Origin of the sequence: Arthrobacter sp. NPDC058130, assembly GCF_042884475.1 — a bacterium.
In the GTDB taxonomy this organism is placed as follows: Bacteria; Actinomycetota; Actinomycetes; order Actinomycetales; family Micrococcaceae; genus Arthrobacter.
Map to the genome: position 1 here is coordinate 1 of NZ_JBHVTV010000015.1, position 57,267 is coordinate 57,267.

Below are 57,267 nucleotides of genomic sequence, written 5' to 3' on the forward strand. Positions count from 1 at the left end.
ACTTCTGTTTTTTTTTTTTGTTGGTGTGTTTTTTTTTTTTATAACCCCTTTCCTTCTTCTGTGTTTTGGTTGGGCGGGGGGGGGGGGCCACAAACCCCCCCCCCCCCCCCCCCGCCACTGTTTAACCTTCGGCCTGCCTCCCGCAATAACTATCAGACCCGGGGCTACAAACGCTCTTTATTGCGGTTTATCAACGCCACAATGTCGGCCGCCGGTGCCGGCCGGCCGAAGTAGTAGCCCTGGCCGCTGCCGCAGCCCATCTCACGGAGCACCTGGGCCTGCTCCGGAGTCTCAATGCCCTCGGCCAGCGCCTTGAGGCCGCAAGCGTGGATAAGGTGCAGCACCGCGGCCACGAAGTCCCGCTGTTGCTCGTCGGAGCCAAGGCCGCTGATGAGGCTCCGGTCGATCTTGACCACGTTCACGGGCAGCTTGCGCAGGTAACTGATGGAGGAATAGCCGGTCCCGAAGTCATCGATCTCCAGCTGCACGCCCAGACGCCGCAGGCCGTTGAGCGAATACTGGTCGACGTCCCCTCCGTTGACTGCCATGGACTCCGTCAACTCCACGATCAGGTTTGAGGCATCCACGCCGGTTTCCCGGAGGATGTCGCGCACGTGTTCGATCAACTCAAGATTTTGCAGCTCGGTGGTGGAAATGTTGACCCGGACGTTGAACGTGCTGTCCACCTGCATGTCCTGCTGCCATGTCCGCAACTGACGCACGGAATTGCGCAGCACCCAGTGGCCCAGGTCGACAATCATGCCGGTTTCCTCGGCGAGGGGAATGAACTGGTCCGGCATGAGGAGGCCGCGCTCGGGGTGGTTCCACCGGACCAGCGCCTCAACGCCCTCGATCCGGCCCGAGGTGAGGTCCACCACCGGCTGGTAATGCAGGGTCAGCTGGTCCTGCCGGATGGCTTCGCGCATTTCCGTAATCATGACGCTCTGCAGCCGGCGCGCGTACAGCAGGGCCGGCTCGAAGACCTTGATGCTGCTGTGCGGCTGCGCCTTCGCGGCGTACATGGCCGTATCGGCCTCCATGACCAGGTCATCAACACTCTGGCCGGGTTCAGCGATCCGCAGGCCGATGCTCGTGCCGCATGTGATTTTCAGGTCCCCGACGTCGAGGCTCTCGCTGAGCGCGGCGAGGATCCGGTTGGCCACCCTGCGCGCCCGGACCAGATTGGACTTCGGCAGCATGACGGCGAATTCGTCACCGCCAAGACGGGCCACGGTATCTGTCTCGCGGACGGCGTCCTGGAGCCGGCGCGCGATGACCCGCAGGACGTCGTCGCCGGCGCTGTGTCCCAGGGTGTCGTTAATGCCCTTGAAGGAATCGAGGTCGAGAATCAGGAGCGCCGGCGGCATCTCACCACGAGAGGACTCCGCCAGGGCATGGCTCAGAACAGAATTCAGGGCCGTGCGGTTGGCGAGTTGGGTCAGGGGGTCGGTCAAGGCCATGCGCTCGAGTTCCACCTGCGCCTCGCGCAGCATGGCCGTGCGGCTTTCGACCCGTTCCTCCAGCTCCTGGTAGATCGTCTGCAGGTCATCGGCCATCAGGTTGATGCCCGCAATGACGGCGGCGACGTCGTCGCGGGCCCCGGAATGGGGAATCCTGGTGCTCAGATCGCCGCCGGCGATCCGCACGATGCCCTCCACGAGGGCGTGCAGCCTGGGGTCCGGCGCGTCATTCTTCACGGGCATACTGCCTTAGCCAGTCGACGGCGGCGGATTCGGAGGTGAAGAACTGCGCCGGGATCGTCTCGCTCCTGGAACGCAGGAGGTAGTGGGCAATGACCCTATCCACCGGGCTCTCGCCCACCAGGGCGAACGCCGTCGCCGCGATGGAACCGCTGTAGACCTGCCGCGCCTCAATGCTGACACCGACGACGCCGGTAATCACCAGGAGCACCGGCATCCGCCGTCCCGCGGCGAGTGAACGGACGGCCTCACCGGCGACGCGGGCCTCCGGCCCCTCGATCTCCTCGTTCGGAGGAAGCAGGACCTCGATGATCCCACCATCGATCATCCGCACGCCGATGGCACGGGCGGCAATGCCGTTCGTGAAGGCCGCGTCGACCACCGGAACCGCGGCCTCAGCCGCCGCTTCCACGACTGCGCGGGCCGCCTTGCCCGGCAACGGGCTGCCCGGCAACCGGCCCGCCGGCAACCGACCCGCCGGCAACCGGTCCGCCGGCAGCCGCTCCTCCGCCCCGGCCAGGGCCTCAAGCGTCATCGGACGGCAATTCGACGGCGGCGGTCCGTGGAACCTCGGAGGTCACGGTTCAGCCGGCGGTCGCCGTGATAGAGAATTGTTTCCCAGTCGATTTCCTCAGCTGTCTTGGCAATCACGGGGCTCTCCTTCGCTGTCTTGGGCCGGGGACTGACATACAGCCAGTTAACCACCCCGAGGAATATGTCCACCGCGGAGTTGAAGACTCCGATGTAGGCGTGGATCGCGAAGGCGGCAAGGACGGCGTTGAGGGAGGCGAAGGCCACGTTGCCCCAGTTGCCCACCTGGGCGTCCCGCCACACGGTCAGCAGGGAGAAGGCGACGATCGCGTACGGCGTGAGCACGTAGATGGCCGGGGCTGCGGTGCGGTCCTTGACCTTGGGGGTGCGGGCGAAGGGAATCTTGTCGCCCGTAACGGCCTGCTGCAGGGATTTCAGTACCCCCGCCAGGTTGACCGGGAGCAGCACGAGGTTGAAGCCGTAGATCCGGAAGATGTCAGTGAAGCGGTGCCCGCAGTCGCGCAGGTCGCTGCCCATGGCCAGGAAATACGGCAGGGCCGCGAGGAACACGATCGGACTCAGCAGCCGGCTGTCATACGGGTACGCCAGGAGGAAGACGAGTCCAAAACTGGCCCAGGCGATGGACGCCATGTAGTTCACGCGCAGCAGCACCTCCCTGAACAGGATCGCCCGGCGCTCGGAGCGGTGCTGGCGGAGCTGGACCCACAGCTTCGGCAGGATCAGCAATCCGCCGTTCGCCCAGCGCCGGCGCTGGACCACGAGGGAGCCGAAATCCGGGGGCGTGGCGCTGTAGCTGAGCCGCTCCGGATAGTTCACCAGGGTCCAGCCGTGCTGGCCGAGGTCGATGCTCGACTCGGTGTCTTCGATGACGGTTCGGTCCTGGATGTAGGTCCGGATCTCGAAGCCGCCGCTGGTTTCCACCTCGACGATGTCCTCCAGGGCGCGCTTGCGGATGACGGCGTTGGCGCCCACCCAGAACGTCGCGCCGTAGTAGGTCATGCCCTGGTGCAGGATGTGCTGGAGGTCAGTGGTGGCCCCGGCGACCCTTTCGATGCGGGTGGGGGCCCCGCGGAAGGACGAGTACGGCGTCTGGGTGACCGCGACCCGCTCGTTGCCGGCCGATTCCAGGAAGTAGACCAGCCGGAGGCAGTAATCGCGCAGAAGCAGCGAGTCGGCGTCGAGCGTCAACAGGTAGGTCGTATCGCGGACGTCCATAATGTCGCCGTCGGGGTCCGGGACGACGCCGGCCGGCGCCTTGCGCAGGACCACGCCGTCGGCGGTGGTCTCCTTGTGCCAGGTGTGCCCCATCAGCGAAATGTAGGCGTTGAGGTTCATGGCCTTGTTCGCCTCATGGGAAAGGCTCGAGAACTTCTTCCGTTCAAACGTCTCGGTGGAGACGTTGAAGATCCAGGTCAGCCGAAGGTACAGCTCGTCGATCCGCGACCGTGGCGGCGAGGCCTGCTGCACGAGGGCCGCGTTCAGGCCCACGAGCACCAGCCGCAATTCACGGGCCAAGCCCATGAGGACGAGGTCGACGAAGAACTCGTCAACGTGATCCTCCACTGTTTCGGCGGCTGCCATCGATTCCAGCCATTCGGCGGCTGCCTCATATTCGGAAATCAGCATGGCCAGCTCGGCCGCCTGGCCGCGCCCGCCTGCCTTTTCCCGGCGCCGGTAGTCGGCGAGCGCGGTGTTGAACCGCGCCGCCGGGACGCTCAGCTCGGTGGAAATCTCCGCGGTTAGCGTGCGGGTCTTGTCCAGCCGGGCACGATCGCCCGGGTCCGAGGGATGCGGGGGGTCATCGAGCAGCAGCACCACCTTGAGGTCCGGAAATTCCTGCAGCGCGGCGGACCACAGCGTGGCACGAACCACCTGGGGTTCTTCGGCGTAGGAGGGGACCAGGACCGTGATCCCCTCGGAGTACTCGGCGAAGTGGCGGTCCAGCTCGCCGCGAGGAACCCGCGAGTGGTCGCGGAAGCGATAAAGGGCCCCTTGCCGGGCCAAGAGATACATAAGCGCGGAAAACGTCAGGAATGTTACGACAACAAGATAGGAAACCGTCTCAAACTGAAACCTAAAACCCGCGTTCGGGTTGTCAGCGAGCTCTTTCAGGATGGTGGAAATGACGTAGGCAACCCATGCCGCCAGCGTCGTGAGAATTCCCAGGCGACCAAGGATTATTTTGCGCCGGGACGGCCTCGGGTGAACTATTGACAGCGGCTCCGAACGACGCTCAGACCCCCATTGACGGCGCCGGACTGCACCCTTTTGTTCGGTTGTCACACTTTCGGAATCCAAGCGCGGCAAGACAAGCTGATCTGGCATTAGTCCCCATAAGACTGCAAAGTCGGCATATTGGCGCGCGCCCACGGCAAAACCCGCACGCCGCACCGGAATGTTCCGGTGAGTGCCCTTATGATAATGCAAGGTCAGACGCTTGCCGGACATCAGACACCCCGGAATTACACGAGCTGATACCGGCTGCCGGCGCGTGCCGGGCTGCTCAACAAAAAACGCACAAGGGGGCCCTGTGTCCGAACGATTCCCAGGCCGCAAACTATCCGTGGTCCGGCTGGGTGTGCTGATCACTGCCGTGGCGGCTGCCGCAGCCAGCGGCGTGGTCGCATGGGGCAACTTCCAGGACGTCCGGGCGGCCGAGGCCATTCCGTCCGTTTTCTCGGGCTATGTCGACGTCACGGCGACGCCCCGGTACGCCTTTGAGGCCCCGGCGTCGAAGGAAGCCGAAAAAGTCGTGCTGTCCTTCGTCGTCGCTGATCCCAAGGATGCGTGCACGCCTTCTTGGGGCGCCGCCTACTCCCTCGCCGACGCCGCGTCTTCCCTGGACCTGGACCGGCGGGTGGCCCGGCTCCAGCAACTCGGCGGCACCGTGGCGGTGTCCTTCGGCGGGCGGGCCAACCAGGAGCTTGCAGTCACGTGCACAGATCCCGCCAAGCTGAAAGCCGCCTACCGGACCGTCGTGGCCCGCTATGACGTCAGCAGCATCGATCTGGACGTCGAAGGCGAGGCCCTTTCGGACCCGGCGGCCGTCAAACGGCGTTCTGCGGCGATCGCCGCGCTCCAGCAGGACCGCCAGCGCGACGGGAAGTCGCTGAGCGTCTGGCTGACGCTGCCGGCGGATCCGAACGGCCTCACGACGGCGGGCAGCGACGCCGTGACCGGGATGATCACCGCCGGGGTGGACCTCGCCGGCGTGAACGCCATGACCATGGACTACGGCGGAAGCCGGCTGCCGGGCCGGTCGATGTACGAGAACGCGGTGTCCGCCGCGGAGGCAACCCACACGCAGCTGACCGGCCTGTACCGGGCCGCCGGCACCGAGCTCGGCAGCGAGACAGTGTGGCGGAAAGTCGGGCTGACGCCGATGATCGGCCAGAACGACGTCGCCGGCGAAATTTTCACCCTCAAGGACGCGCAGGAACTTAGCGCCTTCGCCAGTGCCCGCGGCATCGGCCGTCTCTCCATGTGGTCCCTGAACCGTGACCGCACCTGCAGCCAGAACTTCCCGGACGTCACCAAGGTGTCCGATGGCTGCAGTGGCGTGGACCAGGGAAGCTCGTCCTTCGCCGCGATCCTCGGAGCGGGCGTCCTGGCCACCTCGTCGGCCGCACCCGCCGCACCGGCTGCATCGACGCCGGCCCCGGCCGTCAGTGACAACCCCTCCACCAGCCCCTATCCGGTGTGGTCCGAGACAACCGCCTACGCTGCGGGTGAGCGCGTTGTGTGGCACTCCAACGTGTACGAGGCCAAATGGTGGACCCGCGCCGACACTCCGGATGACCCCGTCCTGCAGGGCACCGCGACCCCGTGGCGCATCATCGGCCCGGTGCTGGCCGCAGACCGGCCGACGCCGCAGCTGACGGCACCGGCCGGCACGGCCCCGGCGTGGCAGCCGGCCACGGTCTACCGCAAGGGCGACCGAGTGCTCTTCGAGGGCCGGGTCTTCGAAGCAAAATGGTGGACGCAGACCGACAGCCCCGAGGCTGCGCTGCAGGGATCGCCGGAGTCGCCGTGGTCCAAGCTGCGCGACGAGGAACTGCTGAAAATCCTGGGCAAAGCGACGCCGACGGCGGCCCCCAGCGCGAAGGCGACGGCGACCGCGCCCTAGCGCGCCCGCCTCAGCGCCTCTGCCTCGGCGCGCCTGCCCTAGCCCGCCCGCCCTGGCCTGCCTGCCTCAGCGCGTCTTCTTCAGCCTGTCTGGGCCCGGGCCTGCTTGCGCAGTGCGCGTTCATGCTGGACCCGCTGGGCGACGACAAGGCCGGCCGCGGCGACGCCAGCCGTAATGGGGTAGCCCATGAGCCGCTCCAGGGTGCCCGGTTCCGGCACGTGCATCCCTGTCAGGCCGGCCGCAATGAGTGCCGCCGAGGACACGACGCCGCAGGCCAGGATCACCCATCCGAGCGGCGTCTGCCTCAGCCACAGCCAGCCGAGGACCAGCAGCGCCAGGGCCCCGGTCGCGAAGTACATCAGGGCGCCGGCGACATGCCAGCCCGATCCCGTGTCTTCAGGCACCAGCCCCACGAGGATCGTGCCCGCCCCGGCGGCGCCGGTCAGCAGCCGGGCGGTGCCCGCGGCCGCCACGCCCGCGCCCCAGCGGCCACGGCCCGGCATCCTGCCCTGCCTGACGGGCACGCCGGCCCGCGCGGCGCAGCACATGAGCGCCGAGCCGAGCAGGAGCGCCCCGACGATCATGCCAAAGCCCTGGATCACGAAGGAGGCGTTCATCAGCAGGTGCGCCGGCGAGCAGACGTCCCGGCCGTCGAATTCCCCGCAGGACACGGCACCGAGATCGCTGATGTACCCCGTGCGGCGGCTGTACGGCTCCGCGCCGGCCCAGGCGCCGATCACGGCCGACTCGGCCACGAAATACTGCAGCACGCTCAGCTTCGCCAGCGCCCCGACGTAAAACCGGGTCGCGGCCACATCGGGGTAGTAGAGGGCGCCGGCGGAAAGTTCGGTGGTTCCTGCGGTCATGCCAAGAGCGTAGTACGCGCGCTCACCTTGTATGCTTATATCCGTGTCCGACCGGACCGGCCCTGGCCGAGCCCCGGATGCCCGCCCTCGTAGCTCAGTGGATAGAGCACGGCTCTCCTAAAGCCGGTGTCGTTGGTTCGATTCCAATCGAGGGCACTTGAACATTCCTGCCCCGGACGAAATCCCGGACACGGCTCCGGACTTTGACCTCCGCGCCTACCTGCGCGGCTCCTGGTCCGTCGACCGCACACTGCTGGACCGCAGCACCGGGACCAGCGGGACCTTCACCGGCGTCGTACGCTTCACGGACCTCGACGACGGCGGCCTGATGTGGCGTGAAGAGGGCACCGTGCGCTGGACCTCCTTCAGCGGTGCGCCGTTCACCGGGCCAGCCAGCCGCGAATACCTGCTGCGGACCGCGGACACTCCCGATACCCTGGACGTGTATTTCCCCGACGGGCGCCCCTTCCACCGCATGGGCTTCGCCGGGCAAGCCAACCGCGACGTGCACTGGTGTGACCCCGACACCTACCGCGTGAGGTACCAGGTCCTCGGGCCGGACGAATGCGGCTACCGCTGGGACGTAACCGGGCCCGCCAAGGACCAGCTGCTTGAGTCCGTCCTGCATCGGCTGAAAGCAGGACCAGAAGCAGGACCAGACGCGGCGCCGGATGGCGCATCGGACGCTGCGCAACATGCGGTGCCGGACGTCAGGGGTGCCGAGTGAACCCCCGCATTGTCGTCTCCGCCGTCTGCGTCTTCGATCACGCCGGACGCCTCCTGACGGTTCGCAAACGGGGCACGGACAAGTTCATGCATCCCGGCGGCAAGCCGGAGGCCGGCGAAACGGCCGCCCAGGCGGCCGCACGCGAGCTTCGGGAGGAAGTGGGAATTGTGTTGGCCCCGGACCGGCTGGACCTGCTGGGCTGCTGGCTGGCGGATGCCGCCAACGAGGCGGCCACGCAGATCGAGGCCACCGTCTTCACGGCTCCGGGGGTGTGGAGCGCCCGGCCGTCGGCCGAAATAGCCGAGATCCGCTGGCTGGACCTGGCCGCCGAGCTGCCCGGCGACCTCGCCCCGCTGCTGACGGACCACGTGCTGCCGGCGCTGTCCGCCAAACCGTCAGCGGACTAGCAAGTACCGCGGCTCAGTACCCGGGCACGGCTTCCTGGGCGACCGCGGTGGCCTCGGAGAACTGCGTCCGGTACAGCTCCGCGTAGCGGCCCTCGGCGGCGAGGAGCTCCTTGTGCGTACCGCGTTCTACGATCGAGCCGTCCTCCACCACCAGGATCGCGTCGGCTGCGCGGACCGTGGAAAGCCGGTGGGCGATCACGACGGCCGTGCGGCCTTCCAGCGCGGCGCCAAGGGCCTCCTGGACGGCGGCCTCGTTGGTGGAGTCCAGCGCGGCGGTGGCCTCGTCGAGGATGACCACCCGGGGCTGCGCGATGAGCAGCCGGGCGATCGTCAGGCGCTGCCGCTCGCCGCCGGAGAGCCGGTAGCCGCGCTCCCCCACCACGGTGTCCAGCCCATCGGGCAGGGACCGGATCATGTCTTCGAGCCGGGCACGCCGCAGCGCATCCCACATCTGCTCTTCGGTGGCCTCCGGGCGGGCCAGACGCAGGTTCGAGGCAATGCTCTCGTGGAACAGGTGGCCGTCCTGCGTCACCATGCCGAGGGTCCCGCGCATGGACGCGAACGTGAGGTCGCGGACGTCCACGCCCGTTCCGGGCGTGGTGCCGCCGATGCGGATGGCGCCGGAGTCGACGTCGTACAGGCGCGACAGCAGCTGGGCGATGGTGGACTTGCCCGCTCCGGAAGAGCCGACCAGGGCCACCGTCTGTCCGGGCTCCACCCGGAAGCTGATGCCGTGCAGTACTTCCTCGCCGCCGCGGGTGTCCAGGGTGCGCACGTCCTCGAGGGAGGCCAGCGAGACCTTGTCCGCCGAGGGGTAGGCGAAGCGGACGTCGTCGAACTCCACCGAGAGCGGACCGGGCGGGGAGGCCACGGCGTCCGGCTTCTCCTGGATGAGCGGTTTGAGGTCCAGGATTTCGAAAACACGCTCGAAGCTGACCAGGGCGCTCATGATCTCCACCCGGGCGTTCGAGAGCGCCGTGAGCGGCGCGTAGAGGCGGGTGAGCAGCAGCGCCAGCACGACGACGTCGCCCGCGTTCAGCTGACCGGCGAGCGCGAGCCAGCCGCCCAGGCCGTAGACCAGTGCGAGGGCCAGGGCAGAGACCAGCGTCAGCGCCGTGACAAAGGTGAACTGCAGCATGGCTGTACGGACGCCGATGTCCCGGACCCGGCCGGCCCGCAGGGCGAACTCGCGGGACTCCTCGTCGGGGCGGCCGAAAAGCTTGACCAGCGTGGCGCCGGGCGCAGAGAAGCGCTCGGTCATCTGGGTTCCCATGGTGGCGTTGTGTTCGGCGGCTTCGCGCCGCAGATCGGCCAGCTTGGAGCCCATCCGGCGGGCCGGGATCAGGAAGATCGGCAGCAGGATCATGGCGAGCACCGTCACGAGCCAGGACTTGTTGAGCATCACCGCGAGGGTCAGCGCGAGGGCCACGACGTTGCTGACCACGCCCGAGAGCGTGCCGGCGAAGGCCGACTGCGCGCCGATGACGTCATTGTTCAGGCGGCTGACCAAGGCACCGGTGCGGGTCCTGGTGAAAAAGGCAATCGGCATCTTCTGGACGTGGTCGAAGACCTTGGTGCGCAGGTCCACGATCACGCCTTCACCGATAGTGGAGGACAGCCAGCGGGTCACGAGGCCCAGCCCGGCCTCGGCGACCGCCACGATGGCGATCAGGACGGCAAGCCAGATCACCGTTGCGGCATCCGCGTGGGCGATGATCGCGTCGACCACCTGGCCGGCGAGGACCGGGGTGGCGACCGCCAGGAAGGCCATCACGATGGAGAGCAGCACGAACGCGATCAGCCGGCTGCGGTGCGGGCGCGCAAAGCTGAAGACACGCTTCAGCGTCGCCTTGGAGAACGGCTTGGACCCGCTGGAGGCGCGGGTGATGTTGTAGAGGGAGCTCCAGGCGACCCGGTCCATGCTCATGTTGTGCTGCCTTTCGTGGCATCGGCGTGCAACTCGGTGACGACGCCGCTCTCGACGTTCCAGCGCGCGTCCAGGCGGACGTTTTCGAGCAGCCGGCGGTCATGGGTGACCAGCAGCAGCGCGCCGTCGTAGCTGTCGAGGGCTTCTTCAAGCTGTTCAATGGCGGGCAGGTCGAGGTGGTTGGTGGGTTCGTCCAGCACCAGCAGGTTCACGCCGCGGGCCTGCAGCAGCGCCAGGGCGGCCCGGGTCCGTTCCCCCGGGGAGAGGGAGTCGACGGGCCTGTTCGTGTGGTCGGCCTTGAGGCCGAACTTCGCCAGCAGGGTGCGCACTTCCGCCGGGGTCTGCTCCGTCAGCACGGCCTCGACCGCGTCACCCAGCAACAGATCGCCGGCCAGCAGGCCGCGCGCCTGGTCAATCTCCCCGACGGCCACGGACGCACCCATGGAGGCATCGCCCGAGTCGGGCTGCTGCACGCCGAGCAGGAGCCGGAGCAGCGTGGATTTGCCGGCGCCGTTGGGGCCAGTGATCCCGATCCGCTCCCCCGCGTTCAGCTGAAGGTTCACCGGGCCCAGGGTGAACCCGCCCTGCCGCGCGACGGCGTCGCGCAGGGTGGCCACCACGGAGCTGGAGCGGGGAGCCGCCCCGATGCTGAACTGCAGCTGCCATTCCTTGCGCGGCTCCTCGACTTCTTCGAGCCGGGCGATGCGGGACTCCATCTGCCGGACCTTCTGGCCCTGCTTTTCGGAGGACTCCGTGCTCGCCGCCCGCCGGATCTTGTCGTTGTCCGGGTTCTTCTTCATGGCGTTCCGGACACCCTGGGAGCTCCACTCGCGCTGGGTCCGGGCCCGCGACACGAGGTCAGCCTTGGTGTTGGCATATTCCTCGTAGCGTTCGCGGGCGTGCCGGCGGGCGACGGCGCGTTCCTCCAGATAGGCCTCGTAGCCGCCGTCGTACACAGCTACCGAGTTCTGCGCCAGGTCCAGCTCCACGATCGTGGTGACGCAGCGGGAGAGGAACTCCCGGTCGTGGGAGACCAGGACGACGCCGCCGCGCAGTCCCTGCACGAAGGCCTCGAGCTTGGCCAGGCCGTTGAGGTCCAGGTCGTTGGTGGGTTCGTCCAGGAGTACGACGTCGAAGCGGCTCAGCAGCAGCGCGGCGAGCGCCACGCGGGCCGCCTGGCCGCCGGACAGGCCGGTCATTCCGGCGTCCGGCCCCACGTCGAGGCCAAGGTCCGCCAGGACGGGCGGGATGCGGTCCTCCAGGTCGGCTGCGCCGGAGGCCATCCAGCGGTCGAACGCCAGCGAGTAGGCGTCGTCGGAGCCGGGAGCGCCGGAGCCCAGCGCCTCTGCGGTGGACTCCATCTCCAGGGTTGCCTGCGCGCAGCCCGTGCGCCGGGCGATGTAGCCGGCGACCGTTTCGCCGGCAATCCGCTCGTGTTCCTGCGGCAGCCAGCCGACAAAGGCATCGGCCGGGGCCAGGCTCACTGTGCCTTCCTGCGGTTCGTCGACGCCCGCCAGCAGGCGCAACAGCGTGGATTTGCCGGCACCGTTGGCGCCGACGACGCCCACGACGTCGCCGGGGGCTACGGTCAGGGACAGCTTTGAGAAGAGTGTGCGGTGATCGTGACCACCGGAAAGGTCCTTGGCAACAAGGGTTGCAGTCATTACTTCATCCTCTCACTGCGGCCCAAACGGACCGCCCCGACGGGCAGAACCCGCCCGTCCCGACGGGCCGAGACCGCACCGGGCATAGAAGAACCCGCCGGTCCGGACTTGGGGGGTGTACGGACCAGCGGGTTCGACCATTTAGCATAGTTGAATTAGGACCTCACGTAAAATCCCAGCCCGCTGCGCCACACCGCCGCCATCTCCCGCCTCGACCGCCGCTGCCCCACCGAGTGCCAGTACCCACACTGCCCATCGAATCCGCAGGAAGCCATAGATGCCACTACCCGCAAAGGCGTTCCAACTCTGGCTTCAAAGTGTTGCTCCGACGGCGAGCACGGCCGATATCTGCAGGATTTCCGGCATCAAGCGCACCACCCTTGCGCAGCAACTGGTGCGCGGGAAGGTGGCCGAAACCACTCTGGTCAGCATAAGCCGGGCCCTGGATTTGAGTCCGCTGGCGGAACTGGCGTCCTTCGAGCACTATGCCGAGCTGGCCGCCGCCCCCCAACCGCCCACCTCCGCCGAACTCGTCAGCCAAGTCGCCACCATGGACCTGCTGCGCGCCGTCATTTCCCGCTCCTCCCCCGCCTACGGCGGCTATGGAGACCACGGCAGTTCAATGACCCCCGCGTTGTCCCCCGCCCCGCACGCCACGTCTGTCCGGAACTGGGTGGACGCGATTGACGACGGTGAGTTGCGTCACCGGGTTTCTGCCGCCACCGGCGTGGCACCGCAAAATTACTCGGCCCAGCTCACCGCCAACAGGCTGTCACCCGAACTGGCGGTCGCGACAGCCCGCGCTGCGGGCGTAGGATTCACGGGCGGGTTCGTCGCCACCGGCTTGATAACCGAGGATGAGGCCGGCTGGACGCAGGGGGCAAAGCAGGCCGCGCTGGATGCCCTCTCCGACGGAGAACTCAGCGCCCTGGCCGGGGAACGGCTCCAGGCGCTCGGAAAATCGCTGCGGCGCCAGGAGCAGGAGCAGGCACAAACAGAAAAAATTTGGGAGAACCTCGGATGATCGCGATCCTGCAGTGGACCACGCTGGCGGTGTGCTGCGTGGTCACGCTGGCCCGCTTGCCGTGTGCCCTCCGCGGGGAGAACCGGTCCCTGTTCTCCATCTTCGGGCTCATGACCCTGGCGATCCTGCTCAGCATCGAGGCCCCCTATGTGGCCGTAGACCAAGCTCTCGGCGGCATGAACATCGCCAACCTCGTGCTCCGCTTCGTCATCTTCGCCGCCATCTTTTTCCTTGGATTCCGGGTAGCCCGGGGCTTCAGCGCGGATGACGCCCTGCGGCTGATCACCGGCCCCGTTGGAATTGCGGTCGCCGCAGCGGCGTCGGCCGTGGTGGTGGCGGTTTTCCTCATGATGGACACCGCCGGCTCCTCGGCGGGGTTGTCCGCCGTGTTCGCCAAGGACGACCGCAACGCCGCCTTGGTGGAGTATTACGGGGCCGCCGGGCGCCTCTATCCGGCGTACATCACCCTGGCCCTGCTTCCGGCGATGGTGCGGACCCTGCGCAGCGGCCTTCCAGTCCTGGTGCGGTCCAGCGCGGCGCTGCTGGCGCTCGGTACCGTGGCTATTTCCTTGAGCCTGCTGTCCCCGGTCATTCCCCCGTCCCTTGGATTCATGCGGTTCGTGCTGAACTACTCGGCCGTTCTGTGCCTGGTCCTTGGGCTTTCCTTGATCTGGCTGGCGAAGTCGCTTGCTAAGCGGGCGCCTAAGAAGCAAGCTGGCCTGACCTGACTGTCGTTCGGTTGAGCAGGCAAGCGATGTGGGGGAACCCGGAATGATTGCAACCCTCCAGTGGGGCACGCTGATCATCTGTTCCGTGGTGTTCCTCCTCCGCATCCCGGATGCGATCCACGGGCGGAACAGGACCGTTTTCTGGATCCTGTTCCTCGCGACCCTGTGCAGCCTGCTCTCGGTCCCCGGACCCTATGAAGCAATCGACGGGGCACTGGGCGGATGGAACCTTGCCCACCTCATCCTGCGTTTCCTCGTGTTCGCGGCGGTCCTGCTGGTCGGTCTGCGCGTGGCCACGGGACTGGCCGACCCTCGCGGCTACCGCCTCATTGCGGGCCCGGCCGGAGGCGCTGCCCTGGCCGTCAGCGCTGCCTCCGTGGCGGTGATCTTCTTCCTCATGGACACCCGCGGATCCTCGGTCGGCATGCTGGACATCACGGAAAACGGTGGACACAATGCCGCCCTGGCGCCGTTCTACGCCGCGGCCGGCCGCACCTATCCCGCGTTTGTCTCCCTCGTCCTGCTCCCGGCGCTCCTGGCCACCGCCAGAAGCCCGCTGCCGCGGCTGGTGCGTGCCGCCGCAGTCATGACATGCCTGGGCGCCCTCGCCACGGCCCTGAGCTTCCCCGCCTCCTTCGCCCCGGAGGACTGGACCCTCGCGCAGCAAACGATCAACTATTCGGCCGTCCTGGGCTATGTGCTGGGCCTGGGATTGTTCTGGGCTTCCGGGCTCGCCGCCAAGAAAACTGGTAGCGCTCGCGCAACATTACGCAAGAACAAAGGGTAGGGCATTCACAAAATCATTAGACCGTGAAAGAATCATGAATGTGTGAAAGCGGCAATCGCTTCGTGTACGGAAGTCAGCCGTGCGAAGCAGAGGCAGTCGTCCAAGCGCCATTGGGGGGATGAGTGGTAGCGGTCCGCAAGGACCGCTCCCACTCAGCCTGTTTAACGGCGCTTTTCCCCGTTTCCCGGTCGCGGCCAGGGGCTGCCCCGGAGGAATGGCCCTAACGCACAAACTTCAGCGCTTAAACCTCAGCGTGACCAGCTGGAACGGCCGCAGCGTGAGTTCGGCGGAGTCCGGGCCCGCCGTCACTCCCGGCGCATCCACGGGGCGTTCCAGCAGATCCACGGCGCGTATCCCGCGGACCGGGAAGTTGGCCTTCAGGACGCCGGTGGAGCGTTCCCCCAGCGATTCGTACAGCCGGACAATCACGTCGCCGGAGCCGTCTTCGGCGAGCTTGACCGATTCAATGACCATGGCCTGGTTGAACACGGTGACCAGCGGTTCCACCCCGTGGGCACCTTGCACAACCCGCGGCGCCAGGTTAGTGCGGTAGCCCTCTTCGACGGCGTCCGCGATCGTGGCACCCGGCCGGATCGTGACGTGCAGCTCGTGCCTGCCCTGGTCCGCGCCCGGATCCGGAAACTTCGGTGCCCGCAGGAGCGAGACCCGCACCGTGGTGGTGGTGCCGCCGTCGTCCTCCCGGACATTGCGGGTCACGTCATGGCCGTAGCTGGAAGCGTTGGAGACCGCCACCCCGTAGCCCGGCTCGGCGACGTGGATCCAGCGGTGGGCGCAGATCTCGAATTTCGCGGCCTCCCAGGACGTGTTGACGTGGGTGGGGCGGAACACGTGGCCGAACTGCGTCTCCGCCGCCGAACGGTCCGCCCGGATGTCCAGGGCGAAACCGAGCTTGAGCAGTTTTTCCCTCTCCTGCCAGTCAACCAGGGTTGTGATCGCGAGTGAGTCCGCGCCCGCCGCGAGGGTTATCCGCTGGGTCACGGCCGAGGACCCGGCCATCCGCTCCACCACCACGACGGCGTCCGGGCCTTCGCCCCGGGGGCGCTCGAGCGTGACCGACCGCGCCTCAACCAGTCGGACGACGTTCCTGCGGTAAAAGGCGTCGATGTCCCACGCGTCCCATTCATTCGGCGTGTCCCGGTGCATCTCCAGGAGGTTGCCGGACTCCCCGGGAGCGATCGCCTCACGTCCGGTGGCGTGATCGACCAGCGAGGCCAGCAGTCCGTTGGCATCCACCACGGCCCGGATGATGCCGTTGTCCAGGATGTAGCCGCCGTCCGACCCGGTGGCCGCTACCGGCTGCCCGGGCCGGACCGGCTCGGCAGCGCCCAGCGCAGGCACGCCCTGGCGCTCCTGCGGGGCGGCGTTGAGGAGGAATTCCCGGGTGCCGGGACCGAGGGCCGCGGCCGCGGCGGTCGCAATGATCGCCTCCAGCCCCCGTTCGACGGCGGCGTAGTTCCGTTCGGCGTCCTGGTGGACCCAGGCGATGGAACTGCCCGGCAGGATGTCATGGAACTGCTGGAGAAGGACCAGCCGCCAGAGGCGCTTGAGTTCCGCGGCAGGGTAGCTGTGCCCGGCCCGCACTGCCGCCGTGGCGCTCCAGAGTTCGGCTTCCCGGAGCAGGTGCTCGCTGCGCCTGTTCCCCAGTTTGGTCTTGGCCTGGCTGGTGTAGGTGCCCCGGTGCAGTTCCAGGTACATCTCCCCCACCCAGACCGGCAGGGGCTGGTATTCGGCCTGGGCCTGCTGGAAGAAGCTGGCGGCCGAGCCGATCCGCACCTTCGGAGAGCCTTCCAGGTCCGCCGTGCGCCGGGCCGCGGCCAGCATCTCGCGGGTTGGGCCGCCGCCGCCGTCGCCGTACCCGAAGGGCACCAGCGAAGTGGCTCCGCGGCCGTGGTCCCGGTAGTTCCGTTCGGCGTGCGACAGGTCCCGGGCACTGAGGTCGGAGTTGTAGCTGTCCACCGGCGGGAAATGGGTGAATACCCGGGTGCCGTCGATTCCCTCCCAGTTGAAGGTGTGGTGCGGCATCCTGTTGACCTGGTTCCAGGAGATCTTCTGGGTCAGGAACCAGCGGCTGCCCGCGGCCTTGATGATCTGCGGGAGCGCCGCGGAATACCCGAACGTGTCCGGGAGCCATGCTTCCTGGCATTCGACGCCGAATTCGTCCAGGAAGAAGCTTTTGCCCTCGAGGAACTGCCTTGCCATGGCCTCGCCGCCGGGCATGTTGGAGTCCGATTCGACCCACATCCCGCCAACGGGAACGAACTGGCCCGCGCGGACTTTGTCCCGGATGCGTCCGAACAGCTCCGGGTAGTACTCCTTCATCCAGGCGAGCTGCTGGGCCGAGGAACACGAAAAGATGAATTCGGGATACTCGTCCATCAACGCCACGACGTTGGAGAACGTCCGGGCGCACTTGCGGATGGTTTCCCGGACGGGCCAAAGCCAGGCCGAATCGATGTGGGCGTGACCCGTGGCCACGAGCCGGTGGGCCGAGGAGTAGGCCGGCCGGGACAGGACATCGGCCAGCGCGGCCCGTCCGGCGTCTGCGGTGCCGGCGACGTCGTCGGGGTCCATGATGTCCAGCATGCGTTCGAGCGCCCGCAGGATTTCGTGGCGGCGGGGCAGGTCCATGGGCAGTTCATGCATGAGCCCGCTGAGCGTGAAGATGTCCTGCTGCAGTTCCCAGGCCGCCTGGTTGCGTTCGGCGATGGCGATCCTGCCCAGACGGTATTTGGGTTCGCTGCCTGAGGTGGCCTTGTCGCCGTAAGGCGTGGCGGCGAAGGTCCAGTTCTGGGACAAGTCGGGGTTGGCCGCGGCTTCGACATAGAAGTCGACGGCCATGCCGCTGCCCAGAAGCTTGAGCGGAATGTACTGGTTCCGCGGTGAAATCGCCTTGATGATGGTCCCGTCGGGCCGCCAGGCGATGCCTTCGCACTGGAAGCCCGGGGCGTCGCCGCTGAAACCCAGGTCCACGAGGACTTCCACCGAGGTGCCGGCCGCGGTTCCCCAGCCGTCCGGCACTTCTCCCCGCAGCCGGAGCCACTTGGTGCTCCATGGCCGGCCCCAGGCCGTCCCGTGTTCCTGGGGCGCGAACTCGTGCCGCAGGGCCTCGAGCACGGGCACGGGCTCGTCCGGCGCGTCCCAGCTGCTCAGGGTCAGCGGGACGCTGCGCGGGTAGACGGCGGGGGCAATGCGGTCACGCAGAAAGCGGTCCAGCCGGACTTCCGTAAGACGGCGGTCGTCGTGCAATGTGTTCCTCTTCAGCGCTGGGGGTCCGATTGGCTCCAATCGATGGATAAAACTTACGTCGTGGGGAACCCGTTGGCCAAGTGTTGCTATTAGCCGGCCGCGGGGGCCGGGACTGCGACGCGCTGCTGGCCTGCATAGACGTTCAGGCTGGTCCGGCGGCTGAACCCTGCCAGGGTCATCCCGCTGGCCTCGGCCAGTTCGACAGCCAGGCTGGAGGGTGCACTGACGGCGGCGAGCACCGGGATGCCGGCGAGGGCTGCCTTTTGGACGAGCTCGAACGATGCCCGGCCGGAGACCTGCAGCACCGTGCCCCGGAGCGGCAGCAGGCCTTCGCGGAGCGCCCAGCCCACCACCTTGTCCACGGCGTTGTGCCGTCCGACGTCTTCCCGGAGGCACAGCAACTCCGCCGAGCCGTCGTCGGCGATTCTGAAGAGTCCGGCGGCGTGCACGCCGCCGGTGAGGTCGAAGACCTCCTGGGCGGACCGGAGGGCGTCCGGGAGGGCCGCGAGCGTTTCGACGGGAACGGTCAACGGATCCTGTGCCGGGCTGTAGTGGGAGGACTTGCGGACGGCATCGATGGAGTCCGTCCCGCAAATGCCGCACGAACTGGACGTGAAGACGTTTCGGCCGGTCTCCGGCAGGACGACGTCGGGCCGCAGTTGGGCCTCCACCACGTTGAACGTCTGGATCCCGTCGGCGTCTTCGCCGGCGCAGAACCTGAGCGAGACCAGCTGCTCGGGAGTCCAGATGATCCCCTCGGAGACCAGGAACCCCGCGACGAGGTCAAAGTCGCTGCCGGGCGTTCGCATGGTGACGGAGAAGGACATGTTTCCGAGCCGGATTTCCAGCGGTTCCTCGACGGCGAGGACGTCCTCCCGGTGCCGGACCGGGAATTCGAGGGCGTGCGCGGACCCGTCCAGGACAATTTTGTGCACTTTGCGGCGCTGCGTCACGCGGCCCATCCGGTACTCCTAAGCAATAGGGTTTTCGCTGATTCCATCATTGCAAGTGCCTGATCCTGAAACCAGCACTGCCGGCGCTCCGGCCCGGTTCGGCGGGCGCTCAGCCCAGGAGGGCGCTCCAGTCCACCGGCCCGTCGCTGGCACCGGTCTTCCTGGCGGTCCGCTTCGCCGCAGGCTTCGCCACGGGAGCTGCCGAAGCGTCGGGGACCGGCGCGCCCCACGGGAGCGCGAAGGCGGGGACCAGCTCCCCCAACTGCACGCCATGGGGCGGGACCACCAGGACGCCGTCGGCGGCGGCCAGGCCCCGCATCATTCCCGGGCCGGTGTGCTGCGCCGGGGATGCCATGCCGTAGAGCAGCCGGAAGGGCATGAGCCGGGTCCGGCCGGGATCGGCGTCAATCGTCGAGCCGCAGGGCACCTCGCTGAGCGGCGGGATGGAACCGCGCCCCAGGGCCGCCAGGAGCGGGGCTCCGATGGTGGACAGCGCCATCATGGCCGCGAGCGGATTTCCCGGCAGGCCGAGGACATACCGGCCGTCCGGCAGTTCGGCCAGCACGGCCGGGTGGCCCGGCCGCATGGCGATCCCGTCGATCAGCAGTCGTCCGCCCAGCTCGGCGACGGAACGCCGGAGGTGGTCGGTTCCGGAGCGTCCCGTGCCGCCGGTGGTGATGACGACGTCGGCAGGCAGGCTTTCGCTGCCCGTGGCGAGGGGATCGCCGTCCTCGAGCGCGGCGAGCCATTCGGGGTAGGAATCGCCGACTTTCACTTCTTCGGTGCAGATCCCGCCGAGCATGCCCACCACGGCTGCCAGCTGGGGTCCGAAGGTGTCGCGAACCTGTCCGGGGGCCGGCGTCCCGGATGCCACCACCTCGGCGCCGGTGAACACCAGCCGCACCACGGCCTTGCCGAGCACCGGAAGGGCGTCGTGTCCGGCCAGCGCGGCGAGGGCCAGATGGGCGGGGTTCAGGACCGCGCCGCACTTGATCAGGAGATCCCCGGCAGCAGCTTCCTCTCCGGCCTTCCTGATGTGGTCGCCGTTGCGCGGGTCCCCCGGTTTCGCCGTGCCGCCCAGCTTCAGGACGGGCAGGCCGTCCTCGTCGGCGTCGATGACACCGCTTTCGCTGCGCAGCACGGCCTTGGCCCCGGCCGGGATAAGGCCGCCGGTGGCGATCGGGCTTGCCTGATGCGGTGCCAGCCGCTGGCCGGGTTCGGCCAGGATCCAGGGGCCGCTGCCGTTGACGGCCCAGCCGTCCATAGCAGAGGAGGCATAGTGGGGCATGTCCTGCAGGGCAAGCACGTCTGCTGCCAGGGTGCGGCCCAGCGCCTGCCGGAGGGGGACGGGGGCGGCCGGGATGGGTGCGGCGCAGTCAAAGGCGAGCTGCCGGGCCTCCTGCCATGTGTGGGCCAGGTGCCGGTGCGGAACGTCTGCGTCCTGGTCTGCGTCCTGGTCTGTGTCCGGGTCCGCTGCGTCCGCCTCCGGTGCGTCCGCCTTGACGGCGTCCGGGTCCGCGAGAGGTTCCGCGGGACCGCCCTCGGGGCCGTTCCCGCCATGGACGGCCGGTCCGGCGTCGTCCCCAGCCGCAGGCGTCATGCCCCGGAAGCTTCGGCGGCCGCGTAGTCCTTGGCGAGCCGGCGCGCTACGGCCATGGCGTCCTGCATGGACACGGAGTCCGTCGCCTGCCCGGAGCCGGAGGCCAGACCGGCGGCATAGCCGGCAATGAATGTGGTCAGCGGCGCCGCGGGGCGCACTACGGAGTGGGCGGCCACGCCTGCCAGGGCGAGGACCTCGTTCACGTCAATCTCAACGTCTTCCAGCTCCAAGGCCTGGAGCAGGGCACGGCACCAGTCTTCCAGCGTTTCATCCTGGCTTTTCACCGTTTGCCTCCATGGTCGAGTTCAGCTGCGGGGTTCCGGCCCGGAGCCCGGACCGAGGTGTGGAAACCTGCCGGATATCCCCAGTGCGGACGCATCATCCCAGGTATCAACGTCATCAGTGGACCCCGGGGGAACGCGAACTTCCCGTACGTCCAGACTAGCAAGAAGGGCGAAGACCGATGCGTTTTCCAGACTCCCCCGGTGCCGTGCGTCCGTAACACTTCGTTGTAGCGCAGCTGTGCCATAAAAGCCCGCGAGCGGCTGTTTCCGGCCGTCCTCGGAGACGGCCATGACCCCGTCGCCCCGGTGCTGGTCCTTCGCTGCTGCCAGGGAGACGGCCAGCGATTCGGCCAGGACCCGGACGGCGGCGGCGGACCTCGGCATGTCGCAGGCAAGCACCAGGGTAAACGGCGCCGGACCGGCGTCCCCAGGCCGGCCGGCATGGTCTGCCGCCAGCGCGTCCAGGCCTGCGGCGATAGCCGCGGCCGGCCCTGCGAAGGGCGGCTCTTCCCGCCAGGTCAGGACGCCGTCGGGAAGGTCCCCGGGGTCCGGCCCGACGACGACGGCGCGCCCCGCCGCGCCCGCGGCGCGCAGCGACCGCTCAAGGAGGGTGGCGCCGTCGTAGACCAGCCGGGATTTGGGCACGCCGCCAAGGCGGGAGGACCTTCCCCCGGCAAGAATGATGGCATCGAACTCCACCGGTTCAGCCTAGCGCGGCGCGGGCTGCCCCCGAACCAGGGCAGGCCATGCGCCGGCCAGGTCAGGCGGCTGATTCCGGCAGCAGGAACGGATCCCAGGCGGGCGTCGGCTTCTCGAGTTCCTTGATCTGCCAGATCGCGCCCTTCGGGGGGCCCGGAACAAACCCGAGCTTCCAGCCCATCTCCGCGGGCGTGTGGTCGCTCTTGGCGTTATTGCACCGCAGGCAGGCCGCCACCAGGTTCTCCCAGGAATCGGCGCCGCCCCGGGACTTGGGCTGGACGTGGTCGATCGTGTGGGCCGCTTTGCCACAGTAGGCGCAGCGGTGGGCATCGCGGCGGAGCACGCCGCGGCGGCTCACCGCTGTCATCGTGTTGTACCTCGGACGGATGTAACGGTTCAGCAGGATCACGGACGGGCGGCCCAGAATGTCCTGGGGGCCAACAACGGGGTCGTCCCCTTCCGCCACAACGCTGGCCTTTCCGGTCAGGACAAGGACGAGCGCCCGGCGGAACGTGATTACCGCCAGTGGTTCATATCCAGCATTCAGAACGAGAGTGCGCATCCGCATACCTCTTCACGGCCGCACCCGCCAGCGGCACGAGGGCCGGCTGCCCTCTGCATGGTCGGGCTATGGATCGACAACACAAGAGTAAACACTCAGGTGCCGGATCACCGAATATTTTTTCATCGGCGCGGCCCTCCGCGCGCAAAGTTCATGGCACGGCAACGCAAAAGACCCCCGCCAAAGAGCGGGGGTCTTTCGAAGTGCTGGAGCTCTGTCCCTAGCCGCCGACGCGGATGAAGACCGGGCCGGAGCCGACGTTCACGCTGTACAGCGCGGTGGTGCCACCGTTCCAGCCGCCGTGGACTGCCATGCCGTTGCCGACGTAAACCGCGATGTGGGCCATGCCCACGCCACCGTTCTGGTAGTAGGCGAGGTCGCCCGGGCGTGCCTCGGAGGCGCTCACGGTGCGGCCCAGGGACAGGTAACCTGCCGGCCAGCCGTGGTAGTGGATGCCGGCCGCGGCCAGGGCGTTGGTGGCGAGTGCGGTGCAGTCCTGCGAAACGCCGATCTGTGCGTACGCAGCAGCGGCGATGGTCGCGCCAGAGCCGCTGCCGATGCCGGCCGGAGCCTGGGCAGCGACGCCGCCGCTGACGCCAAGCTCGGTGCCGCCGGCGCGGGAGGCCGTGGAGTCCTGGACCTGCACAACGGGCTTCGGGGCCTCGACGACGGGAGCCGGCGTGGTGGTCACGGCGGGCTTCTCGTAGGAGATCGCGATGCTGGATGCGGCCGAGATGGTGGCCGGGGTGGCGGACTGGACTTCCAGAGCCGAAGCGGAGGTGGATTCGCGCTGAACGTTGGTCTCAGCAGCGTTGGCTGCGATTCCGCTGGTCAGGACCAGACCGGAGGCTGCGGCGATGACCGCGGCCTGACGGCCCATGCCGCCGGCGTTGTCGCCGACAGCCTTTGCAATAACAGCCAGCGAGTTGGTCTTGGTGACCTCGGCTCGGTGCCGTGCAACGGTTGCACGAGTAGTCATTAAGTTCTCTCTTTCGTGATCCTTGGACCGCGCGCTTTCGGGCGCGGACTGAGGACGCTCCGGCATCTTGGGGGTACGCCGGATCGCCCCGAAATTGGGTTACTTAGCGAAGGGTGTACTGCGAAGACGCGCCAAATGCGGAAACTGCATGCTGTCCGGGCTCGGTAGAGAATGAGCCTGCGGAACGTGATCCCATCCGGGCACCAGCAAGGGCGGCACGTGATGTGGATTCCGGCGAGCTCAAAAGAGCCTCACCGGTGCGCATGCGCGCAGAGTTGTGGCGTGAAGACACGAAAGTAGCCTCTCCCAATGCCTACGAGGTGAGCTGTCGGATTCGGATGGGAGTCACCCGGCCGCGCTGCTTCCTGGGAAGCTTTGCGACTTAACCCCTAGGCCTTCTTTCGAAGGCCAAAATTGGTTCCCCCGCCCCTGCCAGACGATGTAATGCGAACGGACCTTGAGCGGTGGCAGAGCTAGGCAATCCACTCAAGAGCGCCAACTTCGGAAAAGTTGGCGTGCTTCAAACCCTACAGCAGTCCGGACTCAATGTCACATTCAGATCACGGCGTGTCACAAGGATTCGAGAGCGGTCCATCACCTTTTTAGAGCCAACCGAGGGGGTCAACGACGTCGCCGTTGACCATCACTTCAAAGTGAAGGTGGCAGCCGGTGGAGGCGCCTGTAGTCCCGCTCATCGCGATGATATCGCCGCGCGATACCTTCTGGCCGACCTTGACCGAGGCCGAGGACAGGTGGTTGTAAGTGGTCTCCAGGCCGTTGCCGTGGTCGATCACGACGCGGTTTCCACCGCCGTAGGGATGCCATCCGTTGAAGGTCACGGTGCCGCTGGCGGCCGCATGGACGGCCGTGCCGCACTGGGCGGCGAAGTCCTGGCCGCGGTGGAACTCGCCCGCACCGCCGGTGATGGGGCTGACGCGGTAGCCGAACGGCGAGGCCGTGACCATCTGGTCCAGCGGCGCACCGAGGGTGCCGGCCGATGCCGCGCGGGTGATACTTCCCACAGACTGGGCGCTGAGGAGCTGCTTGAGCTTGCCGTCCGGATCACCCTTCGTGGTGACGGCCGTTCGGCTGAAATCGACCTTTGCGGCGGCGGCAGCCGTGACATCCGGCTGCACTGCAGCGGAGAGGGCGCCTGTCCCGTCAGCGTTCGAGGCCAGTACCGGGCTCGTGACGGGGACCGTCACGGTGAGGACCAGACCGGTTGCGGCCAGTGCGATGCCGGCCTTCTGCCCGACTCCGCTGGCCGAGGCGAATTCCGTTACCTGGCGGAACGGACTGCGCCGCCGGCGGCGTTCGTCGCGGTGCGCGTCGCGGGGGCGCTCGGCCATATGCGCGACGACGGGACGCGGCTCCGGAGCGGGACCGGTCGCGCGGCGACGGCCCCTGGCGGTCTGGGTGGTCAAGAACGGTTCCTCTCTGGATAGCCTGCGAAGTTAGCTGTCGGATTCGGGTCAGAGAGATCAAAGACCCGGTCCGCCGTGGCAAGCAGCCGGGCACAAAGGCATCCCGGGGGATCCCTCGATGGACGTTTGCTTGCCGCTGACGGACTTCACCCCAAGGCTGCTGATGAAGCAGCCGAAAGTGGTTCCCCCGCCCCTGCCAGGAGGTGGTTCTGCGACTGATCCGCTGGCAGGGCTCGGCTTCGGATCAGGTAACGCTTTGGTATCGGCACTGGCCACTAACTATAGGGGATTAAGCCGCCCGGTAATAAATCCGTAATCCCAAATGTGCAGAACTCATGGGTCGTCCCATAACCTCCGCGTTGTGGCTGGTCAGGCGACTGTTACAAAGACGTGCGCGGCAACCTCGGGCGGCAGCTCCAGGGCTCCCTCGATGTCCGGGACGCGGACCGAGATGTACTCCCCCACGCGCTCCAGCGACACCAGTGCACCAGGCCGAATTCCACCTTCGTCGAGCTGGGCAAGAAGCTCCGGCTCCACCTGGATCGGCTCCGCGAGGCGGTTGACCGTGACCCGCGAACCCGCACCGTAGCCGGCCATGGCTTCCAGCAGGTTCACGGCCCCGTCGGCGGGGGCGCCGGTGGGCACGCCGCCAAGGTCTGCAAGTCCCGGGATGGGGTTTCCGTAGGGCGAAACGGTCGGGTGGTCGAGCATCTCGAAGATTCTTCGCTCGACGCGTTCACTCATGACGTGCTCCCAGCGGCACGCTTCCTCGTGGACGTAGGCCCAGTCGAGGCCAATCACGTCGGCGAGCAGGCGTTCGGCAAGGCGGTGCTTGCGCATGACGCCGATGGCGCGTTTCCGTCCGGTTTCGGTCAGCTCAAGGTGCCGGTCGCCCGAAACAACCACCAGCCCGTCGCGTTCCATCCGGCCGATGGTCTGCGAAACAGTGGGGCCGGAGTGGCGGAGCCGTTCGGCAATGCGGGCGCGCAGGGCAACGATGTTTTCTTCTTCAAGTTCCAGAATGGTCCGAAGATACATCTCCGTAGTATCGATCAGATCAGTCATTCAGCTCAGCTCCTCGAGCGCAGTCCGTGCGTCATTCCCACCGTACCGCGTGCGGGCTGCATGCAGGATGCGCCCTGGCAAGAACCGCCGTACGTTCGCATGCCAGCCTAGCCTATTTTGAATTACTCCGGATAATTTTTCGTTTGGGCCGGGGTTGCCCTCCCTGCGCCCGCGGACCGGCAGTTCCCGGGCGTCTCAATGACCGGACTGTGACAGGGCCTTTTCCGTGTCACAGGGGGCTGTCAGGCAGAATAAATAGGGGCGTCCGTTGTAGCCATCCCTACCGGGCCACCTTCCAGCCACGCTATGAACCAGCCGAAAATTGGAGCCACTGTGAGCGACACCAGCATCACGATCCCCGCCAACCTCCTGCCCAAGGACGGCCGGTTCGGCGCCGGCCCGTCCAAGGTCAGGCCGGAACAGATGGAGGCCCTCGCCGCGTCGGCGAAGCTGCTGGGGACCTCGCACCGCCAGGCACCCGTGAAGAACCTGGTCGGCTCGGTACGCAGTGGCCTCAGCGAATTCTTCCGCGCGCCCGAAGGCTACGAAGTGGTCCTCGGCGTCGGCGGATCCACGGCTTTCTGGGACATCGCCAGCTTTGGGCTGGTGGAGGGGAAGGCGCAGCACCTTTCCTTCGGCGAGTTCGGCGCGAAGTTTGCCTCGGCGACCAACAAGGCGCCGTTCCTGGCCGAGTCCTCCATCATCAAGGCCGAACCCGGCACTCGCCCCACCGCCCGGGCGGAGGCCGGCGTCGACGTCTACGCGTGGCCGCAGAACGAGACCTCAACCGGTGTGGCAGCCCCGGTCCGCCGCGTGGCAGGCGCCGACGACGGGTCCCTGGTGCTGGTGGACGCGACCTCCGCCGCGGGCGGGCTGGACGTGGACGTGGCGGAGTCCGACGTGTACTACTTCGCGCCGCAAAAGAACTTCGCGTCCGACGGCGGCCTGTGGCTGGGTCTGTTCTCCCCGGCGGCGCTGGAGCGGGCGGCCCGGATCAAGGCCAGCGACCGCTGGATTCCCGACTTCCTGGACCTCCAGACGGCGATCGACAACTCCCGGCTGAACCAGACCTACAACACGCCCTCCCTGGCCACCCTGGTGACCCTGGATGCCCAGGTCCAGTGGCTCAACGCCAACGGCGGCCTGGCCTTCGCGGCCGGCCGGACGGCGGATTCGGCCGGGCGCATCTACCGCTGGGCCGAGGCGTCCAGCTACGCCACGCCGTTCGTGGCCAAGGCCGAGGACCGTTCCAACGTGATCGCCACGATCGACTTCGACGAATCGATCGATGCCTCGGCCATCGCCAAGGTGCTCCGCGCCAACGGGGTCGTCGACACCGAGCCGTACCGCAAGCTGGGCCGGAACCAGCTGCGCATCGCCACCTTCGTGGCGATCGAGCCGGACGATGTCTCGGCCCTGCTCGAGTGCATCGATTTCGTGGTGGCAGAACTCAAGAAGTAGCTTCAGCGTCCGACGGCGCCGCCGCTGCACCTTTCGAACCCGGTGCGGTGGCGGCGCCGTTTCCGCTTTGGACGCGGAAATACCGCAGTCCGCGCGCCCGCCGGTTGAAGTGGAGCCGCAGGTGCTGCGCCCGGATGATCCACACCAACCCGATCAGGGCCGCGAGCAGGCCGGCGCCGGCCGCAACCCCCATGGACCACCTGGGGCCGGCGGTGTTGGCCACCCAACCGACCAGCGGCGCCCCAATGGGGGTTCCGCCCATGAAGATTGCCATATAGAGGGCCATCACCCGGCCCCGCATGACCGGGTCCGTGGTGGTCTGGACGTACCCGTTGGCGCTGGTCATCATGGTGATTGCGAACAGACCCACCGGCACCAGCGCGACGCCGTACCAGAAATAGCTGGGGCCAGCGCAGCGATGCCCGAGGTCACGCCGAAGGCCCCGGCCGCCCCGAAGATGAACCGCAGCCGTGGCTTGCCGCGGCCGGCTGACATCAGCGCCCCGGCGACGGAGCCGATGGCCATGATCGAATTCATCAGGCCGAAAGCGCCGGCGTCGAGACCGAATTCCGTGCCCACCATGGCCGCGATGAAGAGGGCGAAGTTCAGTCCCAGGGTTCCCACGATGAAGATGGCCACGAGCACCACCACGATGTCCGGACGCTGCCTGACGTAGCGCAGCCCTTCCCGGATCCTGCCCTTGCCCGCCGGTGCGCGCGGCAGCCGCCGCAACGACGCCGCCGGGATGTTCGCCAGGCTCAGCAACAGGGCGACGAACGTGAGCGTGTTGATCAGGAAGACCCAGCCGGGCCCGACGACGGCGGTGAGCAGGCCCGCGACGGCGGGGCCGATCATCCGGGCGACGTTGAAGGAGGCGCTGTTCAGGGCCACGGCGTTGGAGAGGTAATCGTCCTGGACCAGTTCCGAGACGAAGGTCTGCCGCACGGGGGCGTCCAGCGCGGAGACCACCCCGAGCATCAGGGCGAAGGCGTAGACATGCCAGAGCTGCGCCGCGCCGGTCACCACCAGGATGCCCAGCCCGGCACTCAGCAGCGCCATTGCGGACTGCGTCAGCACCAGGAGCCGCTTACGGTTGAAACGGTCCGCCAGCAGCCCGGCCACGGGTGCCAGGAAGAGCTGCGGGCCCAGTTGCAGGGCCATGGTGATCCCCACCGCCCCGGCATCCTGCGCCGTCAGGTGGGCGAACACCAGCCAATCCTGGGCAGTGCGCTGCATCCAGGTGCCGATGTTGGAGATGAGTGCGCCGAGGAACCAGATCCGGTAGTTCAGGATGTGCAGGGACTTGAACATGGACCTCAGGTCCAGCCCTCCCTAAGCACGCTCCCGGACGTTTCCAACCGTTAGTCGGCCTCCGCGAAGCGTTCCCGCTCATCGTCGGTGTCCGGCTGAGCCAGGTCCTGCCGGGCCGGGTCCTGCTGGTCAGCGTCCTGCTCGTCGGCGGCGTCCTGCTCGTCGTCGGTGTCGGGGGCCTGCGACGGCGTTTCGGTGCCGGCCGCCTCGTCGGCGGGCTCGTCCGCCTGCGCGTCCTCCGGGCGGACCCGTTCGGCCCACGGGACCCAGGCCGGCGCGAGGATGGAGTCGTCGGAGGGCAGCAGGCCCAGTTCGTTGACCGTGACCACCTTGGAGCGCGAGTTACGGGTCAGCACGGCGTACCACTGCCAGCCAAGATAGCCGGGCAGCTTGGATTCGAACAGGTGGGTCACCAGGCGGTCGCCTTCGCTTCGGGCGCCGATGTGCTCGCCGATCTGCTCGGCGGGCGCAATGCTTTCCACGGCGGTGCGGGCGACGTCGACGGCGGCGGCCAGGAAGGCGTCAGGCTTGCCGGTGCGCCAGACGGGGACGCCGGCGCGCGGGCGGGCTCCCTGCTTTGAACTGGCTCCCTTGGATCCGGCGGGCACTGTGGATCCGGCGGCCGGCGTCGGCAACTGATCAGGTTCCTGAGTCATCAAGAGCCTTATACGTCCAGCTCGTCGGCAACCTTACGGAGGGCCGCCGCGATTGCCTTGCCCTTGTTGCCTTCCGGGTACTTGCCGGCGGACAGGGTCCCGGACAGGTTGTCCAGTACGGTGACAAGGTCCTGCACCAGCGGGGCAAGGTCCCTGGCGCTGGGCCGCTTCGCCTTGGCGATGGACGGCGTCTTGTCCAGCACGCGCAGGCCGAGGGCCTGGGCACCCTTGCGCCCGTCGGCTACACCAAATTCAACGCGCGTTCCGGCCTTGAGCTCACTGACGCCCTCGGGCAGCGCGGACTTGGGCAGGAAGACTTCCTGGCCGTCCTCGCCAGCGAGGAATCCGAAGCCTTTTTCCTTGTCATACCACTTGACCTTGCCGGTAGGCACGTAATCAACCTTCTTCGTTCTGCGGGGACACGGCCGGCGGTCACCGCATCCGCATGGTTATGCGGGTTCAGGGTATGACTGCCCGGACCGTGTTGGTCTGTTCCTCCAAGGTTATCCTGCCAAGTTCACTTTAGTGGCTTGAGGCGCGGGGGATGCCGGACTGTTAGCGTTGCCCACATGACACTGATGCGTTACCGGCGGCCCTTCATGATCACTGCGGCCACCCTTGCTCTACTGTCCCTTCTTGCCGTCGGCGCGGTCATGGTCATGGCCTTCAACAATGTCGTGGCGCCGGCCTGGATCACCTCTACGGCCCTCTACGGGCTCCCGGTGGCATTCCTGCTCATGCTCGCACTCGTTATGGATGCGGTGGTCGCCCGGCGCCGCCCGCGCGGGCCCGGCGAAAGGTAACGTTGGAGCGATGTCCCTCATCCGCGCGCTCAGCAAGGAACTTCAGGCACGAAGCGACGAATCGTTGCGGGCCCTGTTCTCCGCGCGGCCGGACCTCATTTCTCCCGGCGTCCCGGACTTCGCGGCCCTCGCCGCCCGCGCCAGCGGCCGCGTCAGCGTGCAGCGGGCCCTCGAGCGGCTCAACCGTCCACAGATGCAGGTCCTGGAAACCCTGCACCTGTGCACCAATGCCGATACCGGACACAGTGCCTCGGCGGCGATGCTGAAGAAACTGATCAACGGCGCGTCGGTGGCGGCCATCGACCGCCTGCTCCATTCCCTGCAGGAGCTGGCGCTCGTCCACCGCGCCGATCCGCCGCACGGTGTGACTCCCGCCGGCGCCAAGCAGCGGCACTTCCTTCCGGTCGGCAGCCTCAAGGACGTGATCGGCATCTATCCCGCAGGGCTGGGCCGCAGCTACACCGAGCTCGTGCGACTCCAGCCGGCCTTTGCGCAGCGCGTCGTGCAACTGGTCGGGGAACTGCACCGTGGCGGGGCGTCCATCTCCCCCGCCGCCACACCGATGGAAGCGGCCTTGTCGCTGCAGCATTGGACGGCCACACCGGAATCGCTCCACCACATCCTGACCACCGCGCCGGACCGGACTGCCGCCCTCCTGGCCCGGTTCGGAAACTGGGCCATGGGCGCCGTTCCCCAGGCGCAACGCCGCGCGTCCGTGCTCCACGAAAACGCCGACGTCGGCCCGGTGGACTGGCTCCTGGCGCGGGGGCTGCTGGTGCCCTTGGACGCCGCCCACGTCGAACTGCCGCGCAGCGTCGGAGTGTCGCTGCGTGGCGGCTTTGTCATCGAAGACTTTTCCCTGGTGCCACCAGTCCCCCAGCTTGGCCAGACGAGCGCAGTGCTGCGCCGGAACGCCGCGTTGGGCGCGATCGCCGAGACGCTGCGGCTCGTGGGCGAAGTGCTCTACTCAGTGCGCGACCAGCCCCTGGCGACGCTGCGCAGCGGCGGCGTCGGGGTCCGGGAGATGAAGCGGCTGGCGGATTCCCTGCGGATCGATGTGCACCAGGCCGGCGTCCTCGCGGAGCTCTGCGGAATGGCCGGCCTGCTGCGGCTGGACGTTGACAGTTCCGCATGGGTGCAGCCGCCGCAGCTGGAGTGGCTGGCGCTGCCCCGGCAGGAACAGTGGCTCTGGCTGGTCAATGCCTGGCTGGCCAGCGAACGGGCGCCCTCCCTCGTGGGCCAACCCGTGAATGCCGCCGCCCCGGGCGCCGGCCACCGGGGCGCGGCCGGCAGCACCATCAATGCGCTCTCCGCAGAGGCCCAGCGGCCTGACGCCCCGGTGGTCCGCAAACGGGTCCTGGAGATCCTGAATGAACTCACCCTCGAGGCCGCGGCTCCCGACGGGCAGGCCCCGGTCCTCAATGCCGCCGCCGTGCTGGAACGTGCTGAGTGGGCGCAGCCCCGGATGGCCCGCCGATTCAGCTCGCTGGTCCGCGGCATCCTCACGGAGGCCGAGATGCTCGGGCTGATCGGCTCCGGGGCGCTCAGCCAGCTGGGTTCCGCGATCGCCGCCGAACGGCCGGATGATGCCTTGGGGATCCTCGGCGAGCACCTGCCAGCGGCCCTGCAGCATGTGTTGCTGCAGGCGGACCTGACGGCGGTGGCGCCGGGTTACCTCGACCCGGAGCTGAGCGAACGGCTCCTCACCATGGCCGCGGCCGAGGGACAGGGACCGGCCACCATCTATCGCTTCTCCGTCGCCTCGGTCCGCCGGGCCCTCGACGCCGGCCAGGACGCCCCGGCGATGCTGGACTTCCTGCGCCAGCATTCGGCCACGGCCATCCCGCAGCCCCTCCAGTACCTCATCGAGGACACCGCCGCGCGGCACTCCCGGCTCCGCGTGGGGGCTGCCGCCAGCTTCATCCAAAGCGAGGACGAGGCCGCCCTGCTGGAACTGCTCAACGCCCCCGCGGCCGCCGGGCTCGGGCTGGTGCGCGTCGCGCCCACCGTGGTCATCTCACAGGCCGCGCCCCGGGAAGCCGCCCAGGTCCTCCGGGGCCTGGGCCTCGCCCCCGTCCTGGAGGAAGCAGGATCCGGCGTCATCCGGCTGCGCCGCAGCACGTCGGTTCCTGGCGGCGGCCGGCCGGTCTACACCGCCCCGCGGACCGCTCCGCCGGAGGCCGACATCGACGCTCAACTGGCCGTGCTGCGCGGTGACGGGTCCCGGGCAGCAGGCTCCACCGGTGCCCACCCTCCGCCGGCCGCCCCGGGCAGCGAGGAAGCGACCCAGCTGGGGCTGGAGACCCTCTTGAAAGCGATCCGCCTCAGGCAGCGGGTGATCATGAACGTCGTGGACAGCATGGGGAATGCCAGCCGCGAGAGCGTTGTTCCGGTAGCCGTGAATGGCGGGCGGGTGCGGGTGTTTGATCCGGACAAGGAGATCGAACGGGTCCTGTCCATCCACCGGATTATCGACGTAGAAGCAACAGAGGAATTACTCCAGTGAATGACGGGCCCCTGATCGTCCAAAGTGACAAGACCATCCTGCTGGAGGTCGACCACGAGCTCGCAACCGAGGCCCGGCACGCCATCGCGGCGTTCGCCGAGCTGGAACGGGCCCCGGAGCATGTGCACAGCTACCGGTTGACGCCGTTGGGGCTGTGGAACGCCCGGGCGGCCGGGCTGGATGCCGAGAAGGTGCTGGACACCCTGCTCAAGTACTCCCGGTTCCCCGTGCCGCACTCCCTGCTGATCGACGTCGAAGAGACCATGTCCCGGTACGGCCGGCTCCGGCTGGAAAAGGACCCGCAGCACGGCCTGGTCATGCGCACGTCCGACTACCCGGTGCTGGAGGAAGTCAGCCGTGCCAAGAAGATCGCCCCGTTGCTCGGCCCACGGATCGACGGCGAGACCGTGGTGGTGCATTCCTCCCAGCGCGGCCAGCTCAAGCAGCTGCTGCTGAAGATCGGCTGGCCGGCCGAGGACCTGGCCGGCTACGTGGACGGCACGCCGCACCCGATCATGCTCAACGAAACCGGCTGGAAGCTCCGCCCCTACCAGAAACTGGCCACGGAGAACTTCTGGGCCGGCGGCAGCGGCGTCGTCGTTCTTCCCTGCGGCGCCGGCAAGACGCTGGTCGGTGCGGCGGCCATGGCCACCAGCTCCACCACCACGCTGATCCTGGTGACCAATACCGTCGCGGCGCGGCAGTGGAAGGACGAGCTCCTCAAGCGGACCTCGCTGACCGAGGAGGAGATCGGCGAGTACTCCGGCTCCGTCAAGGAAGTCCGTCCGGTCACGATCGCCACCTACCAGGTCCTGACCACCAAGCGCGGCGGGCTGTATCCGCACCTGGAGCTCGTGGACGGCAACGACTGGGGCCTGATCATCTACGACGAGGTCCACCTGCTGCCGGCGCCGATCTTTAGGATGACGGCGGACCTGCAGGCCCGGCGCCGGCTGGGGCTCACCGCCACGTTGGTGCGGGAGGACGGCCGGGAGGGCGAGGTCTTTAGCCTGATCGGCCCGAAGCGCTACGACGCGCCGTGGAAGGACATCGAGAGCCAGGGCTACATCGCCCCCGCCGATTGTGTGGAGGTCCGGGTGGATCTGCCGCGCGATGAACGGGTGGCCTACGCCATGGCCGAGGACGCCGACAAGTACCGGCTGTGCGCCACCTCCGAGACGAAGACCCAGCTGGTGGAGGAACTCGTCGCCGAACACGCCGGCGAGCAGCTCCTGGTGATCGGCCAGTACATCGACCAGCTCGACGAGATCGGCGAGCGCCTCAACGCGCCGGTCATCAAGGGCGACACGTCGGTCAAGGAACGCCAGCGGCTCTTCGACGCCTTCCGCGCCGGCGAGGTGCAGACCCTGGTGGTGTCCAAGGTGGCCAACTTCTCGATCGACCTGCCTGAGGCGTCGGTCGCGATCCAGGTCTCCGGTTCCTTCGGGTCCCGCCAGGAGGAGGCGCAGCGCCTGGGCCGGCTGCTGCGCCCGAAGAAGGATGGCCGCGCCGCCCGGTTCTACTCGCTGGTGGCCCGGGACACCCTGGACCAGGACTTCGCCGCGAAGCGGCAGCGCTTCCTGGCCGAGCAGGGCTACGCCTACCGGATCATGGACGCCAAGGACGTAGGCAGCGTCGGCTAGGCCATCTGGACGAGCGCGGACCATTCAACACACATCTTTCATTCAGAAAACTCCCAGAGTCTGGGAGCATCATGGGAACATGAAGAAGAATGGTCCCGAAGCCAAGCTGCTCGTCGTCGATGATGAACCTAACATCCGCGAACTGCTCTCTACGTCCCTGCGCTTCGCCGGTTTTGAGGTTGTCTCCGCCGGCAGCGGGCGCGAGGCACTGGCTGCCGCCGAGGAGCACTCCCCCGACCTGGCAGTGCTGGACGTCATGCTGCCGGACATGGACGGCTTCACCGTCACCCGCCGCCTGCGCGCCGCCGGCAAACACTTCCCCGTCCTGTTCCTCACGGCCAAGGACGACACCGAGGACAAAGTCACCGGCCTGACAGTGGGCGGGGACGACTACGTCACCAAACCCTTCAGCCTCGACGAGGTCGTTGCCCGCATCCGCGCGGTACTCCGGCGCACGCAGCCCCAGGTCGACGACGACGCCGTGATCCGGGTCGATGACCTCCAGCTGGACGACGACGCCCACGAGGTCCGCCGCGGCGGAACCGTGATCGAGCTGTCCCCGACAGAGTTCAAGCTCCTGCGTTACCTGATGCTCAACCCGAACCGGGTCCTGTCCAAGGCCCAGATCCTCGACCACGTGTGGGAGTACGACTTCAACGGCGATGCCTCGATTGTGGAGTCCTACATCTCCTACCTGCGCCGCAAGGTGGATACCGACGCCGACGCCCCGGCGCTGATCCAGACCAAGCGCGGCGTCGGCTACGTTCTGCGGACTGCCGAGAAGCGCTGACCTTGCTGCACCGCTGGAAATCAGCTTCGCTGCGCTCGCAGCTCGTGGCCATCATGATGGCGCTCATGCTTGTGGCGCTCACGGCCACGGGCGCGGGCACGCTGACGCTGCTGCACAGCTTCCTGCAGGGCCAGGTGGATGACAAGCTCCGGGCCGCCGTCGACTCCGTGCGGCTGGAGAAATCCTTCACGCAGCTGCAGGAGACCAGCTCAACCGTCCCCACCGACTACTCCCTGATTCTGTTCAACCCGGGCCTGCCGCCCATTCCGTTCGGCGGCGACAAGGACTCCCGCCCCGCCATCAACACTTTTTCCGCGGTCGAGGCCAGGGAACGCCAGCAGGTGCCCTTCCAGGTCCGCGGGACCGAGGGCGGCAACTGGCGGGTCGTGGCCCTGAGCGTGGTGGACAATAACAACCGCAGCGCCGTCGTCGTGATCGGGCTGCCCCTGGACCCCGTCGATTCCGTGATGGAACATGCCGCCCTGGTGGTCGTCGGAGTTGGCCTGCTGACGCTCGTGCTGGCGTTCTTCATCGCCACGTGGACCGTCTCGCGGTCCTTCCGGCCGCTGGCCCGGGTGGAGAAGACGGCCGCCGCGATCGCCGCCGGAGACCTCTCCAGACGCGTGGAAATCGAAAACCCCAACACCGAAGTGGGGCGGCTCGGGAGCTCGCTCAATGCCATGCTCGCGCACATCGAGGCAGCGTTCGCCGCCCGGATGGCGTCCGAGGAACGGATGCGCCGCTTCGCCGCCGACGCCTCGCACGAACTGCGCACCCCGCTGGTGACCATTCGGGGATTCTCCGAGCTGTACCGGCACGGGGCGCTGTCCACGCCGGAGGACGTGGCCACGGCCATGGGGCGGATCGAAAGCGAAGCCAAGCGCATGGGGGCCATGGTGGAAGACCTGCTGCTGCTGGCCAGGATCGATGAACAGCGCCCGCTCCAGCAGAAACCCGCGGATCTGCTGCTGCTGGCCAACGACGCGGTGGTGGACACGCAGGCCATCGACCGCAAGCGCACCATCACCCTCACCGGGCTCGACGGGGCGGGCCCCGCGGCCGCCCCGGTGCTGGGCGACGAAGCCAAGTTGCGCCAGGTAGTCAGCAACCTGGTCGGCAATGCCCTGCGGTACACGCCCGAGGGGACCCCGATCGAAATTGGCGTTGGAGTCCGGACGGCCCCGGACGGGGCACGGCAGTCCGTGATCGAGGTCCGGGACCACGGTCCTGGCATCCCGGACGAGGAAGCGGCCCGGATCTTTGAACGCTTCTACCGGGCGGACACCTCCCGGACCCGGGAAACAGGCGGCAGCGGACTTGGCCTGGCGATCGTGGCGGCAATCGTCGGCTCGCATGCCGGGTCCGTGCGGGTCGGCCAGACGGACGGGGGCGGCGCCACCTTGGTGGTCAGCATCCCGTTCCTGCACGAGGACGCCAAGGAATTGTCCTCAGCAGACTTGTCCACATAGGAGCCGACGGCGGTGTCCGGGCGGCGTGCGCCCGCCTACGCTCGAGGTGTCCGGAAGATCCGGATGAGGCCGTCGCTCCCCACAGATCCAACCACAAACTCTCGCCGCTGACATTCACTGTGCTCCGCCGGGCCGTGGCCGCCTCCCCGAACGTTCGAGAGGGCATTTCCATGAGCATCATCTCCGTCGACACGGAACTCCTCCAGCTGAAGTCCGCCAATGTGCAGGCCACGGTGGAGCGGATCAGCGCGGACGTCCACGCCATGAAACGCGGGCTGGACGAGCTTCAGGGCAGCTGGCGCGGCTCCGCGGCGACGAACTTCCAAAACCTGGTGGCCGAATGGACCCTGACGCAGGCCCGGATGGAGGCCTCCCTGGCCTCCATCAACGTCGCGCTGAACTCCGCGGCGGCCACCTATGCCCAGGCGGAACTGGGCAATGCGCAGCGCTTCACGTGAGCGCCACCGGCAACACGAGGGCCCCGCCCGGGTTCTCAGGCCTCGGGCGTGCCCTGATGGAAGCGGAGCCGCCATTGCGCCCCGTCAAGGACCCACAGGGAGCTGCGCAGGGCTGATCCCTCGCGGGTGTGGCTGCGGTAGGTCAGGAGCACGGTCTTCTCCCCCAGCCGGTCCGCGCCCAACAGCTCCAGCTCCACGGGTCCGCCCGGGTTGTCCTCCAGCGCCATCATCATGGCGTCGCGGGTCCAGATGCGTCCGGAGCTGCCGATTTCGGTGAAGTCGGGGTGGAGCAGGACTGCCGTGCGGCCCAGGTCGGCCCGGGTTTCCGGCTGAAGCAGTTCCCGCTCGAGGGACTCGACCACGGCTTCGGGGCTGCTCTCCGCCAGAGCCGCGGCCGGTTCGTCCTCGAGTTCGCTGAAGAGGTCCGGCTCGTCGAAGGTGCCTGGCGCTCCAAAGAGTTCCTGTTGGCCGGAGGGCGCCGTGGACTGAGCCGTGGACGGGGCTGTGGATTGGGCCGGCCGCTCGGCCTGCTGCGGGGCCGAGCCCTGGGACACCGGGGTCTGGAGGGCCCGCGATGCCTGCGGCGCTGCCTGTCGGGCCGCCTGCGGGGCTGCCTGTCGGGCCTCCTGCGGCGCCGTGGAGCCCGAGGAGGCTGCCGGTGGCGTCCCGTCTGCCGTTGTCCCGAATCCGGGACCCTGCCGGACGGCCACGCCCTGCTGGTACGCCGTGGCTGCTGCCCGGGCGCGGTCGTCGGCCGCTTCGTTCAGCTCGTGCCCTGCATGGCCTCGCACCCATTCGAAGGTGTACTTGCGGCCTACGAGCGCCTGGTCGATGTCTTTGAGGAGGTCCACGTTCAGCACCGGCTTGCCGTCGGCCTTGCGCCAGCCCTTGCGCTTCCAGCCCGGCATCCATTTGGTCACGGCGTTGATGACGTACTGGCTGTCGCAGAGGATCAGCAGGTCTTCCCCGGGCACATGGGCCGTTGCCCGGAACAGGTCCAGCACCGCCATCAATTCGCCCTGGTTGTTCGTGCCGTGCGGCCATCCGCCAGCCCGCCAGCAGTCATCATTCACGTACCAGGCCCAGCCGGCCGGGCCGGGGTTTCCTAAGGCCGAACCGTCGGCCGCTGCTGTAATCGTCACTGATCTATCCTGCCAGACCCCGCCGACGCCCACCGACGGGTGTCGGCGGGGAACGCGCTTAACCGCCGACGGCGGGCCCACCCGAAGGTGGGACCGCCGTCGTCGAACAGCCTGTGGTGGCTGGAGCTGGGGGTTAGAAACCGCCCATGCCGCCCATGCCGCCCATGTCGTCGCCGCCGCCCATCGGGGCGCCAGCCTTCTCGGGCTTGTCGGCCACAACGGCCTCGGTGGTGAGGAACAGGCCGGCGATGGATGCCGCGTTCTGCAGAGCAGAGCGGGTTACCTTGACCGGGTCGTTGATGCCGGCAGCCAGCAGGTCGACGTACTCGCCGGTGGCGGCGTTGAGGCCGTGGCCTGCGGGCAGGCCGCGGACCTTGTCCACGACGACGCCGGGCTCGAGGCCTGCGTTGAAGGCGATCTGCTTCAGCGGTGCGTCGATGGCAACGCGGACGATGTTCGCGCCCGTTGCTTCGTCGCCGGAGAGCTGCAGGTTCGCGAAGGCCTTGGCGCCGGCCTGGATCAGGGCAACGCCACCGCCGGCGACGATGCCCTCTTCGACAGCAGCCTTGGCGTTGCGGACAGCGTCCTCAATGCGGTGCTTGCGTTCCTTGAGCTCGACCTCGGTTGCGGCGCCGGCCTTGATGACTGCAACGCCGCCGGCCAGCTTGGCCAGGCGCTCCTGCAGCTTCTCGCGGTCGTAGTCGGAATCCGAGTTCTCGATCTCGGCGCGGATCTGGGACACGCGGCCGGCGATCTGGTCGGCGTCGCCTGCACCCTCGACGATCGTGGTCTCGTCCTTGGTGACAACAACCTTGCGGGCCTTGCCGAGTAGTTCGAGTCCGGCGGTCTCAAGCTTGAGGCCGACTTCCTCGGAGATGACCTGGCCGCCGGTGAGGATGGCGATGTCGGCCAGCTGCGCCTTGCGGCGGTCGCCGAAGCCCGGAGCCTTGACGGCAACGGACTTGAAGGTGCCGCGGATCTTGTTGACGATCAGGGTGGCCAGGGCCTCGCCCTCGATGTCCTCAGCAATGATCAGCAGCGGCTTGTTGGACTGCATGACCTTTTCCAGGACAGCAACCAGTTCCTTGACGTTGGAGATCTTGGAGTTGACGATCAGGATGTACGGATCCTCAAGGACCGTTTCCTGGCGCTCGGCGTCGGTGACGAAGTAAGCGGAGATGTAGCCCTTGTCGAAGCGCATGCCTTCGGTGAGCTCCAGCTCGAGGCCGAACGTGTTCGACTCCTCGACCGTGATGACGCCTTCTTTGCCGACCTTGTCGAGGGCTTCGGCGATCAGGGCGCCGATCTCGTTGTCGCCAGCGGAGATGGACGCGGTGGCCGCGATCTCTTCCTTGGTCTCGATTTCCTTGGCGGTGGCCAGGAGCTCGACCGTGACGGCTTCAACAGCCTTCTCGATGCCGCGCTTGAGGGACAGCGGGTCAGCGCCGGCCGCGACGTTGCGCAGGCCTTCCTTGACCAGGGCCTGTGCCAGCACGGTTGCCGTGGTGGTGCCGTCGCCTGCGACGTCGTCCGTCTTCTTGGCAACTTCCTTGACCAGCTCGGCGCCGATCTTCTCGTAAGGATCGTCCAGCTCGATCTCCTTGGCGATGGAAACACCATCGTTGGTGATCGTGGGGGCGCCCCACTTCTTTTCGAGGACGACGTTGCGTCCCCGCGGGCCGAGGGTGACCTTGACGGCGTCGGCGAGGATGTTCAGGCCCCGCTCAAGACCGCGGCGTGCCTCTTCATCAAATGCAATGATCTTGGCCATAACGGCAGTAGTCCTTTCGGGACAGTCGTTAAGAATGAACCTTCGCTGTGGTGCCCGCGACGGACGACCCCCACCCTGCGGCCTCTGTATGCCGCCGGGCCAGGGATCTCACCCCAGCTAGGTGTTCCTTTTGCTCCTGGACCGGCTGCCCCACTCCGCGGCCGGGCGGACCGGGCGTCGTGTTAGCAGTCAGTGCGCTGGAGTGCTAAGTCAATAATTAGCACTCCCCCGGGGAGAGTGCAAGCAGTGCCCGGTCCGAAAGGCCCGCCACGCGGGCACAATACGCTAGGAGCGATCAGCCGCCGCTGCTGCTGGCGGCTTCCGCGCCGGTCATCGTGGCCAGGTTGTCCTCGCCGTAGGTGTAGACCACGTAGTTCGCTTCGGTGATGTCGCCGTGGGAATCAAAGTTGATCCGGCCAGACTGGCCGTCATAGTCCGGGCGCTGGCCTGCCCGGAGGGCGTAGGTGCAGTCCTGGTAGCTGGTGCACGTCCTGCTGGCAGGTTGACCGGCTTGCTGGCCGGCGGCTGGCGCTGCCCCGCCGGAGACCGCGACGAGGGACGCCGCGATGGAGGTCCCGGCGTCGTCCTCTGCCGCGGCGGCAGCGACGGCGGCCAGGATCACGGCGTCGTACGTCTCGGCGGCGAACACCATGTCCTTGAGCCCGGGATCGACGGCAACGAGGTCGGCCTGGAAGGCGGCGGAGGGGAACACGCCGGGCAGGATTCCGCGTGCGCCGTCGAGCGCCCGCGCGCCCAGTCCGGAACCGTAGCGGCTGACTGCTCCGTCGCTGAGGACAAGTTTCTTGCCGGCAAGGCCGGCATTGTTCAGTTCGGCGATGGCACCTTGCGCGCCGTCGCGCGAGACCAGCACCACGGCGTCGGGATTTACCACCTTCGCAGCGGCGGCCGCCTGCTGCGCCTGGCCGGGGGTGAACTCCGGGTCGGCCAGGACTTCCATTCCGGACTGCTTCGCCGCACCGGCGACGGCGGCGGCGACGTCTTTGCCGTAGTCGCCTTCCTCGTGCACCACCGCCAGTGTCCTGGCGCCGCCGTCCTTGGCCAGCTTGGCCAGGACAGACGCCTGGGCGATGGCGGTCGCGGAGGTGCGGAAATAGTAGCCGCCGCTCTTGTAATTGCTGAGGGCACCGGCCGAGTTGGCCGGCGAGATGACCGCTACCTTGGCGTTGGCCAGCACGTCGATAGCGGCAGGGGCACGGCTGGAATCCGTCGGGCCGATCACGACGTCGGCCTTGGCGGCAACCAGCGCTTTGGCCTGTGCGGCAGTGTCACTGCTGACGGTTTCCGGCAGCAGCTCCACCGGTTTGCCCTTGTGGCCGCCGGCAGCGTTGATCTCCTTGACGGCAAGCTTGGCCGCCGCGAGCTGCGGGGCGTTGAGGAAGTTCTGCTGCCCGGTGTTGTCCAGGATCAGGCCGATCCGCAGGGTGCCGTCACCGCTCGCGTCAGCTCTGGCCACGCGGGCGCTGCCGGCGGGTCCCAGGCAGCCTGTCAGGGCCAGAGCCACTGCTGCGCCCGCCGCCAGGGCGCGGCCGAGCGGCAGCGTTCCCCTCAGGAGTTTTCCCCCTAGGCGCCCTGACGCGTCCGCCGGGGCGTACTTGAGCGCAGCCAGTGCCACTAGGCGGGCCGGACGCTTTCGGCTTGGGGGCCCTTTTCGCCTTCGCCGATTTCCAGCTCCACCCGCTGGCCCTCGTCCAGGGCGCGGTAGCCTTCGCCGACGATCGCGGACCAGTGCACGAAGACGTCGTTCTCGGAACCGTCCACGGTGATGAAGCCGTAGCCCTTTTCGGCGTTGAACCACTTGACGGTTCCCAGTGCCATGGTGTCCACACTTTCAGCTAGCTTGCGTGCGGCCCACCTCGATGTGTGCCGCGGACTGCGAAGAGAAATCCGCAGATACTGTACCCACAGCGTCCCCCAGGAACGCTGGCGGCGGGCAGAGGCACAGGCTAATAGTTATTGAGGCGTAACCGGAATGCCTACTGGAAGCCGGGGCCGAGGACCACGACGAGGGGGAGGTTGAACTCCGCGGACTCCACGAGGGTGTCGATGCCCAGGAGTGTGCCGAGCGCCTCCGCGTTGCCCTTCTGTTCCGCGTCGCTGTAGAAAATCACCGACGTCTGCTGCGGGACGCCGCCCCAGTTGCCTGTCTGGCCCAGGATCCAGCCGTCGGAGCTGACGGTGCCGCCGACCCTGCTGGCGAGGCCGGCCGTGGTGGTCCCGTTGTAGATCGTCACGGGCTGCGTCTTGTCCACACCGGCGGCAGGGATGCTGGGCGTCACTGAGGGCGCTGCCGCGGGATCTGTGGCGGCCGGATCGGTGGCGGTGGGTTCCGGGCTTGTCGGCGCCGGGCTGGGGCTCGCCGGGCTCGTTGCGGACGGAGTGGCCGTGGCATTGTCACCGACGGCTGCGGCCTGGCCTGCGGAGAATCCGAGCTTCGGCAGGATCAGGAAAGCCACCAGCCCGATGGCCAGCGCAACGCAGCCGGCCGTCAAGATCGGCGCCAGGCTCCGGCGGCGCGATTCGGCGACGGCCCGGTGGACACCCTGGCGGGCAGAGGTCTCCGGGACCCGATCAAATTCATCGCGAGCGTATTTGGTCATGGTAAAACGACGTCCTTGCTGATTTCAGACGGGGTGCCCGAGGCCGGAAGCGGGCGCAACAGGACGTGCGCATCCGGCTGCGCGTGACGCGACTTTACGAATCTGTTCCCAGACGACGGGCAGTGCGGGCACGTTGGCGTGATGTACGTAGTCTACGCAATCTCTTGACCAGCATGGGATCGTGGGCCAGCGCTTCCTCGGTATCGATGAGGGCATTGAGGATCTGGTAGTAGTGCGTGGCGGAAAGATCGAACAGCTCGCGGATGGCCTGTTCCTTGGCCCCGGCGTACTTCCACCACTGCCGCTCCAGTGCCAGTATCTGCTGGTCGCGCGCGCTCAGGGGAGAATCCGCGGACACCTCGCCCAGGCCCACGCCGGCAGCCGAGGCTCCGGCAAAATCTCCCGCGAGCACGTGCTCTTGCGCTGTTTCGGCCACGACACACTCCCTGGTTGATTCCGAAAAAACCGGTTGGATCCGGTAAAAAGCCATTCCTATGCTAAGGCCGAATGACAGCGTTGTCATTTGGCGGTGTGCCGGTGCGGGCTGTGTCTGCGGAAGAATGGGGCTGTGTCGAATCCCGAGTTTCATTCCGAGCCTGATTCCGATGCGCTGTTCGAACTGGAACCCCCAGCCGAGGATCGTCTCAGCTACGCGGACCTGGCGCGGCGGCCGCTGAGCGAGCTGGTCGCTCCGGACTGGGCGGAGGCGCTGGCTCCGGTGGAAGCGCAGTTGCGCGAGACCCTGACTTTCCTCACCAGCGAAGTGGCCGCCGGGCATGCGGTGCTGCCGTCGCCGGCAAACCTGCTGCGGGCTTTCCGGCAGCCGCTGGCCGCCGTCCGGGTCCTGGTGGTGGGCCAGGACCCCTATCCGACGCCGGGGCACGCCGTGGGGCTGTCCTTCGCCGTGGACGGCTCCACCCGGCCGATTCCCCGCAGCCTGGCGAACATCTACAAGGAGCTCCAGACCGATCTCGGGTTCCCCCCGCGCGTCCACGGGGACCTTAGCCGCTGGGCGGAGCAGGGCGTCCTGCTGCTCAACAGGGTGCTCAGCGTCCGGGCCGGCGCGGCCGGCTCGCACCGTAACAAGGGCTGGGAGGCCGTCACGGCGGCCGCCATCCGGGCGGTCGCGGACCGGGCTGTTGCGGGCCGGGCGCCCGCCGCCGATGCCGGTGGGGGCGCCACTGCCGGCGCGGGCGCGGGGCGCGCTCCCCTGGTGGTGATTCTGTGGGGGAAGGACGCCGAGTCCGTGCGGCCGCTGCTGGGATCCGCTGCCGTGATCGCCAGCGCCCACCCGAGCCCGCTCTCGGCCTCGCGCGGCTTCTTTGGGTCCCGGCCCTTCAGCCGGGCCAACGCTCTGCTCCAGGAACAGGGCAACGGGACGGTCGACTGGGAACTGCCGCCACTGCCGTAACAGGCCTCCACCCAGAGCCCCTGGCCAAGGTTCTTTGGTTAGGCTTACCTCATGACCTCCCTCCCCGCCACCAGTACGGCCACCCGGAACACGCGTCCCCAGACCGATCTGACGGTCCTGCGCAAGGAACAACTCTCGCCGCATATGGTCCGGATCATCGCCGGCGGTCCTGGCTTCGCCGGGTACGTCAACAACGACTACGTGGACCGGTACGTCAAGATCGTGTTTCCGCAACCCGGCGTCGATTACCCGGAGCCGCTGGACCTGTGGGCCGTCCGGGAAACCATGCCGCGCAGTCAGTGGCCGCACACCCGGACCTACACCGTCCGCTGGGTGGACATTGCAGCCCAGGAACTGGCCATCGATTTCGTGATCCACGGCGACGAGGGCCTCGCTGGGCCTTGGGCGGCATCGGCCCAGCCCGGCGACCGCCTGACCTTTACGGGCCCGGGCGGCGGCTACAACCCGGATCCGGACGCGGACTGGCACCTGTTTGCCGGGGATGAAGCCGCGCTGCCAGCAATCGGCGCCGCCATTGAGTCCCTGCCCGAGGATGCCCGCGGTCTCGCCCTCCTCGAGGTGGACAGCGACGCCGATATCCAGGCCATCGCCGGCCCGGCGGGCGTCGAACTGCGCTGGCTGCTGCGCGACGGCGTCCCCGCCGGAGACAGCGACTTGCTGGTCACGGCCGTGCGCGACGCCGAGTGGCCCGGGGGCCGGGTGCAGGTCTTCGCCCACGGCGAGCGGGGCTACATGAAGGGCCTCCGGGACGTTCTCTACGTCCAGCGCGGGCTGGAGCGGGCCCAGGTTTCCCTCTCGGGTTACTGGGCCAAGGGCCGCGTCGAGGACGACTTCCAGGCGGAGAAGAAGCTGCCCATCGGCAAGATCTAAGAAGGCAAGATCTAAGGGCGCAAGAACCAGATGGGCCACCCTGGCGCTGCGGAGTTTCCCCTCCTTTGCCGCCACGACGCCGGGACGCGACGGCGAGTTGGCCCAACACGCCGTCGTGTCCCGGCAAAAGTGGGGAATCCCGGCGCCCCAACCTCGCGCCCCAACCCGGCGCCCCAAGGCAGCCAGATACGCTGGCGTCGCGGGAGCTAGCGGCGGCGGGCCCGGCGCCGCTCGTTGCTCGCCAGGCTCCGCGTCAGGGGCCGCGCCAGGGTGTCACCGAGCACGATGCCGGCAGCGACGCCGAGCACGATTGCCCCGGCGTTCAGCATCCCGCCGGCGCCCATGAGAATCTCCGATTCCTCGATGGTCAATACATACATGGATCGGAATATGGTGAGTCCGGGGAGAAGGATCAGGGCCGCGGGGACGGCCACCACCAGCTGCGGAGCACCCATCCGGAGGGCGACCACCCGGGCAAGAAGTCCGATCACCACCGCGGCGAGAGCCGGGGCGAAGCGCGCCCCGATACCCAGGGCGTCGCCCCCGATCAGGACCAGATAGCCCACGATGCCGACGGCTGCCGTCGGCAGCAACAGCTTCCAGCTGGTCTGTTCGGTGATGCCTATCATCAGCACCGCAATGGCGATCAAAATAATGAGCACCCACAAGTCATACGTGGGCGGGAATGTTTTGGTGACGTCGATAGGGTCCATGCCGGTCATGTCTCCCACGACGAAGCCGACGGCAATGCCGGCGACCAGCGCCCCGAAGGTCAGCATGGTGGAGAGGAACCGGCCGGCGGCCGTGACCGGGAAGCCGTTGATAGCATCCTGCACCGAGGACACGAGGCGTCCCGTCGGCAGAAGCAGCAGGATCCCGCCCACCACCACGATCTCGGGGGCGATCTGTACCCCCAAGGGGGCACCGAAGCGCCACAGCAGCAGCGCCACGATGGTCACCAGGAACGAACACGAGGCCGTGATGAAGAAGTCCGGGGTACGCCAGCGGCCCAGCTGGCGGGCCAGGAGGCTGACCAGCAGGTTGGAGAGGAACGCGACCAGCGAGGCGCCCAGTCCGCCGCCCAGGACGCCGACGAAGACGGCAGAGAACACGCCGAAGGCCACGGTGACCATCCACCGCGGGAACGGCTTGGGGCTTCGGGTGATCTCCTCAAGCCGGCGCGAGGCTTCCTCGCGGCCGACGCCGCCGGCCACGATGTCCGTCACCAGCTGGTGCACTTGCGAGAGGCCCGCGTAGTTGTTGGTCCAGGACCGGACGACGCGCAGCAGTGAGATGGGGGTCTGGTCTTTCGGGGCATAGTTGATGGCCACCGACTGGTTGGTGATGTCCACCTCGATGTTCTTGAGCCCCAGCGCAGCGGTGATGGCGATGATACTGGTCTCAACTTCGAGGGCGCCTGCCCCGTACCGGAACATGGATTCCGCCAGTTTCAGGGCGAAGTCGATGGTCTTGCGGGCTGCGGCGTCCACCCCGCCGACCTGGATCATCGGGTTGGCGTAGGGGCTGCCGGCGAGCCGGTCCACGATGCTCATCGGCGCCGTCGGAGGGTTTTCGCCCTGGACCAGCCTGCGCAGCATCCGCTTGGCGGCGGCGTTCTGGCGCACTTGCATGGCCGACATCGGTTGGGTTCGGGGCAGGCCGTCGGTGGGCGGCCTGCGGTGGCCGTCGTTTCCGTTGTTCATTCCGGCCTCCTCACTGTCCTTGGCTGTCCTTGATGGTCTTTGGCGCGGGTCAGTAGAACTGCTGGCCCGTGCGCCGGGTGTAGAGCTGGCGTGCGACGCGCTCCCCCGCCGTCATCCAGGCCTTGTACTTCAGCGGGTTCAGGACCTGGTCATAGCAGCCGACGAAGTCGGTCACGGTCTTGCTGAAGCTGGTCTTGAAGAGGCCCAGCCCATGGAAGGGGTTCGATGTGTCCTTGAGCTTGTCGCTGGGCGGCGTGCCGCAGAAGTCGTATTCGGTGCAGCCGAGTTCCTTGACCTGGTTGATCGCTGTCCACTGCACGAGATGCGAGTCGCCGTACTGGCCACGCTTCTGCAGGGAGCCGCCGTCTTTGTACGTTCCCTTGCGGCCGTAGTTGATGACGAACGCGCCAACCGAGGGCACACCATTTTCGTACACGAAGAGCAGCCTGCCCTGTTTCCGGTCCAGGAAGTTGGTCCAGAACTGGCGGTAGTACTCGTACTCGCGCACCCGGACCTGGGATTTGGCCTCCACCGTGGTGGTCATCAGGCCATACATCGCCCGGAAGTTCTCTTCGGTGGGCTCGGCGTTATGGACTTCCACGCCCTCACGGATGGCGCGGCGCACGGCGTTGCGACCCCGGGAGTGGAGGTTGCGCAGGAGCTGGTTTTCTTCGGGCGCAATATCGAGCAGTGCCGTGGAGTCGTTGGGCTGCAGGTTGTGCGTCTTGACCAGTCCCGCCCCCTCGAGGATCCGTGCGGCGTCCTCGGACAGGACGATATCCGGCTCGATCTTGATCGCGAACACGCCCAGCTTGGCCTTCTTGACGAAGTCCGCGTTGGCAGCCGTGATCCCGGGGATGTCCTCGACGGACGCCACATCGGGTCCCTTGATCAGGTACCAGAGCTTGCCGAGCAGCGGAAACGACTTTTCCAGGACCAGGTTGTAGCTCGTGTAATCGGCCGTCTCGTAGACCAGGTGAAGGGGCTTCCAGCCGAAGTGCTGCTTGACCTCGGCGAAGGCTTCCGATTGCAGGAGGTTGCCACCGTTGGGGTTCGCGGTGACGTTGTCATCCCAGTTGGCAATCTCCTCGGCAGAGGCAAAGCGGGCAGTGAATTCGCGCAAGGGTGCGGTATCCAATCATTGCGGTACGAGCTTCGGCGGCATGCGGACATGCAGCCCCAAGTCTATCGGTCCGCACCCTGCCGCCAGTCCGGGCCAGGCAGTTACGCTGGTCTCATGCAGGCTCAGCACCAACCGCTCGAAGGCCGTCCGGGGACGCCCGGCGGCCGGGTGCGCGGCGCGGGCAGAGGCCAAGGCAGCGGCTCCGGCGCTGGCTCCGGGGCCGGTTCAGGCACTGGATCCGGCGTCGTTTCCCAACTAGTTGCGCTGCTGTTGTTCCTCGGCGCGTCGGCGCTCGTTGCGGGCCTTGGCGGCCTGGCCACGGCCCGCCACGTCAATGGCTGGTACGCCACCGCGGACACGGCGCCCTGGTCCCCGCCCAACTGGGTCTTCGGAGCGGTTTGGACCGTCCTGTACGCCGCCATGGCCGTCGCGGCATGGCTGGTCTGGCGCAGCCACGCCGAGGGGTCCAAGCCGGCCCTGACGGCCTACGGTGTGCAGCTGGCGCTGAACCTGCTCTGGACCCCGGTCTTCTTTGCCCTGTACCCGGTGCTCGGGACGCCGGCGCTGTGGATCGCGTTCGGGATCATCGTGGCGCTGGCTGTGGCGGTGGCCGTGACGGTGGTGCTTTTTGGGCCGATCAGCCGGACGGCAGGGCTGCTGATGCTGCCCTATCTGTCCTGGATTGTGTTCGCGTCCTCGCTGAATCTCTGGGCGGCGCTGCACAACTGATCGCCGCATCACCAGCGCCAACAAGCGCCTTACCAGCACCGAACTAGCACCGATCAGCTCCCTAGCACTCGACGACGTTGACGGCGAGGCCGCCCATGGCCGTTTCCTTGTATTTGGAGCTCATGTCCTTGCCGGTCTCCCGCATGGTCACGATGACCTCGTCCAGGGAGACCCGGTGGGTGCCGTCGCCCCAGAGGGCCATCTTGGCGGCGTTGATGGCCTTCGCCGCGGCGATCGCGTTGCGTTCGATGCAGGGCACCTGGACCAGCCCGCCGATGGGATCGCAGGTCAGGCCCAGGTTGTGTTCCATCGCGATTTCCGCGGCGTTCTCCACCTGCGCCGGCGTCCCGCCCATGACTTCGGCCAGCCCGGCGGCCGCCATCGACGACGCCGAGCCCACCTCGCCCTGGCAGCCGACCTCGGCGCCGGAAATCGAGGCCTGCTCCTTGTAGAGCACCCCGATGGCACCGGCGGTGAGCAGGAACTTCACCACCACGTCGTCGCGGTCGGCCTGGGTGGCGTTCTCCATGCCCGGGGCGAAATGCAGCGCGTAGTAGAGCACGGCCGGGATGATCCCGGCGGCGCCGTTCGTCGGGGCGGTGACTACGCGCCCGCCGGAGGCGTTCTCCTCATTCACGGCCAGCGCGATCAGGTTCACCCACTCCTGCCAGTACTTCGGGTCCCGGTCCTTGTCCTCTTTCGTGAGGCGCTCGTGCCAGTCGGGGGCCCGGCGGCGGACTTTGAGCCCGCCGGGCAGCAGCCCCACGCGTTTGAGGCTGACGTCGACGCAGCCTTCCATCACCGAGTAGATGTGCAGCAGGCCCTCGCGGATCTCGGCCTCGGTGCGGGAGGCGCGCTCGTTGACCAGCATGATCTCGCCGATCGAGAGGCCCTTGGACTGGCAGCGGCCCAGCAGTTCGGCGGCCGTGCGGAACGGCAGGGGAAGTTCCTTCTTGGATTCATCGAGTTCCTTCAGGGCGGCGTCTTCCTCGCCTTCGCGGACGATGAAGCCGCCGCCGACGGAGAAGAACGTGGCGCTGTGCACGGTTTCGCCCGCGGCGTCGGAGACCGTGAATGTCATGCCGTTCGTGTGCCGGGGCAGGATGGTCAGCGGGCGCAGGACCATGTCCTTGACCCCGTAGGGCAGGGGTACGGCGCCGGCCAGCTGCAGGGTGCCGGTCTCGGCGATCGTGGCGAGCCGGTCCTCCACTTCCTCGGGCAGGATCAGCTCGGGGTGGAAGCCCTCGAGCCCAAGCAGGATGGCGGTCATGGTGCCGTGGCCGTGGCCCGTCGCGGCCAGGGAGCCGTAGAGGTCCACCCGCAGCGAGGCCACGCGGTGCAGGTCTCCGGAGGCCTTGAGTTCTTCGGCGAAGACGGCGGCGGCCCGCATGGGGCCCACGGTGTGCGAGCTGGATGGCCCTATTCCGATGGAAAAGAGGTCGAAGACTCCAACAGCCATTGTCGGTTCCTAACTAGGTCTTGCTGTGGCCCGGCAGAGGGTCTTGCCGGAAAGCGGTGCGTCCGCCGGTAGGCGGCAGTCCCGCCGGATGCACGACGCCGGGCGGCGGCTTGTGGCCGCGGCCCGCCCGGCGTCGGGCTCTGTACTGCTACTACTTCTGTCTTACGTCGCTTAGGCGAGGTTATCAACCGAGGGGTAGAGCGGGTGGGCTTTGGCGAGGGCCTCCACGCGGGCGCGCAGGCCCGAGAGGTCCGCGCCGGCGTCGGCGGTGAGGGCCTCGGCGATGATGTCCGCGACCTCGGCGAAGGCCGCCTCACCGAACCCGCGGGTGGCCAGCGCCGGGGTGCCGATCCGCAGCCCCGAGGTGACCATCGGCGGACGCGGATCAAACGGCACGGCGTTGCGGTTGACCGTGATGTCGATCGCCGCGAGCCGGTCCTCGGCCTCCTGGCCGTTGAGCTCGCAGTCGCGCAAGTCCACCAGGACCAGGTGCACGTCGGTGCCGCCGGAGACCACGCTGATGCCCTTCGCGGTCACGTCGGGGCGGACCAGCCGGTCCGCGAGGATCCGGGCACCGGCCAGCACCCGCTCCTGCCGCTCCCTGAACTCTTCGGACGCGGCGATCCTGAACGCCACCGCCTTGCCCGCGATCACGTGCTCCAGCGGGCCGCCCTGCTGGCCCGGGAACACCGCGGAGTTGATCTTCTTCGCGACCTCGGCGTCGTTGGTCAGGATGATCCCGCCGCGCGGACCGGCCAGGGTCTTGTGCGTCGTGGAGGTGGTGACGTGCGCGTGCGGCACCGGGGACGGGTGCAGCCCGGCCGCGACCAGCCCGGCGAAGTGCGCCATGTCCACCATCAGGTACGCGCCCACCGAATCCGCGATCCGGCGGAACTCGGCGAAGTCCAGCTGCCGGGCATACGCGGACCAGCCGGCCACGATCAGCGCCGGCCTGTGTTCCAGGGCCAGGGCCTCGACCTCGGCCATGTCCACCGTGTGGGTGTCCTGACGGACCTGGTACGGGATGACGTTGTAGAGCCGGCCGGAGAAGTTGATCCGCATCCCGTGCGTCAGGTGCCCGCCGTGCGCCAGGTTCAGGCCCATGATGGTGTCCCCCGGCCGGATCAGGGCGTGCATCACGGAGGCGTTCGCCTGCGCGCCGGAGTGCGGCTGCACGTTCGCGTATTCGGCGCCGAACAGGGCCTTGACCCGGTCGATCGCGAGCTGCTCGATGACGTCGACGTGTTCGCAGCCGCCGTAGTAGCGCTTGCCCGGGTAGCCCTCGGCGTACTTGTTGGTCAGCACGGAACCCTGCGCCTGCATGACGGCCCTGGCGGTGTGGTTCTCCGAGGCGATCATCTCCAGGCCGTCCCGCTGCCGGCCCAGCTCGGCGTCGATCTTCGCCGCGATCTCCGGATCCAGCGCGGACAGGTCCGCGTCCAGGGACGCGGACACCACCTGCACGAAGCCGGTTTCGGTCACCGCGGCGCTCACAGTTCGCCACCGTTCTTGGCCGCGTACTCCTCAGCAGACAGCAGCGGACCTTCCGCGGTCACCGCCACCTTGAACAGCCAGCCGGCACCATACGGGTCACTGTTGATCAGCGCCGGATCCGACACAACATCATCATTGACCGCCACCACCTCGCCGGTCACCGGGGCATACAGATCCGAAACCGACTTCGTCGACTCCACCTCACCGCACGTCTCCCCCGCCGTCACCGACGAACCAACCTCCGGCAGATCCACATACACAATGTCACCCAGGGCATCCGTGGCCACGGCGGAGATGCCGATGGATACTGTGTTCGACCCGGCGTCGCCGGAATCCCGGGCAACCCACTCGTGCTCGTCGGAGTACTGCAGTTCAGGGGCAACTTTTGCCATGTGTTTTTCCTTTACGTTTGAAAAGTCGTGGGTCTCAACAATTGTGGCTGGGTTTCGTACTGACCGTGGCCGGGTTACGCGGCCGGAAACCGAATTCCTCCGCGTGCTCGGTCGCGAATGCGCCCGCTGGGCGGACGCGACGCTCCCTTAGACGCACGCTTCCGGAATCCGCTCCCCTGCCGCTTTCGGCTAGTTCAGTTCCGCGCGCCAACAGTTTCGGACGGGCCACCAGTTCTCCGGAAAGAAACAGTGGCCGTTCGTATTCTTCTAGAGCCTGGCTAGTTCTTGGCCTTGAAGGTGTCATCAAGCTCAACCCCCAATGATCGAGCTTGGCGTGGCACCCGTTGGGACAAGCGTGCCCAACCTTCGGCAGGCGGTTTCATCCCCAGCACCTTTGGCGTTCGAAAGCGCTGGTTCCCGTTGTTCCCGGTGTGGCGATTGGTCTCAAAAGGTGAGCTGCCCTCGAGGGGCCGGCCGGGCTGGGTTTTCGAAAGCGTGCGTCTAAGCGAGTGACCGCCGTCGGGGTTCCCTGGCCGAGCTTGCGAGGCTAGGGGGACGGCGGGTCAAACGAGCGAGCACGCGTGAAAACCCAGACGGCCAGCACCGGAGCCGGGTACCGCTAAGGCACCCAGCCCGGAAGCGGCGGGGGGCTACTTGACGCGCTTGTAGAAAGGCAGTGCGACAACTTCGAAGGGCTCCGTCTTCCCCCGCAGATCGATGTCCAGGGCGGTGCCGGGTTCGGTGAACTCGACGTCGACGTAGGCCATGGCGACCGGGTAGCCGAGGCTGGGGCTGGGCTGGCCGGACGTGACTTCGCCGACGACGTTGCCGTCCTTGAGGACCGGGTAGTGACCGCGGCCGGCCCGGCGTCCCAGGCCCTTGAGCCCGACGAGCTTGCGGCCCGTGGTGGAGCCTGCACCGGCTTCCTTCTTGGCGGCCAGTGCGGCCTTGCCGATGAAGTCGCCTTCCTTGGACAGCGCGACAACCGGCCCCAGGCCGGCGGCGAACGGGTCGCCCTCAAGGGAGAGCTCGTTGCCGTAGAGCGGCATACCGGCCTCGAGGCGGAGCGAGTCGCGGGACGCAAGCCCGGCGGGCGTCAGTTCGCCCTCTTCGGCGATGGCGATGAGGGCCTGCCAGAGGGCGGCGGCGTCGTCGTTCGCGACGAAGATCTCGAAGCCGTCCTCACCGGTGTAGCCGGTGCGGGCCAGCAGGAGGTCCTGGCTTGTCCCGCCGAACATGAACGGCACTTCCACGGCGGCGTAGTACTTCAGGTCGGTGACGAGCTCGTGCTGCGCGGCAGGCACCAGGCGCAGCAGGATCTCCTGGGCCTTGGGGCCCTGGACCGCGATCAGCGAGGTCTCGGCGGACGCGTCCTGCACGGTGACGTCAAACCCACCTTCCTTTCCGGAACCGGCTCGCTCGGCGAGGGCCGCGGCGACCACCTTGGCGTTGCCCGCGTTCGGGACGACGAGGAACTTCTCGTCACCGCGGCGGTAGGTGATGAGGTCATCGATGATGCCGCCGTCCTCGTTGCAGATCAGCGAGTACTTGGCCTTGCCGATGGCCATCGCGGAGATTTTGCCGACGAGGGCGTAGTCCAGGAAGGCTGCGGCGTCCGGGCCGGTGACCCAGACTTCGCCCATGTGGGAGAGGTCGAACAGGCCCGCGGACTTGCGGACGGCGTGGTGCTCGGCGAGTTCGGAGCTGTACTTCAGGGGCATCTGCCAGCCGCCGAAGTCCGTGAAGGAGGCACCGAGCTTCTTGTGCTCTTCGTATAGGGCCGTGTAGTTCTCAGTCATCGTTGGCTGTCCCTAGCTGTCAGAGGTGGAGTTGGCGGAGTCTTCGGAGTGGACTGCTGTGTCTTCTTCGAAGGATTCGAGAGGCGGGCACGAGCAGATCAGGTTGCGGTCGCCCGCGGCGCCGTCGATCCGGCCGACCGGCGGGAAGTACTTGTCCTGCTTGAGCGTGTGGACCGGGAAGACGGCCTGCTCGCGCGGGTACTCGCGGGTCCAGTCGGTAGATACGACGGCGGCGGCGGTGTGCGGTGCGTTGCGCAGCGGGCTGTGCTCCACCGTGAAGTCGCCGTTGGCGACCTGGTCAATTTCGGCGCGGATGGCGACCATGGCGGTGATGAAGCGGTCGATCTCGCCGAGGTCCTCGGACTCGGTGGGCTCCACCATCAGGGTGCCGGCCACCGGGAACGCGAGCGTGGGGGCGTGGAAGCCGTAGTCGATCAGGCGCTTGGCCACGTCCTCGGCGGTCACGCCGGTCTTGGCCGTGAGTTCGCGCAAGTCCAGGATGCACTCGTGGGCCACGAGTCCGCCCTCGCCGGTGTAGAGCACCGGGAAGGAGTCGTTCAGGCGGGCCGCGATGTAGTTCGCCGCGAGCAGGGCCGACTTGGTGGCCTCGGTCAGGCCCTGGCCGCCCATCAGCTTCACGTAAGCCCAGGAGATCGGCAGGACCCCGGCGGAACCGTAGCGGGAGGCGGAGATCGGGGTGCCGTCGGCGCCGTTGGCCGGGTCAGCGGCGTTGCCCGGCATGAAGGGTGCCAGGTGGGCCTTGGCCGCGACCGGGCCCACGCCGGGTCCGCCGCCGCCGTGCGGGATGCAGAAGGTCTTGTGCAGGTTCAGGTGCGAGACGTCGCCGCCGAACATGCCGGGCTGGGCCAGCCCGACGAGGGCGTTGAGGTTGGCGCCGTCGATGTACACCTGGCCGCCGGCGGCGTGGATCGCGTCGCAGACCTCGCGGACGTCGGCGTCGTACACCCCGTGGGTGGAGGGGTAGGTGATCATGATGCAGGACAGCGCGTCTTTGTGCAGCTCAATCTTGGCGGTGAGGTCCGCGTGGTCGATCGTGCCGTCGGAAGCGGTGGCCACGACAACAACCTTCATGCCGGCCAGGACGGCCGAGGCGGCGTTGGTGCCGTGCGCGGAGGCCGGGATCAGGCAGATGTTGCGCTGGGCGTCCCCGCGGGAGAGGTGGTAGCCGCGGATGGCCAGCAGGCCGGCGAGTTCGCCCTGGGAGCCGGCGTTCGGCTGGATCGAGACCTGGTCGTAGCCGGTGATCTCGGTCAGCTGGGCTTCGAGGTCCTCGATCAGTTCGCGCCAGCCGGCGGTCTGGGATTCGGGGGCGAAGGGGTGGATGGAGGCGAACTCCGGCCAGGAGATGGCCTCCATCTCGGCGGTGGCGTTCAGCTTCATGGTGCAGGAGCCCAGCGGGATCATGGTGCGGTCCAGGGCGAGGTCGCGGTCCGAGAGGCGGCGGATGTAGCGCAGCAGCTGGGTCTCGGAACGGTGTGTGTTGAAGACCGGGTGCTGGAGGTAGTCAGAGGTGCGCTCGACGGCGGGATCCAGGGCCAAGGAGGAGTCTGCTGCATCCACCACGCTGGCTCCGAACGCGCCCACGACGTCGGCGACGATGGCCGCCGTCGTCGCTTCATCGGCGGAGATGCCGACGGTGTCGGCGTCAATGGCACGCAGGTTGACGCCCTTGGCGTCGGCGGCCGCGATGATTTCCGCGGCGCGGCCCGGCACGGAGACGGTGATGGTGTCGAAGAAGGAGGCGTGCAGCACGTCCAGGCCGGCGGCCTTCAGGGAGGCGGCGATGGTCCTGGCGTGGCCGTGGACGGTCTGGGCGATCGCCTTCAGTCCGTCGGGGCCGTGGTAGACGGCGTAGAAGGACGCCACGATGGCCAGCAGGGCCTGGGCGGTGCAGATGTTGGAGGTGGCCTTTTCGCGGCGGATGTGCTGCTCGCGGGTCTGCAGGGCCAGCCGGTAGGCGGGGACACCGGCGGAGTCCTTGGAGACGCCGACGAGGCGGCCGGGCATGGAGCGCTCAAGCCCCTTCTGGACCGCCATGTAGGCCGCGTGCGGGCCGCCGAAGAACAGCGGCACGCCGAAGCGCTGGGCGGAGCCGACGGCGATGTCGGCGCCCTGTTCGCCCGGAGACGTGATGAGGGTCAGGGAGAGGAGGTCGGCAGCGACGGTGACGAGGGCGCCGCGTTCCTTGGCATCGGCGATCACGGCGGTGTGGTCGAAGACGCGGCCGGAGACGCCGGGCTGCTGGAGGACGACGCCGTTGATGTCGCCGTCGGGCAGGCCCTTGGAGAGGTCGGCGACCTCGACTTCGAAGCCGAGGGCCTCGGCGCGGCCCTTGACGATCGCGATGGTCTGCGGCAGGCAGTCGGCGTCGAGAACGGTCTTGCCGTCGTGGGCGGCCTTGTTTTTGTTGGCCCTGCGCATCATCAGCACGGCCTCGGCGACGGCGGTGGCTTCGTCCAGCAGCGAGGCGTTGGCGATCGGCAGGCCGACGAGGTCCTGGACCATGGTCTGGAAGTTCAGCAGCGCCTCGAGCCGGCCCTGCGAGATCTCCGGCTGGTACGGCGTGTAGGCCGTGTACCAGGCCGGTGCTTCGAGAATGTTGCGGCGGATCACCGGCGGAGTCAGGGTGTCGTAGTAGCCTTGGCCGATCATCTGCACGGCCGTTTTGTTCTTCGAGGCCAGCTTGCGCAGTTCGGCGAGGACTTCCACTTCGCTGAGGGCCGCGGCGAGCGCCAGATCGGAGTCCTGGCGGATGTCCTTCGGAACGGCGGTGTCCACCAGTGCGTCGACGGTGTCGTGGCCGACAGCCTTCAACATGGCGTCGACGTCGGCCTGGCGGCGGGCGCCGATGTGCCGGTCAACGAAGGACGTGGACGCTGGTGTAACAGTCACAAGGAACTCCATAACTCTGGCGGCGCAGGGTACGCCACATTGATTCGGGTTCCTCCCCGCTCTGTCTTGGACCTGAGAGTTTCCGCGCAGCCCCCATAAGAGGGGCTCCGCTTGCACCGTCGGTGAGCACAGCGTGTTAGGACGCGCCTGCTACTTTCCAGAGATGCCTTGCCGCGGCGGTACATGGGCCTGAGAGATTCCTGGGGAGGATTTGCTCCTACGGCGCCTGCTTGTACCTACTTGCAGGACTCTCCCGCCGCAGATCAAAGGCGTATTCAGTTGGGGGTGACAACAGTCACCTCTCATTCTCCTATGCCGGGCGTGCGTCCGCAAACTCCCTCCCGGCGCCGGTCCAGGTTAAGGGGCCGGCCCCACGGGTTCGCCGGAAGCGTCCGAGGGCGCCGTACCGTTACGGCGAAGTCGCAGGCTTCCGGCGTATTCGGAGGCCCTGGCTCAGCCCGGACCCCGCTCGATATAGCGCGGCTCAGGCGTCAGCGGCGCAGCTTCTCGACGGCGGCCAGGAGGCTCTCGACGTCGGCCTCGACTTCCGGGGGCGACGCGCCCGGCCCCCGGCCCAGCATGGCGTTGAAGTACAACCCGTCCCCCATATACAGGACGGCCTTTGCCATGGCGGGCCCGACGTCGGCCGCCAGCAGTTCCAGCCAGTTCGCCTGGGCGGCGGCGAAGCGTCCGAGGGTCTCCTCGTGCGCCACCTCGGCGAGCCTCGTAGCCGCGACGAACACCCGGTCCATGGGGGTGTCCGCCCATACCGAGGACTTGATGAAGTACACCGCCGCCCCTTCGGGGGCCTCCGCCATGGCGGCAACATCCGCAGCCAGATGCCGGTCCAGCCGTTCGAGCAGGACCGCGACCATCGCCTCCTTGGTCGGGAAATGGTAGAGGAGGCCACCCTTGGAGACTCCGGCCCGGCGTGCGACGGCGTCCAGCGTCGCGGCGCGTTCACCGACTTCGATGAGCAGGGATTCGAAGGCGTCGAGAACGGCCTCGCGGGCGACGGGTTTCCTGGGCATGCCTCCCATCATGCCTGTCCGGCCCGGCATTTCTTAACTGTACCGTCCAGACGGTATAGTTACGTTTCATGAGCATTCCATCGATCACCGCCGCCACCAGCACCCAGGCGGCCACCGGCCCGCGGGCACCGTGGCGCGACTGGGTAGCTCTGGCCCTGCTGATGTTCCCCGTCCTGCTTGTGGCCGTGGACAATACCGCCCTGACCTTCGCCCTGCCGGCCATCGCCCGCAGCCTGGACGCCTCCGGCGTGGAACTGCTGTGGATCATCGACGCCTATCCCCTGGTCCTGGCCGGACTCCTGGTGGCGATGGGCAGCCTGGGCGACAGGATCGGCCGGCGCCGGCTCCTCTTC

General features: G+C 67.7%; 48 protein-coding genes, 1 tRNA gene, 1 pseudogene and 3 riboswitches (1 of these 53 only partly in view). Of the genes and pseudogenes, 18 read left to right on the forward strand and 32 right to left on the reverse strand.

Annotated elements, in window-relative coordinates; all coding sequences use genetic code 11:
• Positions 1-164: 164 nt before the first annotated feature.
• From ACFVTM_RS19930 to ACFVTM_RS19940, 3 genes are read right to left on the reverse strand one after another with little or no spacing between them, the layout of a single operon-like run.
• Positions 165-1,697, reverse strand: coding sequence for a putative bifunctional diguanylate cyclase/phosphodiesterase (locus tag ACFVTM_RS19930; protein WP_390205720.1), 1,533 nt, complete (start codon positions 1,695-1,697; stop codon positions 165-167).
• Entirely contained in the window at positions 1,687-2,235 is a 549-nt protein-coding gene (locus ACFVTM_RS19935; protein ID WP_390205721.1) for a hypothetical protein, read from the reverse strand. Before ACFVTM_RS19935 ends, ACFVTM_RS19930 begins: the two co-directional genes overlap by 11 nt.
• Positions 2,232-4,265: a glycosyltransferase family 2 protein gene (locus tag ACFVTM_RS19940; protein ID WP_390205722.1), complete on the reverse strand. Its 2,034-nt coding sequence runs from the start codon at positions 4,263-4,265 to the stop codon at positions 2,232-2,234. Before ACFVTM_RS19940 ends, ACFVTM_RS19935 begins: the two co-directional genes overlap by 4 nt.
• A gap of 517 nt (positions 4,266-4,782) precedes the next feature.
• Here ACFVTM_RS19940 and ACFVTM_RS19945 point away from each other — a divergent pair.
• The gene (locus ACFVTM_RS19945) at positions 4,783-6,378 is read left to right on the forward strand and encodes a chitinase (RefSeq protein ID WP_390205723.1); all 1,596 of its coding nucleotides are present in this window, start codon (positions 4,783-4,785) and stop codon (positions 6,376-6,378) included.
• Between the two features lie 80 nt (positions 6,379-6,458).
• Here ACFVTM_RS19945 and ACFVTM_RS19950 read toward each other — a convergent pair whose 3' ends face one another.
• On the reverse strand, positions 6,459-7,244 hold the full coding sequence (locus ACFVTM_RS19950) for a DUF998 domain-containing protein (protein WP_390205724.1): 786 nt from the start codon (positions 7,242-7,244) through the stop codon (positions 6,459-6,461).
• 83 nt (positions 7,245-7,327) lie between these two features.
• Here ACFVTM_RS19950 and ACFVTM_RS19955 point away from each other — a divergent pair.
• The 3 genes from ACFVTM_RS19955 (at position 7,328) to ACFVTM_RS19965 (ending at position 8,378) form a co-directional block, all read left to right on the forward strand.
• Positions 7,328-7,400: transfer RNA gene (locus ACFVTM_RS19955), tRNA-Arg, on the forward strand.
• Between the two features lie 25 nt (positions 7,401-7,425).
• The gene (locus ACFVTM_RS19960) at positions 7,426-7,971 is read left to right on the forward strand and encodes a DUF6314 family protein (protein WP_390205867.1); all 546 of its coding nucleotides are present in this window, start codon (positions 7,426-7,428) and stop codon (positions 7,969-7,971) included.
• Entirely contained in the window at positions 7,968-8,378 is a 411-nt protein-coding gene (locus tag ACFVTM_RS19965; protein ID WP_390205725.1) for an NUDIX domain-containing protein, read from the forward strand. The genes ACFVTM_RS19960 and ACFVTM_RS19965 overlap by 4 nt, the downstream gene beginning before the upstream one ends.
• A gap of 13 nt (positions 8,379-8,391) precedes the next feature.
• On the opposite strand, the gene ACFVTM_RS19970 is transcribed toward ACFVTM_RS19965, so the two are convergent.
• Both ACFVTM_RS19970 and ACFVTM_RS19975 read right to left on the reverse strand, forming a co-directional pair.
• Positions 8,392-10,305 carry an ABC transporter ATP-binding protein gene (locus ACFVTM_RS19970; protein ID WP_390205726.1) on the reverse strand — a complete coding sequence of 638 codons (1,914 nt, stop codon included), beginning with the start codon at positions 10,303-10,305 and terminating at the stop codon, positions 8,392-8,394.
• Entirely contained in the window at positions 10,302-11,969 is a 1,668-nt protein-coding gene (locus ACFVTM_RS19975; RefSeq protein ID WP_390205727.1) for an ABC-F family ATP-binding cassette domain-containing protein, read from the reverse strand. The genes ACFVTM_RS19970 and ACFVTM_RS19975 overlap by 4 nt, the downstream gene beginning before the upstream one ends.
• A 277-nt stretch (positions 11,970-12,246) precedes the next feature.
• Between ACFVTM_RS19975 and ACFVTM_RS19980 the strand changes: the two genes are divergently transcribed.
• From ACFVTM_RS19980 to ACFVTM_RS19990, 3 genes are read left to right on the forward strand one after another with little or no spacing between them, the layout of a single operon-like run.
• Positions 12,247-12,993 carry a hypothetical protein gene (locus tag ACFVTM_RS19980; protein ID WP_390205728.1) on the forward strand — a complete coding sequence of 249 codons (747 nt, stop codon included), beginning with the start codon at positions 12,247-12,249 and terminating at the stop codon, positions 12,991-12,993.
• Complete coding sequence (locus tag ACFVTM_RS19985) at positions 12,990-13,721, forward strand: hypothetical protein (protein WP_390205730.1); 732 nt, start codon at positions 12,990-12,992, stop codon at positions 13,719-13,721. The genes ACFVTM_RS19980 and ACFVTM_RS19985 overlap by 4 nt, the downstream gene beginning before the upstream one ends.
• A 43-nt stretch (positions 13,722-13,764) precedes the next feature.
• Entirely contained in the window at positions 13,765-14,508 is a 744-nt protein-coding gene (locus tag ACFVTM_RS19990; RefSeq protein ID WP_390205731.1) for a hypothetical protein, read from the forward strand.
• Positions 14,509-14,742: 234 nt separating this feature from the next.
• Here the strand turns inward: ACFVTM_RS19990 and ACFVTM_RS19995 are convergent, their stop codons facing one another.
• The 9 genes from ACFVTM_RS19995 to ACFVTM_RS20035 all read right to left on the reverse strand — a co-directional run bounded on the left by ACFVTM_RS19995 (position 14,743) and on the right by ACFVTM_RS20035 (position 25,341).
• Positions 14,743-17,775 (reverse strand): alpha-mannosidase, encoded by a 3,033-nt coding sequence (locus ACFVTM_RS19995; RefSeq protein WP_390205732.1) that lies wholly within the window; start codon positions 17,773-17,775, stop codon positions 14,743-14,745.
• An 89-nt stretch (positions 17,776-17,864) separates the two neighbouring features.
• Positions 17,865-18,737 (reverse strand): formate dehydrogenase accessory sulfurtransferase FdhD, encoded by an 873-nt coding sequence (gene fdhD, locus ACFVTM_RS20000; protein ID WP_390205734.1) that lies wholly within the window; start codon positions 18,735-18,737, stop codon positions 17,865-17,867.
• A gap of 100 nt (positions 18,738-18,837) precedes the next feature.
• The gene (locus ACFVTM_RS20005) at positions 18,838-20,328 is read right to left on the reverse strand and encodes a molybdopterin molybdotransferase MoeA (protein ID WP_390205735.1); all 1,491 of its coding nucleotides are present in this window, start codon (positions 20,326-20,328) and stop codon (positions 18,838-18,840) included.
• Entirely contained in the window at positions 20,325-20,612 is a 288-nt protein-coding gene (locus tag ACFVTM_RS20010) for a DUF6457 domain-containing protein (RefSeq protein WP_390205736.1), read from the reverse strand. The genes ACFVTM_RS20005 and ACFVTM_RS20010 overlap by 4 nt, the downstream gene beginning before the upstream one ends.
• A gap of 21 nt (positions 20,613-20,633) precedes the next feature.
• The gene (locus tag ACFVTM_RS20015) at positions 20,634-21,311 is read right to left on the reverse strand and encodes a molybdenum cofactor guanylyltransferase (protein ID WP_390205737.1); all 678 of its coding nucleotides are present in this window, start codon (positions 21,309-21,311) and stop codon (positions 20,634-20,636) included.
• 61 nt (positions 21,312-21,372) lie between these two features.
• On the reverse strand, positions 21,373-21,873 hold the full coding sequence (locus ACFVTM_RS20020) for an HNH endonuclease (protein ID WP_277527321.1): 501 nt from the start codon (positions 21,871-21,873) through the stop codon (positions 21,373-21,375).
• A gap of 220 nt (positions 21,874-22,093) precedes the next feature.
• Complete coding sequence (locus ACFVTM_RS20025) at positions 22,094-22,852, reverse strand: NlpC/P60 family protein (protein ID WP_390205738.1); 759 nt, start codon at positions 22,850-22,852, stop codon at positions 22,094-22,096.
• Positions 22,853-23,148: 296 nt separating this feature from the next.
• A riboswitch (cyclic di-AMP (ydaO/yuaA leader) is annotated at positions 23,149-23,332 on the reverse strand.
• Positions 23,333-23,454: 122 nt separating this feature from the next.
• The gene (locus ACFVTM_RS20030; protein WP_390205740.1) at positions 23,455-24,276 is read right to left on the reverse strand and encodes a M23 family metallopeptidase; all 822 of its coding nucleotides are present in this window, start codon (positions 24,274-24,276) and stop codon (positions 23,455-23,457) included.
• Positions 24,277-24,280: 4 nt separating this feature from the next.
• Positions 24,281-24,495: riboswitch (cyclic di-AMP (ydaO/yuaA leader) on the reverse strand.
• Between the two features lie 150 nt (positions 24,496-24,645).
• Positions 24,646-25,341 carry a metal-dependent transcriptional regulator gene (locus tag ACFVTM_RS20035; RefSeq protein WP_390205742.1) on the reverse strand — a complete coding sequence of 232 codons (696 nt, stop codon included), beginning with the start codon at positions 25,339-25,341 and terminating at the stop codon, positions 24,646-24,648.
• A gap of 333 nt (positions 25,342-25,674) precedes the next feature.
• Between ACFVTM_RS20035 and serC the strand changes: the two genes are divergently transcribed.
• Positions 25,675-26,802: a phosphoserine transaminase gene (serC, locus tag ACFVTM_RS20040; protein ID WP_390205743.1), complete on the forward strand. Its 1,128-nt coding sequence runs from the start codon at positions 25,675-25,677 to the stop codon at positions 26,800-26,802.
• Here the strand turns inward: serC and ACFVTM_RS20045 are convergent.
• The 3 genes and pseudogenes from ACFVTM_RS20045 to ACFVTM_RS20055 all read right to left on the reverse strand — a co-directional run bounded on the left by ACFVTM_RS20045 (position 26,792) and on the right by ACFVTM_RS20055 (position 29,161).
• A pseudogene (locus tag ACFVTM_RS20045) lies at positions 26,792-28,113 on the reverse strand (MFS transporter). The gene serC and the pseudogene ACFVTM_RS20045 sit on opposite strands and share 11 nt — an antisense overlap.
• 50 nt (positions 28,114-28,163) lie before the next feature.
• On the reverse strand, positions 28,164-28,769 hold the full coding sequence (locus tag ACFVTM_RS20050) for a DUF3027 domain-containing protein (RefSeq protein WP_390205744.1): 606 nt from the start codon (positions 28,767-28,769) through the stop codon (positions 28,164-28,166).
• An 8-nt stretch (positions 28,770-28,777) separates the two neighbouring features.
• A complete protein-coding gene (locus ACFVTM_RS20055; RefSeq protein WP_390205746.1) occupies positions 28,778-29,161 on the reverse strand; it encodes a cold-shock protein in 384 nt (127 codons plus the stop codon).
• Between the two features lie 177 nt (positions 29,162-29,338).
• On the opposite strand from ACFVTM_RS20055, the gene ACFVTM_RS20060 reads away from it, so the two are divergent.
• The 6 genes from ACFVTM_RS20060 to ACFVTM_RS20085 all read left to right on the forward strand — a co-directional run bounded on the left by ACFVTM_RS20060 (position 29,339) and on the right by ACFVTM_RS20085 (position 36,438).
• The gene (locus ACFVTM_RS20060) at positions 29,339-29,572 is read left to right on the forward strand and encodes a hypothetical protein (protein WP_390205747.1); all 234 of its coding nucleotides are present in this window, start codon (positions 29,339-29,341) and stop codon (positions 29,570-29,572) included.
• A gap of 10 nt (positions 29,573-29,582) precedes the next feature.
• Entirely contained in the window at positions 29,583-32,078 is a 2,496-nt protein-coding gene (locus ACFVTM_RS20065; RefSeq protein ID WP_390205748.1) for a helicase-associated domain-containing protein, read from the forward strand.
• Entirely contained in the window at positions 32,075-33,721 is a 1,647-nt protein-coding gene (locus ACFVTM_RS20070) for a DNA repair helicase XPB (RefSeq protein WP_390205749.1), read from the forward strand. Before ACFVTM_RS20065 ends, ACFVTM_RS20070 begins: the two co-directional genes overlap by 4 nt.
• 79 nt (positions 33,722-33,800) lie before the next feature.
• Entirely contained in the window at positions 33,801-34,511 is a 711-nt protein-coding gene (locus ACFVTM_RS20075; RefSeq protein WP_390205750.1) for a response regulator transcription factor, read from the forward strand.
• Positions 34,512-34,513: 2 nt separating this feature from the next.
• Positions 34,514-35,980, forward strand: coding sequence for a sensor histidine kinase (locus tag ACFVTM_RS20080; protein ID WP_390205751.1), 1,467 nt, complete (start codon positions 34,514-34,516; stop codon positions 35,978-35,980).
• Between the two features lie 170 nt (positions 35,981-36,150).
• Complete coding sequence (locus tag ACFVTM_RS20085) at positions 36,151-36,438, forward strand: WXG100 family type VII secretion target (protein ID WP_390205752.1); 288 nt, start codon at positions 36,151-36,153, stop codon at positions 36,436-36,438.
• A 35-nt stretch (positions 36,439-36,473) separates the two neighbouring features.
• Here the strand turns inward: ACFVTM_RS20085 and ACFVTM_RS20090 are convergent, their stop codons facing one another.
• From ACFVTM_RS20090 to ACFVTM_RS20115, 6 genes are all read right to left on the reverse strand, one after another.
• Entirely contained in the window at positions 36,474-37,580 is a 1,107-nt protein-coding gene (locus ACFVTM_RS20090) for an RNase H family protein (protein WP_390205754.1), read from the reverse strand.
• Between the two features lie 133 nt (positions 37,581-37,713).
• On the reverse strand, positions 37,714-39,351 hold the full coding sequence (gene groL, locus ACFVTM_RS20095; RefSeq protein WP_390205756.1) for a chaperonin GroEL: 1,638 nt from the start codon (positions 39,349-39,351) through the stop codon (positions 37,714-37,716).
• 295 nt (positions 39,352-39,646) lie between these two features.
• Positions 39,647-40,909: an ABC transporter substrate-binding protein gene (locus ACFVTM_RS20100; protein WP_390205869.1), complete on the reverse strand. Its 1,263-nt coding sequence runs from the start codon at positions 40,907-40,909 to the stop codon at positions 39,647-39,649.
• A gap of 74 nt (positions 40,910-40,983) precedes the next feature.
• Positions 40,984-41,187: a cold-shock protein gene (locus tag ACFVTM_RS20105; RefSeq protein ID WP_390205758.1), complete on the reverse strand. Its 204-nt coding sequence runs from the start codon at positions 41,185-41,187 to the stop codon at positions 40,984-40,986.
• 158 nt (positions 41,188-41,345) lie between these two features.
• Positions 41,346-41,969, reverse strand: coding sequence for a LytR C-terminal domain-containing protein (locus ACFVTM_RS20110; RefSeq protein WP_390205760.1), 624 nt, complete (start codon positions 41,967-41,969; stop codon positions 41,346-41,348).
• Between the two features lie 94 nt (positions 41,970-42,063).
• Positions 42,064-42,405 (reverse strand): DUF3263 domain-containing protein, encoded by a 342-nt coding sequence (locus tag ACFVTM_RS20115; RefSeq protein WP_390205761.1) that lies wholly within the window; start codon positions 42,403-42,405, stop codon positions 42,064-42,066.
• Positions 42,406-42,537: 132 nt separating this feature from the next.
• On the opposite strand from ACFVTM_RS20115, the gene ACFVTM_RS20120 reads away from it, so the two are divergent.
• Complete coding sequence (locus tag ACFVTM_RS20120) at positions 42,538-43,380, forward strand: uracil-DNA glycosylase (protein WP_390205763.1); 843 nt, start codon at positions 42,538-42,540, stop codon at positions 43,378-43,380.
• Positions 43,381-43,431: 51 nt separating this feature from the next.
• A complete protein-coding gene (locus ACFVTM_RS20125; protein WP_390205765.1) occupies positions 43,432-44,271 on the forward strand; it encodes a siderophore-interacting protein in 840 nt (279 codons plus the stop codon).
• Positions 44,272-44,477: 206 nt separating this feature from the next.
• Here the strand turns inward: ACFVTM_RS20125 and ACFVTM_RS20130 are convergent, their stop codons facing one another.
• Together ACFVTM_RS20130 and ACFVTM_RS20135 are read right to left on the reverse strand one after the other, a co-directional pair.
• Positions 44,478-45,974: a threonine/serine exporter ThrE family protein gene (locus ACFVTM_RS20130; RefSeq protein WP_390205767.1), complete on the reverse strand. Its 1,497-nt coding sequence runs from the start codon at positions 45,972-45,974 to the stop codon at positions 44,478-44,480.
• 49 nt (positions 45,975-46,023) lie between these two features.
• A complete protein-coding gene (locus ACFVTM_RS20135) occupies positions 46,024-47,097 on the reverse strand; it encodes a lipid II:glycine glycyltransferase FemX (protein WP_390205769.1) in 1,074 nt (357 codons plus the stop codon).
• Between the two features lie 114 nt (positions 47,098-47,211).
• Here ACFVTM_RS20135 and ACFVTM_RS20140 point away from each other — a divergent pair, with 114 nt between their 5' ends.
• A complete protein-coding gene (locus tag ACFVTM_RS20140; protein WP_390205771.1) occupies positions 47,212-47,826 on the forward strand; it encodes a TspO/MBR family protein in 615 nt (204 codons plus the stop codon).
• Positions 47,827-47,887: 61 nt separating this feature from the next.
• On the opposite strand, the gene ACFVTM_RS20145 is transcribed toward ACFVTM_RS20140, so the two are convergent.
• The 6 genes from ACFVTM_RS20145 to ACFVTM_RS20170 form a co-directional block, all read right to left on the reverse strand.
• Complete coding sequence (locus tag ACFVTM_RS20145; RefSeq protein ID WP_390205772.1) at positions 47,888-49,285, reverse strand: L-serine ammonia-lyase; 1,398 nt, start codon at positions 49,283-49,285, stop codon at positions 47,888-47,890.
• Between the two features lie 171 nt (positions 49,286-49,456).
• Positions 49,457-50,779, reverse strand: a complete 1,323-nt coding sequence (gene glyA / locus ACFVTM_RS20150) for a serine hydroxymethyltransferase (protein WP_390205773.1) — start codon at positions 50,777-50,779, stop codon at positions 49,457-49,459.
• On the reverse strand, positions 50,776-51,171 hold the full coding sequence (gcvH, locus tag ACFVTM_RS20155; protein ID WP_390205774.1) for a glycine cleavage system protein GcvH: 396 nt from the start codon (positions 51,169-51,171) through the stop codon (positions 50,776-50,778). The genes glyA and gcvH overlap by 4 nt, the downstream gene beginning before the upstream one ends.
• 650 nt (positions 51,172-51,821) lie before the next feature.
• Entirely contained in the window at positions 51,822-52,970 is a 1,149-nt protein-coding gene (gene gcvT / locus ACFVTM_RS20160; RefSeq protein ID WP_390205776.1) for a glycine cleavage system aminomethyltransferase GcvT, read from the reverse strand.
• Between the two features lie 12 nt (positions 52,971-52,982).
• Positions 52,983-55,895, reverse strand: coding sequence for an aminomethyl-transferring glycine dehydrogenase (gene gcvP, locus ACFVTM_RS20165; RefSeq protein ID WP_390205777.1), 2,913 nt, complete (start codon positions 55,893-55,895; stop codon positions 52,983-52,985).
• Between the two features lie 155 nt (positions 55,896-56,050).
• Positions 56,051-56,149: riboswitch (glycine riboswitch) on the reverse strand.
• Between the two features lie 225 nt (positions 56,150-56,374).
• Positions 56,375-56,914, reverse strand: coding sequence for a TetR/AcrR family transcriptional regulator (locus ACFVTM_RS20170; protein ID WP_390205778.1), 540 nt, complete (start codon positions 56,912-56,914; stop codon positions 56,375-56,377).
• A 68-nt stretch (positions 56,915-56,982) separates the two neighbouring features.
• Between ACFVTM_RS20170 and ACFVTM_RS20175 the strand changes: the two genes are divergently transcribed.
• Positions 56,983-57,267: the beginning of an MFS transporter gene (locus ACFVTM_RS20175; RefSeq protein WP_390205779.1), read on the forward strand. It continues 1,314 nt past the right edge of the window; 285 of the gene's 1,599 nt are visible here — the first part of the coding sequence; it begins with the start codon at positions 56,983-56,985; its stop codon lies off the right edge, out of view.

Bases quoted from the DNA above. Each gene is read 5' to 3' on its own strand.
- ACFVTM_RS19935 (WP_390205721.1), bottom strand. From the start codon at position 2,235: ATGACGCTTGAGGCCCTGGCCGGGGCGGAGGAGCGGCTGCCGGCGGAC.
- ACFVTM_RS19940 (WP_390205722.1), bottom strand. From the start codon at position 4,265: ATGTATCTCTTGGCCCGGCAAGGGGCCCTTTATCGCTTCCGCGACCAC.
- ACFVTM_RS19950 (WP_390205724.1), bottom strand. From the start codon at position 7,244: ATGACCGCAGGAACCACCGAACTTTCCGCCGGCGCCCTCTACTACCCC.
- ACFVTM_RS19970 (WP_390205726.1), bottom strand. From the start codon at position 10,305: ATGAGCATGGACCGGGTCGCCTGGAGCTCCCTCTACAACATCACCCGC.
- ACFVTM_RS19975 (WP_390205727.1), bottom strand. From the start codon at position 11,969: ATGACTGCAACCCTTGTTGCCAAGGACCTTTCCGGTGGTCACGATCAC.
- ACFVTM_RS19980 (WP_390205728.1), top strand. From the start codon at position 12,247: ATGCCACTACCCGCAAAGGCGTTCCAACTCTGGCTTCAAAGTGTTGCT.
- ACFVTM_RS19985 (WP_390205730.1), top strand. From the start codon at position 12,990: ATGATCGCGATCCTGCAGTGGACCACGCTGGCGGTGTGCTGCGTGGTC.
- ACFVTM_RS19990 (WP_390205731.1), top strand. From the start codon at position 13,765: ATGATTGCAACCCTCCAGTGGGGCACGCTGATCATCTGTTCCGTGGTG.
- fdhD (WP_390205734.1), bottom strand. From the start codon at position 18,737: ATGGGCCGCGTGACGCAGCGCCGCAAAGTGCACAAAATTGTCCTGGAC.
- ACFVTM_RS20005 (WP_390205735.1), bottom strand. From the start codon at position 20,328: ATGACGCCTGCGGCTGGGGACGACGCCGGACCGGCCGTCCATGGCGGG.
- ACFVTM_RS20020 (WP_277527321.1), bottom strand. From the start codon at position 21,873: ATGCGCACTCTCGTTCTGAATGCTGGATATGAACCACTGGCGGTAATC.
- ACFVTM_RS20025 (WP_390205738.1), bottom strand. From the start codon at position 22,852: ATGACTACTCGTGCAACCGTTGCACGGCACCGAGCCGAGGTCACCAAG.
- ACFVTM_RS20035 (WP_390205742.1), bottom strand. From the start codon at position 25,341: ATGACTGATCTGATCGATACTACGGAGATGTATCTTCGGACCATTCTG.
- ACFVTM_RS20050 (WP_390205744.1), bottom strand. From the start codon at position 28,769: ATGACTCAGGAACCTGATCAGTTGCCGACGCCGGCCGCCGGATCCACA.
- ACFVTM_RS20060 (WP_390205747.1), top strand. From the start codon at position 29,339: ATGACACTGATGCGTTACCGGCGGCCCTTCATGATCACTGCGGCCACC.
- ACFVTM_RS20065 (WP_390205748.1), top strand. From the start codon at position 29,583: ATGTCCCTCATCCGCGCGCTCAGCAAGGAACTTCAGGCACGAAGCGAC.
- ACFVTM_RS20075 (WP_390205750.1), top strand. From the start codon at position 33,801: ATGAAGAAGAATGGTCCCGAAGCCAAGCTGCTCGTCGTCGATGATGAA.
- ACFVTM_RS20085 (WP_390205752.1), top strand. From the start codon at position 36,151: ATGAGCATCATCTCCGTCGACACGGAACTCCTCCAGCTGAAGTCCGCC.
- groL (WP_390205756.1), bottom strand. From the start codon at position 39,351: ATGGCCAAGATCATTGCATTTGATGAAGAGGCACGCCGCGGTCTTGAG.
- ACFVTM_RS20105 (WP_390205758.1), bottom strand. From the start codon at position 41,187: ATGGCACTGGGAACCGTCAAGTGGTTCAACGCCGAAAAGGGCTACGGC.
- ACFVTM_RS20110 (WP_390205760.1), bottom strand. From the start codon at position 41,969: ATGACCAAATACGCTCGCGATGAATTTGATCGGGTCCCGGAGACCTCT.
- ACFVTM_RS20125 (WP_390205765.1), top strand. From the start codon at position 43,432: ATGACCTCCCTCCCCGCCACCAGTACGGCCACCCGGAACACGCGTCCC.
- ACFVTM_RS20130 (WP_390205767.1), bottom strand. From the start codon at position 45,974: ATGAACAACGGAAACGACGGCCACCGCAGGCCGCCCACCGACGGCCTG.
- ACFVTM_RS20140 (WP_390205771.1), top strand. From the start codon at position 47,212: ATGCAGGCTCAGCACCAACCGCTCGAAGGCCGTCCGGGGACGCCCGGC.
- ACFVTM_RS20145 (WP_390205772.1), bottom strand. From the start codon at position 49,285: ATGGCTGTTGGAGTCTTCGACCTCTTTTCCATCGGAATAGGGCCATCC.
- gcvH (WP_390205774.1), bottom strand. From the start codon at position 51,171: ATGGCAAAAGTTGCCCCTGAACTGCAGTACTCCGACGAGCACGAGTGG.
- gcvT (WP_390205776.1), bottom strand. From the start codon at position 52,970: ATGACTGAGAACTACACGGCCCTATACGAAGAGCACAAGAAGCTCGGT.
- gcvP (WP_390205777.1), bottom strand. From the start codon at position 55,895: ATGGAGTTCCTTGTGACTGTTACACCAGCGTCCACGTCCTTCGTTGAC.
- ACFVTM_RS20170 (WP_390205778.1), bottom strand. From the start codon at position 56,914: ATGCCCAGGAAACCCGTCGCCCGCGAGGCCGTTCTCGACGCCTTCGAA.